Genomic DNA, 55,059 nt, shown 5'->3' with positions numbered 1-55,059 from the left:
GCCTCGCCGGTGCCGACGCCGAGCGTGTGGAGCCGCCGCGCCTCCGGCATAGCCGTCGCCGGATCGTCCAGCGCCCGCTCCATGGCATCCAGCCGGGCAAGCTTCTCCGCGGCCGGCAGATCGGGGCTGTCGGCGATGTCGTCGGCGGTGCGGACGAAACGGTAGAAGCCCATCACCTGGGCGCGCAGCGGCTTCGCCAGCAGCAGCGAGGCGGTGGGGAAATTCTCCGAATCATGGTCGCGGGTGGGGGTTGCCGAAACGGCGACGCTGCTCATGCCGCCTTTGTGGCCGGATATGCGCGGCCTTTCCAGCCCGCCGGGCGGCCCAGCGCCGCCCTGGCCAGCGCATCCCACTGGATCGCCAGCGCCACCGCGACGGTCAGCGGGTGCAGCGGCACCGTCCACCAGGGCTCCCGCGCGCGCAGGGTGATGGCGGCGCGCAGCGCCAGCATCAGCAGGATCGCGGCGGCCGCCGGGCCGGAGGGCAGCAGCGCCCAGGGCCAGAGATGCGCCCCGGCCAGCAGGGTGGTCCAGACCGGCAGGCCAAGCGGCGTCGCCATCCCCTCCCGCGCATTCTTGACGAATCCGGCCCAGCTTTCGCGGAAGCCCCGGTACATCCGGCAGGTGGCGAGCGGGGCGCCGTCCACCACCTCGGTCCGCAGTCCCTGAAGGCGGAAGCGGCGGGCCAGCGCCAGCCCGTCGTGCAGCACGCCGCGCACCGCGCCATGGCCGCCGATCGCCGCATAGGCGGCGCGGTCGCAGAGCACCAGCTGGCCGCAGGCGGCGGCGAGGTCGGGCCGGCGGGTGAAGGCCCGGCCACCGCCCGGCAGGTAGCCGAGCAGCAGCAGGTTTATCGCCGGCACCGTCAGCGCCTCCCCCAGCGAGAGAATGCGCTGGCGCGGCACGCCGGAGACCATGGCGATGCCCCGCGCCGCCGCATGCTCCGCCAGCGCCGCGGCAGCCTCCGGCGCCAGCCGCACATCGGCGTCGATGAACAGCAGATGGCTGCCGCGCGCCGCCTCGGCCAGCAGGGCGCAGGCATGCACCTTGCCGGTCCAGCCCGGCGGCAGCGGCGGGGCGGCGAGCAGCCGCAGGCGGGAGTCGGCGGCGGCACGGCGGGCGACGATCTCGCCAGTGCCGTCGCGCGAGCCATCATCCATGACGATCATCTCCACCGCGACGCCGCGGCTGGCCAGGGCGGCGTCGAGACAGGCCTCGATATTCGCCGCCTCGTCCCGCGCCGGCACCAGGATGGAGACCAGCCGACCCGCCGGTGCCGCGGTGGGCGGGCGGAGCCGTGGCAGCAGCACCAGGTTCACCAGTCCGACGCTGGCCGGCAGCAGAGCCAGCGCCAGACAGATCCAGGCCCAGCCCATCACCCGGCCTCCGGGTCATGACGCGGATCGAAGCGCCTGCCCCGCAGCCACGCACCGAGGTGGCGCCATCCTTGGTAAACGCCGCCCATCCCCTCCCGCCCCCGCAGCACCGGGCGGAAGCGCGAAGGATCGCGGGCGATCGCATCCGTGGCGAGGCGGTCCATCACCGCCTCCAGCGCCCGGGCCAGCGCCGCGGCGCGGGCCTCCCGTTCCATCGCGGCCAGCGCCGCGCCTGCCAGCGGCGGGCCGAAGCCGGCCAGCAGCTCGGCGGATTTCTCCGACCAGAAGGGGTATTCCAGCGCCAGCGGCAGGAAGCGCGCGGCGGGGGCAAGTTCGGCCAGCCGGACCAGCCCGGGGGCGATCGGCACCGGCCGCTCGCGCACGTCGCAGAACCGGCCGGGCGCGTTCATCCAGAGCATATGGCCCGGCGCTGCCAGCACCGCCTCCGCCGTGCGCAGGAAGGCGATGGCGCCCCGCGCTGAATGCCGTTCCACGCCGAAGACCCCGATCCGCCGCATGAAGCCGTAGCGGGCGAGCGCCGCCGCCTCCATCGGGACGATCATGCGCCGGCCGGGAAACAGCTCGGTCGAGAGCAGCATGAAGGCGACGCCATCCCACCAGGAAGGGTGGTTGGCATAGACCACCAGCGGCGCGTCCCCGGCGTCTGGCGGCGGCGCGCCCCAGGCGGCGAGCCGCACCGCGCGCAGATGCCGCGCGGCGAAGCGGCGGAAGACCAGGCAGAAGAAGCGGAAATGCGCCGGCGAGAACAGCATGACCGGCGATGCCCCATCCTGCGGCCCGTTCATGCTCCCCTCCCGGCCGGCGTGACCGCTCTACTCGGCGGCGAGCGGCGGCCGCAGCGCATCGCGCTGCCCCGCCCGTTCCGCCGCCTCCGGCATGCCGCGCCCGCCAAGGTCGCGGTCCAGCGCATCGGCGGCGATCCAGCCGCTCATCATCACCATCGGCATCCCCGGCCCCGGATGCGCCGCGCCGCCTGCGAGGTAGAGTCCTTTCACCTGGCGGGAACGATTGCCCGGCTTGAAGGCGCCGAGGAAGGCGCCGTGCGAGGCGAGGCCGTAGATCGCGCCATCCAGCACCCGGTAGCGCTCATGGATGTCGGCCGGCGTCAGCGCCCGCTCCACCACGATCCGCTCCTCGATGTCGCCGAGGCCGGCGGTGCGCTTCAGCTTGTCGAGGATCGCCTGGCGATAGGGCGCGAACATGCGCGACCAATCCTGGCCGGGGCGCAGATGCGGGGTGTGCACCAGCACGTAGAGCGCCTCGCCGCCCTCCGGCGCCACACTGGGGTCGCTGGCCGAGGGCGCGGCGAGGTAGCAGCTAGGGTCGGGCGCCGGCTCGCCGCGCTTGTAGATGGCGTCGAACTCCTCCTCCGCATCGCGGGAGAAGACGAAGCAATGGTGCGCCAGATGCTCGTAGCGCCGCTTCAGCCCGAGGTAGAGCACCACGCCGCTGCAGGCCGGCTCCACCTTCTTGCGCGCATAGCGCTGGCCGGCCTCGCCCACGACCAGCTCCCGGTAGGTGCGGATGGCGTCCATGTTGGAGATGACGGCGTCGCAGGCGATGCGCTCGCCGGCGGCGGTCTTCACCGCGCGGATGGCGTTGTTCCCCACCTCGAAGCCGGTGACATCGACGCTGGTGCGGAGATCGGCCCCCAGCTCGCCGGCCAGCTTCGCCAGCCCTTCGGCGACGGCGCGGGTGCCGCCGACCGGGTACCAGACGCCCTCGTTCACCTGCATGTCGCCGATCGAGCAGAGCACCGCCGGTGCCAGATACGGGTTGGAGCCGACATATTGGCAGAAATGGTCGAGCATCTGCGCCAGCCGGGCATCCGGCACATGGCCGCGGATCACCTTCGCCATCGATTTGCCCAGACGCAGCGCCAGCACGTCGCGCATGGTGCCGGGATCGAAATTGCTTTTGAGGTTGATGGTGTCGAGCATCGACTCCACGGGCTTCCAGAAGAAGAATTTCTCCGAAACCTCATGCAGGTGGCGCGCCACCTTCTGGAACGCCTTGTAGCCCTCGCCCTGGCCGCTGCCGGGCGCGAAGCGGTCCATCGCCCGCGCCATCGCCTCGACATCCTCGACCAAGTCGATGCGCGTGTCGTCGGCGAAGAAGCAGCGCCATTGCGGATCGAGCCGCAGCAGCGGCAGTTCCTGCGCCTGGTCGCGCCCGGCCTCGGCGTAGATGCGCCGCAGCACCCGCGGCACGGTCAGGATGGTCGGGCCCATGTCGAAGCGGAACGTCCCGCTGCCATCCGGCGCATCGAGCTGCAGCACCGCCGCCTTGCCGCCGAGCCAGGGATTCTTCTCCAGCACCGTCACCCGATGCCCGCGTGCCGCCGCCACCGCCGCCGCCGCCAGCCCGCCGAGCCCGCTTCCCACCACCACCACATGCGCGCCCATGGCCTTCCCCTATTCCGCGGCGTTCAAGGCCGGGGCGGCCCCGGCGAAGCCGGTGCCCTGCGGCACCTCGCCAAGCCCGAGGTCGCGCGCCAGCAGCCCGGCGCTGATTCGCGCGCCCTCGTAGATCACCGGCAGCCCGCTGCCCGGGTGGGTGCCGCCACCGACCAGATAGACGCCCTCCACCCCGTCGAAGCGGTTGCGCGGCCGGAAGCACAACATCTGCCCAAGATCGTGGCTGAGGTTGAAGGTGGCGCCGAAGCCCACCGCATACTCGTCCCGCCATTCGCGCGGCGTCACCATCCGCTCGTAACGGATGCGGCCTTCGAGGTCCGGCAGGCCGAGCGCCTTGAGCCGGTCGAGCGCCAGCCGGCGGAAGCGCGGCGCCTCGGCCGCCCAGTCGAAGCCGCGCGCCTCGGCGTCGCGCAGGTTGGGCACCGGCACCAGCAGGTAGAGGCTGCTGTGCCCCGGCGGCGCCATGGTCGCGTCGCTGGCGCCGGGGTGGTGCAGGTAGAGGCTCGGCATATCCGGCGCCTCGCCCGTCTCGATCTGGCGGATGTTCCGGCGGTAGTCCTCGGCCAGCAGGACGGTGTGGTGGGCAAGGCCGGGCAAGTCGCCCTCGATCCCGAGGTAGAGCATGAAGGTCGAGCAGGAGTAGCGCGCCCGGGCGATCCGTCGGTCCGGCCATTGCCGGCGCAGCGCATCGGGGATCAGCCGCGGCATGGCATGGGCGAAATCGGCGTTCACCACCACCGCATCGGCGGCATGGCGGCGGCCGCCAACCTCCACGCCAATCGCCCGCCGCCCGGCGAAGGCGATGCGCTCCACCGCCTCGTCCAGCCGGATGTCGACGCCGAGCCGCGCCGCCACCTGGGCCATGGCGGTGGCGATGCTGCCGCAGCCGCCGCGCGGGTGAAAGACGCCGTGCTCGTATTCTAGGAAGGACAGGATGGTAAAGAGGCTGGGACAGCGGAACGGGCTCATCCCCAGATATTTGCTCTGGAAGGAAAAGGCGAGGCGGATCCGCGGGTCCTTGAAGTAACGCGCCAGATCCTGGTCCACGCTGCGATGCGGCCGCAGCAGCAACAGGCTCTTCAGCATCCCCGGGGTGAGGAAATCCGCCGGGCTGTCGAAGGCGCGTTCCAGCGCCGGGCGGAAGGCGGCCAGCTTGCGGCGGTTCTCGGCGATGAAGGGCCTGAGGCCGCGCGCATCACCCGGCGCGAGGCGGGCGATCTCGGCTTCCATCCGCGCCAGATCCGGGGTGGCGTCGATGCTGGTCGCACCTTCGAACACCAGCCGGTACTGCGGGTCGAGCCGCAGCAACTCGACCTCCTGCTCCAGGCTGGCACCGCAGGCGGAAAAAATCTCCGAGAGGATGCGCGGGTAAAGGAAGAAGGTTGGGCCGAGGTCAAAGCGGTAGCCCTGCCCGGTAGTCAGCGTGCGGCTGCGGCCGCCGACGACGCTGTCCCTCTCATGCAGGGTCACCCGGGCGCCCTGCGCGGCCAGCAACATGGCCGCGGCCAGCCCGCCAGGGCCGGCGCCGATGATGGCAATGCGGGGTCGGTTGGCCTGAAGGGCAGGCAAGGCTAGGGACAGGGTCATGCGCATCCGTCATCGGGCCGACTTCCGAGATGCGCCTTCGTCGGCGGTCCGCAAGTATGCCCCGGCGTATCGATGCACCATGGGGCGGATGACGGCTGCGATAAGCGCAACCCCGCCTGGGGCATTCCCGATCACCTGAGGTCATGGAAATGCTTTACCTGCTTGTTTGTAGGGCGGATTCACGTCTCCGGGCGATGCCGCCCCACGGCGATCTGCTCTGGGCGGTGTGGACAAAGTGAAGGTGGCCTGCCCGCCGGCGCCACCGGGGCGGCCGGCGGGTGGAGTGGATGCGCCGCCTCGCCGGCGGCGAGCCCGGGCGCGGGTCAGGCGGGGATAAGGCCGTGGCGGAGCATGACCTCCGTCACCTGTGCCGGGTCAGGCCTGCCCGGCACGTTCACCGCCTCGGCCACCTCCTCGAAGTAGCGCCGGCCGATGGAGCCGGGTGTCAGCACGATCAGCACCCGTGCGGTCCCTTCGTGCAGGTTTTCGTGGTGGTGCACGCTCCCGCGCGGGATGAAGGCGGCATCGCCGGGGCGGACCTCCTGCCTCTTGCCATCCACGGTCATGGTGAGCGTGCCCTCCAGCCCGTAGACGGCCTCGTCCACATCCCGGTGGTAGTGCGGCGCCGGCACGCGCGCATTGGCCGGGACTGCGAACTCGAACATCACGAGATCACCCGAGCCCTGCGTCTCATCGACCAGGAACCGCAACTCCATGGTCCCGATCCGGACGACCTTGCCGCTCGGTGCTTCCATCATGACTTCCATCTTGCCCTCCTCCTTCGTAAAGTCATTTTACAAAAACCACGTAAAGTGACTTTACGATGAGTGCAAGCAAAAAATCTCGCCCACGCCAGAGAGGTGCAGGCGTAGAGGGTAGCCCCCCCTTCGTCGGCGCCCTGCTGCGCCTGTGCTGGCGGCGCGTCCGTGACCGGATGCACGAGGCGGTCCGGGTGGCCGGCTTCACCGACCTTCAGGACCCGCACCTCTCCGTGTTCTCCTACCCGCTACCCGATGGCGTGCGGCCTTCCGCACTCGCGCACCGGATCGGGATGTCGCGGCAGGCGACGAACTATCTCATCACTCAGATGGAGGCGCTCGGTTACCTGGAGCGCCGCGCTACGGAGGGGGGCGGCGAACGGCGCCTCGTCCATCTCACCGAACGGGGCTGGCAGGTGGGCGAGGTGATCTTCGCCTGCCTGCGCGACCTCCAGGCGGAGTGGGCCGAGGCAATCGGGCCAGAGCGCTTCGACGATTTCATGGACGTGCTGCGGCGCCTCGCCGCGGACGAGCAGCAGGTGCTTTCTTCCCAGTAGCCTGAGCAGCCGGACCATCGTGACCCGCGGGCTATTGGCGGACAAGGAGTGGGCAATTCTCGCTTCGCGGGCGCCCTCCCCGGGATCACCGGCACATCCTCGATGCCATCCGTCAGGACACGCGTGACCGCGGCGCGCGGCCCGAGATCCTGACCAGGCGCAACCGGAAGGTCCAGCACCCGGTCAACCGCCGTCTCCATGCGCTGCGCAGCCGCGTCGAGCTCTGCATCAACTCCCGGCCAGCGGGAGTTGCTTCAGGCGCCGAGGTGAAAGCCGCCCTTCAATTCATTGAAGCCTTCACGCTGGAGCTGATGGTCGGTCACCAGATTGGCGACGACGAGCGCGGCAAGGCCGATGAGGAACGCGAGCATGGGGGTTCTCCAATATGAAATTCCTCCCCTTCCTCATCCGCTATATTGCATCGCACAAAATCGTTCCGCAAGAGCTTGCCACAGCGTCATGCGATCAATCGCCACGCCAGCCGAGCCGCCGCGCCAGCCAGGCCCGATAGGCGAGCACCGCATCCGGGGGCACCGCCAGGCTGGGATGGCCCGCCCCCGACAGCGGCCACAGCCCGGCGGAGAGTTCGGCGCGCCCTTCCTCCAGCCAACGCTGCGCCGCCGCCCGCCACAGCGCCACAAGGTTGCCCGGCGTCAGCGCCGGCAGCATCACCGCGGCCTGCAGCCGCGCATGCGTCGCGGCGGCGGCCAGCGCGGCCCGCAGCGCGGGCGGACCGGCGGTCGCCGCCTCCACCGCCGAGGGCAGGCCCGGCAGGCCGGGATCACGCCCACCGGCGGCATCGAGCGAGAACCAGGGCTGCAGCCCAAGCGCGGCCAGCCGGGCCGGCACCGCGGGGCCCTGCAGCAGGATCGCATCCACCGCCCCCTGCGCCAGAGCCGCCTCCGCCTCGGCACCGGACAGGCCGAGGACTCCGACCGCCGCCACGCCCATCAGGTCGCAGGCGAGCAGGCCCGCCGCGGCGGGGTGGTCGGCGGCGGGCAGCGCCAGCCGCAGCGGGGCGCCACCCGGCGCCGCCATGGGATTGCGGCCGGCGACGACCGCCGCGCCCTCCGCGCCGCAGACCGTCATCCAGCCGGCGCCGTCGTAGCGGGCACGCGGGTCGCCGACCAATCGTGCATGCAGCGCGGCGCCGGGCAGCACCAGCAGGGCGCGGCCATCTGGCGCCGCCTCGGTGGCGAAGCGATTGGCGGCGGTCACCCCGTCCGGCCCGCCGAGGACCATCGGCGTCAGCGCCACGGCTGTGGTCGCCCCGCGGGCCAACGCCGCCGCCAGCCGGGTCGCCCAGTGCGACAACGGGCCATCTTCGGGGCCGGGCACGAACAACACCGCCGCGCCGGGCAACATGGCCACGGCTCGTTGCGGGGCGACCGCCCAAAGGCCAAGGCCCAGGGCAAGGCCGCGGCGGGGGATGCTCACAAGGCGCTGCATCCGCATGTCCTCGGCCAGGCCAGACTTCCGGCCGGAAGCCTTGGCATCTATTCGTCGTAGCGAAGGAGGGTCTCGCAGGGCACGTCGAGCCTCGACCGGCCGCCGAGGAAGGTCAACTCGATCATCGCCGCGGTGGCGGGGACCACCGCCCCGGCCTGTCGCAGCAGCTTGACTCCTGCGGCCATGGTGCCGCCGGTCGCCAGCAGATCATCGAGCAGCACCACGCGCTGGCCCGGCACCACCGCATCGGCCTGGATCTCAATGCGGTCGGAACCGTATTCCAGCGCATAATCCAGCCCGATGGTGGCGCCCGGCAGCTTGCGCGGCTTGCGCAGCATGATGAAGCCAAGGCCAAGCTCCAGGGCGAGCGGCGCCGCCACCAGGAAGCCGCGGCTCTCGATCCCGGCCAGCAACTGCGGCCGGTACGGGCCGATCAGCCCCGCCAGCCGTGCCATCGCCGCCCGCCAGGCAGGGCCATGCCGCAGCAGGGTGGAGATGTCGTAGAACAGGATGCCGGGCTTCGGGAAATCGGGGATGCCGCGGATATGGTCGCGCAGGTCGATGTCGACGGTTTCCGGTACGCTGTCGGGCATGGCCGTTCCACCTCGGTGCGGGTTCGCCCAGTGCGGCCTGGCGCGGCGCGGGCGGATGTTCCTTACCCGCCGGGGTGCCGCGCCTGCAACCACGTGAATCCCCATGACGAAGGTTCGGGGCTTGGCGGGGCGGCCCGGCTGGTGCATCTCCGCGCCATGCTGCGCATCATCCTCGCCCTGTTCGCCGGAATGCTGGGGTTCCTGGCCTATCTCGGGGTGGTGCTGGCGCTGGCCGACCATGTCATCGGGCTGCACTGGGCACTGCAGGTCCCGTTCTTCCTGGCCGCCGGCGTTGCCTGGGCCTGGCCGGCTCGCTGGCTGATGTTCTGGGGCGCCGGCCAGCGCTGAGCGATCCGCCCGGCAGCCACCAACCTCGACGCACCCGCCGGCTTGCAGGCCAGCCGCACCGGCCCGCAACCGTCCAACATCCTTCGGGCCAGAACGGAAAAACCCCGCCAGCAAGGCTGGCGGGGCTTCCGGACAGGGCCGACTTGGTCGGAGCGAGAGGATTCGAACCTCCGGCCCCCGCGTCCCGAACACGGTGCTCTACCAGGCTGAGCTACGCTCCGTCGGTCGGGCCCTGATCATCGCGCCGTTTGCTCCGGCGCGCGGGAGGCGGCGATATAACCCTGGTCGGGCGGGCCGGCAAGCGGCTCCGGCCGCGAAGTTCGCATCGATCCGAAGAAGCGCTCAAAGCCGGGCCGCGGGCGCGGCACCGGCCGGCGCCTCCACCTGGGTCAGCAGCGCCAGCGCATCCGTCACCCGCGGCACCACCTCGTAGATTGAACGGTCGCCCTGCGCGACGAAGCCGCGGTCGATCAGCGAGTCGAACAGCGTCACCAGAGGCCGGGCCCAGCCATCGATGTCGAGGATGATGATCGGCTTGTCATGCAGCCCGAGCTGCCGCCAAGTGATCACCTCCACCGTCTCGTCCAGCGTGCCGAGCCCGCCCGAGAGGGTGACGAAGGCATCCGCAAGCTCAAACATCCGGGTCTTGCGGGTATGCATGCTGCTGGTGATCTCAAGCTCCGCCAGCGCCGGATAGGGCCGCTCGATCCGGGTGAGGAATTCGGGAATCACCCCGCGCACCCGGCCGCCGGCATCGAGCGCGGCCTTCGCCACCTCGCCCATCAGGCCAATGCCGCCGCCGCCATAGACCAGGGTCATGCCCCGCGTGGCGAGGCCGGCGCCGAGCGCCCGGGCGGCCTCGGCATGGGCCGGATCCGTGCCGCTGCGCGAGCCACAGAAGACGGCAACCGATTGAATGGCGGATGGCATACGAAACTCCCTGGTCACCCAGGCTAACGCATCCCGCAAGCAGTGGCTTCCCCCGCCGCGCTGCTCCATCCCGGACACGTCCCCGCGGGCCGCTCCCGCTGGCCTTGCCAGTTCGGGGCAAAACTGTGTCATCTTCGAAACCGTGACCCACGGCGCGGGAGAATGAGATGCGGTCGAAGAGCTGGCTGGCGGCGCTGGCACTGGTAGCGATGGCGGGGACGGCCTTCGCCCAGGCGGATGTCATCGCGCAGCGGCGCGAGGGGCTGAAGCGGATGGGCGGGCATATGGAGGCGTTCAAGCCGGTGGCCGATGCGCGCGGCGACGTCCGCGCCCTGGTGCCGCGAATCGACGACATGATCACCTTCTACCGCGGCCTGCCGGCGCGCTTCCCGGCCGGCTCCGGCACCGGCGACACCAAGGCGCTGCCGGCGATCTGGACCGATTTCGCCAGCTTCGAAGCCGCCAACACGCGGCTGCTGGGCCATCTTGAGGTACTGAAGACGATGGCCGGCGCCGGCGACGCGGCCGCCTTCGCCACCGCCTACCAGGCGACCGGACCGCAATTCTGCGGCGGCTGCCACCGGCCCTTCCGCGGCCGGTAGGACAGGTCATACGCTTCCGTCCTGCACGGGCCTGACCCGTGCATCCGATGCCGCGGACCGAGTTCGCCGGGTCGGCCGGGCCATGCCAGGTTGCAGGGGGTGCTTACGCCAACAGGCGCAGCTCCGCCCTGATGGCATAGGACCTGCGCGGGGATCAGCCGAGCCGGCTGATCCCGTAGACCAGCAGCGCCGAGGCGGCCAGCAGCCCGGCCGCCAGGGTGGGCGAGCCGATGCGTGGCGCCGCCAGCCTGGCCGGCAGGCGCTTCCGGCCGGTGACCATCGGCCGCACCAGGTCGTGCCGCTTCAGCAGCGCATAGGCGAGCACCGCAGCAATGTGCAGCAGCGCGGCGATCATGATCAGGTTGAAGATGCGGTGGTGCAGCCCGGTGAGCCAGTCGCTGGTGTCCGGTGACACCATCGCGGCCAGCGGGCCCTTGGCGCCATAGCTGAACCCCGGCTCCTCGGCGGCGAACAGCCCGGTCAGCGGCTGGGCCAGCAGCAGCCCAAGCAGCACCAGCACCATCCACCCGCCCGCTGCATTATGGCCGATCTCATGGTCCGGCTCGCGCCGCCGGAGTCCCCCCAGATGCCGCAACGCGGCCAGCGGCGAGCGGAGGAAGCGGGAGAAGCGGGCGGTCTCCGACCCCACCAGCCCCCAGGCGATCCGGAACAGCACCAGGGTCAGCACCGCATGGCCGGACAGGTAATGGATGCGCATCTGGCCGGCTTCCACGCTCCACCAGGACAGGCCGAGCAGCACCACGACCGACCAGTGCACCAAGCGGATCCAGCCATCCCAAACCTTCACCTGCCTGCTATGCTGGTCATCCATAGGGCTGCTCCGTCAGGCGATCCTTGCGGCGAAGCACAGGCAGGCGGTTTATTCAAGATCATTGCCGTGGTGCAGCGCTGCGGTGGTTTTGATGCCATGGAAGGTCAACTTGACCCTCACCGGCGGGCAAAGCCTGTCCTATGCTGAGATTTCGCGGAGTCGAGTGGCATGGAGGCGGGGATCGGGCATCGCATTGGCCTGGCTGGGCTGGCGATCGTCGCGGCGGGTGCCGCGGCCTGGTTGCTGACCGATTCATTTCCCTCGTTTCTTGCGCCGCAACGACCGGCGCCGGTTGCGGGCGCGGTCGCGCCGGCCACCGCCGCCCCCTCCCCCGGCGCGGCATCCGCCGCCATGCCGGCGGCGCGGTCGGATGCACCACGCTTTGATGTCGCCCGGGTCGGCGCCCGCGGCATGCTGGTCACCGCCGGGCGAGCGGCGCCCGGCGCCGAGGTGGTGCTGCACGAATCGGGCCGGGAGATCGGCCGGGCCCGGGCGGATGCCCGCGGCGAATGGGTGATCCTGCCCGGCGAGCCCCTCGCCCCCGGGCTCCGGGAGCTATCGCTGACGGCGCGGCGCGGCGGCGAGGAGCCGGTCGCCGCGCGCGAGACGGTGCTGCTGGTGGTGCCGGAACTGCCGGCCACCATGGCCCAGCGGCCGCCCAATCCGGCCGAAGCCGGCCCCGGCGCCCGGGCCATGCTGCTGCCGGCCACCGACGCGCCCGCCTCTCCCCGCCTGCTGCAGGCCGAAGCGCCGCCGGTGGAGCCGGGCAACCCTGGCCGCCAACGGCTGGAGCTGGATGTTGTGGATTACGACGATACCGGCGCCATGCGCTTCGCTGGCAGCGCCCAGCCGGGGGCGACGGTCCGGGTCTATGTCGGGCGCGACCATGCCGGCGATGCGGTGGCGGACCAGGCCGGGCGCTGGCAGCTCAAACCGGAACGCCAGCCGAGCTACGGTCGGCATACGCTGCGGGTGGATCAGCTCGCCGCCGCCGGCTCGGTGGCGGCGCGGATCGAGGTACCGTTCCAGCGTGACCGAATCCCCGATGAGGTGGTGGTGGACGGCAAGGCCGTCGTCCAGCCCGGCAGCAACTTGTGGCGCATCGCCCGCCAAGCCTATGGCCAGGGCGTGCGCTATACGGTGATCTACCAGGCCAACCGCGACCAAATCCGCGACCCGCAGCTGATCTACCCCGGGCAGGTGTTCCAGGTGCCGGAGGCGCCGGCGCCGTCCAGCCTGTCGAGATAGGGATCGATCGCCAGGGCGAAGCGAACCATGCAGGCGATCAGGCTGGTCGCGGTCGGCGGGTCGGGAAAGGATGCCTCGGTTTCGATGCGGATCCGATGGTCGGGCAGCAGCTTCAGCTGCCAGCCCTGCGGCAGCTCCCCCTGCATCACCGCCACGGCCGCCAGCGCGCGGGGACGGTCCGCCCCGGATTCGGCGGTGGAGGGCACCCTCGCGGCAATGGCGGCCAGTCGCAGCCCGCCGGCGGAAAGCCCCGCCTCACAGCGGCGGCCGCGCCAGGCGAAACGCATCGCTGGCAGGCGTTCCGCCACGCGCGGTTCCAGGGTGCCATCGCGATGGACGGCGAAGGGGCCGAGGGTCAGGTGCGGCATGTCAGGGCGAGCTTGCCCTGAGGGTATGAACACCCGATAAACCGCGCCCATGGCAATCGGACGCAGCTTGCGGCTCGTGCTGGCCCTGCCGCATCCGGCAGGCCGGCCCTTCATCATCGGCGGCGCCGCGGTCGCCGTCATCGGCGGCCTCTGGCTTGGGGCCTGGCTGTTCTGGCTCGGCGCGATCTTCGCGCTGTTCTGCCTGTACTTCTTCCGCGACCCCACGCGGATACCGCCGAATCGGGAGAAGCTCGTGCTGGCGCCGGCCGATGGCCATGTCGTCAGCGTCATGCCGGCGGTGCCGCCGGCCGAGCTTGGCCTGGGCGAGGCGCCGCGCTGGCGCGTCGCGATCTTCCTCTCGGTGCTCGACGTCCACGTCAACCGGGTGCCGGCGGATGGCACAGTGACCCGCATCGCCTATCGCCACGGCGCCTATCTCAACGCCAGCCTCGACAAGGCGAGCGAGGAGAATGAGCGCAACGCCATCGCGCTGCGCCTGCCGGACGGCCGCGACCTCGCGGTGGTGCAGATCGCCGGGCTGATCGCCCGCCGCATCCTCTGCGACATCCGGGAAGGCGATATCGTGCAGGCCGGCGACCGCTTCGGCATCATTCGCTTCGGCAGCCGCACCGATGTCTATCTGCCGGAAGGCGTGCGGCCGCTGGTGGCGGAGGGCCAGACCATGATCGGCGGTGAGACGGTGCTGGCCGAATTGGGGCCGGTGCGGGACGCCGGAAGCCTGCCGTGAGCGGCAGCCCGCCGCGGCCACCCGGCATCCGCGGCCGGCTGCGCCGCTTCCGGCCGCGCACCCGGCCGCGCTACACCGGACCCTCCTTCAACCGGCTGATCCCGAACATCCTGACCATGCTCGGCCTTTGCGCCGGGCTGAGCGCGATCCGCCTCGCCATCGATGCGCAATGGGCCAAGGCGGCGGCGCTGGTCGTGGTCGCCGCGGCAATCGACGGGCTCGACGGCCGCCTTGCCCGGCTGCTGAAGGCGACCAGCCGGTTCGGCGCGGAATTCGACAGCCTCTCGGATTTCCTCTGCTTCGGCGTGGCGCCGGGGCTGATCCTCTATCTCTGGTCGCTGCACGGCAGCGGCGGCATCGGCTACGCGCCCTGCATCCTCTTCGCGGTCTGCTCGGCGCTGCGGCTGGCCCGGTTCAACGCCAGCATCGTCGAGGTGGCGGCGGTGCCGCTGGTCGGCCCGCCCCCGAAGCCGGCCTTTGCCCAGAGCTTCTTCACCGGCGTTCCGGCACCGGCCGGGGCGGGGCTGGCGCTGTTCCCGCTGTTTGCGGCGCTCGCCTTCGAGGAGTGGAACCTGCCTGGCCTGACGGCCGCCATGCGGCACCCGGCGGTCTGCGCCGCGGTGCTGGTGCTGGTGGGCGGGCTGATGGTCTCCACCCTGCCCACCTGGAGCTTCAAGAATTTCAAGATCCGGGCGGAGGTCGTCCTGCCGCTGCTGCTCGGCGTCGGTGTCTATGTCGCGGTGCTGGTGACCGAGCCCTGGGCGGCACTGGCCGCCGGTGGGCTGATCTATGGCGGCATGCTGCCCTTCTCCGCCCGCAGCTACCTGCGGCTGAAGCGGGAGGCCGAGACGATGCTGGAGCCGCTGGAGCGGAGCGCGGAGGGGCGTGAACGCCAATCCGCTGAAGCGGTGCCCGGCGAAGGCCGTGGCGACGGCCCCGCCTGACCTGATCATCGGCCCGCTGCTGACGGGCCATTGCCGCGCCAACCGATAGCCGGCTAGGCTTTCCTCAAAGCGCCCCCCGGTCCTGGCCCGCGCTCGCCCCGATGGCCGGGGCGATCCGCCCGCGGACCAGGGCAGGCCCACGGAGGAACGAACCATGCAATCTCCCTGGATCCATCAGGTGCCAACGGGCCGGCGCATCGGCCACGGCGCGCCGCTGCTGTCGCGGCCGCGCCCCGCCGAACGCCCCACCGCGAACGACAACGCCTGAACGGAGACCAGCGTGACCGAGCCCGACGTGCAGACCGTTGAGATCAACGGCTTCCCCACCCGTGTCTGGCGCAAGGGCAAGGGCGCCCCGCTCGGCTTCCTAGCCGGCTTCGGCGGGCTGCCGCGCTGGGTGCCCGTCCTCGACCGGCTGGCCGAGAAGCGGACGGTGATCGTCCCCTCCCTGCCCGGCTTCCCCGGCGGCGACCGTGGCCACAGCGTGCTCGACAGCCATCTCGACTGGCTGCTGGCGGTACGGCAGACGCTGGTCGCCGCGGGCCTCCACGGCGCCGATCTCGCCGGCAGCTCGGTCGGTGCCTCGATGGCGGCGGAGATGGCGGCGCTCTGGCCGGAGTCGGTGCGGAAGCTGGCGCTGATCGCCCCATTCGGCCTGTTCGATGCCGCCGACCCGCCGGCCGACCCCTGGGCACAGCGCTCCGACCAGCTCCCCGGCATGCTGACCGCCGATCCGGAAGTGTGGAAGGCGCTGAAGGCAGTGCCAGAGGGCGCCAATTCGGTGGAATGGCCGATCGAGCAGACCCGCGCCTCGGAAGCCGCGGCGCGAATCTTCTGGCCCCTCGGCAACACCCGAATCGAGAAGCGCCTGCCCCTCATCAAGGCGCCAACGATGCTGATCTGGGGCGAGCAGGACCGGATCATGCCGCGCAGCTATGCCGCGCGCATCGCCTCGGCCTTGGCCGGCCCGACGGAGACGCGCATCATCCCCCGCGCCGGCCATCTGGCGGAACTCGACCAGCCCGATGCCGTGGCCGGCGCCATCCTCTCCTGGGTAGGGTAACGCGATGCCTCTTGATCCCGGCGCACAGCATGTTCTCGAGCTGATCAAGCAGCTCGGCCGGCCGCCGATCCACACCCTAACCGCCGTCGAGGCGCGCGAGGCCTCCGCCAAATCGCGCACGGTGCTGCAGCCCGAGCCCGCCACGGTGGCGGAGGTGCAGGACCTGGAGTGCCCCGGCCCGCTCGGCACGATCAGGCTGCGCCGCTACCGCGCCGCCGGCACCGACCCGACCGAGGTGTTGCCTTGCCTGCTGTTCCTGCACGGCGGTGGCTGGGTGATCGGTGACCTCGACAGCCATGACCAGCCCTGCCGCACCCTGGCGAATGCCGCGCGCTGCAGCGTTATCGCGGTGGATTACCGGATGGCGCCGGAGCACCTCTACCCCGCCGCGGTGGAGGATGCCGCCGCCGCGCTGCGCTTCATCGTGGCCGAGGCGGCGTCGCTCAGGATCGATCCGGCGCGGATCGCGGTCGGTGGCGACAGCGCCGGCGGCAACCTGGCGGCGGTGCTGTCGCTGATGGCGCGCGATGGCACCCTGCCGCCGATCGGCTACCAGATGCTGCTCTACCCGGCCACCGACATGGCCGGGGAGCGGCCGGCCTACCAGCGCTTCACCGAGGGGCTGATCCTGACCGCGGCGACCATGCGCTGGTTCATCGGCCATTACGTGCCGGACCCCGCGCGGCGCATCGAATGGGCCGCCTCGCCGCTGCGCGCGGCCAGCCTGGCCGGCACCCCCACCGCCTATGTGATGACCGCCGGCTACGACCCGCTGGTGGATGAAGGCATCGCCTATGCGAAGCGGCTGGAGGAGGATGGCGTCCGGGTCACCCATGTCCACATGGCCGACCAGATGCACGCCTTCCTGACCATGGGGAAATTCATCCCCGCCTCCGACCTCGCGCTGCGGCATGCCGCGGCGTCCCTGGCGCACCATTGGCAGAACGGGTGACCCCATGAGCGGCATGCTCGACGGCAAATCGGCGCTGATCACCGGCGCCGCTTCCGGCATCGGCCGCGCCGCGGCGCTGGCCTTCGCGCGGGAGGGCGCCTGGGTGGCGGCGGCCGACCTGACCCTGGAAGCGGCGCAGAAGACCGTCGCGGCGATCGAGGCGCAGGGCGGCCAGGCGGTGGCGATCGCCGTCGATGTCACCGACGATGCCGCGGTGCAGGCCATGGTCGCCGCCGCGGTCAGCGCCTTCGGCGGGCTCGACTGCGCCTTCAACAACGCCGGCATCGCCCCCTTCCAGGTGAATGCCGGCGGCGTCGCCGCGGCCGATGTGGCGGAGGAGGCGTGGATGCGCATCCTCGACGTCAACCTCAACGGCGTCTGGCGCAGCCTGCGCCATGAAGTGGCGCAGATGCGGAAGCAGGGCGGCGGCGCCATCGTGAACACCGCCTCCATCGCCGGGCTGGTCGGGCTGCGCGGCTCCTCCGCCTATGTGGTCAGCAAGCATGGCGTCGCCGGGCTGACCAAGGCGGCGGCGGCCGACCATGCGGCGGAGAACATCCGCGTCAACGCCGTCTGCCCCGGCTATATCGAGACGCCGATGACCGAGGATTCGATGCGCCGCAACGGCGAGCGGATCATGGCCCGGGTGCCGATGGCGCGGATGGGCAAGCCGGAGGAGATCGCCGAGGCGGTGGTCTGGATGTGCTCCGACCGCGCCGGCTTCGTCACCGGCGCCTGCTGGACGGTGGATGGCGGCTACACCGCGGTGTGAGGCGGTCGGGCCGCGGCCGGCCTCTGGCCTCGGCGGCCCGCAGCCGGTACGACCCGCCTGCCTGAACCGGACCGAAGCCTGGACGATGCCGGAAACCCCCGAGACCCTGCTCGCCCGTCTCGATGCCTTCGGCGTCGAGACCCGCACCATCACCCATCCGCCGGTCTTCACCGTGGCCGAGAGCCAGGCGCTGCGCGGCACCTTGCATGGCGGGCACAGCAAGAATCTCTTCCTCCGCCCGGCCAGGTCGGCGCCCGGCCCCTATCTGCTGGCGGTGCTGGAGGAGAACCGGCAGGTCTCAGTCAACGCCCTGGCCCGCGCCGCCGGCGCCGGACGGGTGGAAATGGCGCCGGCCGAGGCGCTGCGCGCCATGCTGGGGGTGGAGCCCGGCTCCGTCACCCCCTTCGGCCTGGTCAATGCCGCGCCGGGCACGGTGCGCGCCGTGTTCGATGCTGGGCTGGTACGAGATCATGAATGGGTTCATTTCCACCCCCTGGCCAACACCATGACCACCGCGATCCGCCCGGACGATCTGCTGCGCTTCCTGGAAAGCCTGGGCCATGAGCCCGAATTGCTCGACCTGCCTGCCTCGGCGGGCTGAACCCCATTGCCCTTGCGCCGATGCGGCGCATCTATGCCCCAAGGATCCGAGGAAAACCTGCCATGGACGTCATCTTCGACCCGAACCGCCAGCCCGCCCCCGGCGGGATGCCGCAGTCCGGCGGCGGCCCCGACCCGGTGAAGGACGGCGATCAGAAGACCTTCATGCAGGATGTGGTGGAGGCCAGCCGCCAGGTCCCCATCCTGGTGGATTTCTGGGCGACCTGGTGCGGCCCTTGCAAGACGCTGACCCCGACCCTGGAGAAGGTGGTGCGCGCCGCCGGCGGCCGGGTGCGGCTGGTCAAGATCGACATCGACAAGAACCGGGCGCTGGTCCAGCAGCTGAGCCAACTCGGCCTGCCGCTGCAGAGCGTGCCGACCGTCGCCGCCTTCTGGCAGGGCCAGATCGCCGATCTGTTCCAGGGCGCGCTGCCGGAAGGCGAGGTGAAGCGCTTCATCGAGGGGCTGCTGAAGCTGGCCGGCGGCCAGATGCCGACCGCCGACCTGCTGGCCGAGGCCAAGCAGGCGGCCGAGGAAGGCGACCACCAGGGCGCCCTTGAGCTGTTCGGCGCCCTCGCCCAGCAGGAGCCGGAGAATGCCGAGGCACTGGCGGGCGTCGCCCGCAGCCTGGCCGCGCTCGGCCAGGAGGAGCAGGCGATCCAGGTGATCGAGAACGTGCCGGCGAAGCTGCGCGAGCACGCCGAGATCGCCTCCGTCCGCAGCGCGCTGGAGCTTGCCGCCCAGGGCCGGGAGGCGCGCGCCAAGCTGGCCGAATTCCAGCAGCGGCTGGCCGCCGACCCGGATGACCACGCCGCGCGGATCGACCTCGCGGTGGCGCTGAACGCGGCGGATGACCGCGAGGCGGCGGCGGAGGCGTTGCTGGAGGCGATCAGGCGCGACCGCGCCTGGAACGAGGAGGCCGCCCGCAAGCAACTGCTGAAGTTCTTCGAAGCCTGGGGCTTCGCCGACCCGGCGACCATCGCCGGCCGGCGCAAGCTCTCCTCCCTGCTGTTCAGGTAGGTACCGGCCCATGGCCGCCTTCCAGCCGGAGTTCAGCGCGCTGCCGCCGGAGATCGCGGTCTTTCCCCTGCCTGGGGCGCTGCTGCTGCCGCATGGCCGGCTGCCGCTGAACATCTTCGAGCCGCGCTACCTGGCGATGACCCAGGACAGCCTGGCGAACGGCCGGATGTTCGGCATGATCCAGCCGCGGCCGGGCGAGCCGCGCGGCCCGAACGGGCCCGGGCTCTATCGCACCGGCTGCCTTGGCCGGCTCTCCTCCTTCGCTGAGACGGAGGACGGGCGGCTGTTGATCACCCTGACCGGGATGATCCGCTTCCGGGTGGCCGAGGAGCTGCCGCTGCATCGCGGCTACCGCCGGGTGCGGGCGGACTACGCCGGCTTCGAGGCCGACCTCGGCGAGCTCGCCTCGCCCTCCGGCCTAGACCGCCCGACGCTGCTGGCGGCGCTGCGCAGCTTCTTCAAAGCCCGCAGCATCGAGGCGAATTGGGAGGCGGTGGAGCAGACCTCGGACGCTACGCTGGTGCTGACCCTCGCCATGATCTGCCCCTTCGAGGTGCCGGAGAAGCAGGCGTTGCTGGAAGCCGCGACCGCGGAGGCCCGTGCCGCCATGCTGGTGGCGCTTCTGGAGATGGGCGCGCATGGCGGCGGGGACCTGCCGGCAGGCCAGCGGCCAAGCTGAAAGCCTCTCGAATCCGTGGCGCGGTTTCGCGAGGCCCCGATGGTCCTGATCAGCGCTTCGGCATGCCTTCCGCGGCGCAGCCACTGAAGGGTATCAGGACGTGCCGGCTTGCCCTGCCGCGCGCAGAGCAGATTCACGCCTTCGGGCGATGCCGCCCCGCGGCGATCTGCTCTAAGATGCGCTCATGACCGACATGCCGAACCCCGCCGCCACCGGCGGCGACGTTGACCCGACCCTGCTGGAGATCCTGGTCTGCCCGGTGACCAAGGGCCCGCTGCGCTACGACCGGCAGCGGGCGGAGCTGATCAGCGACCAGGCACGGCTGGCCTACCCGATCCGCGACGGCATCCCGATCATGCTGCCGGATGAGGCGCGGCAGCTCGACGACAGCCCGGCCTGACGCGGGCGGCCACCATGCCCACGCCGACCGAGATCCGGGTGAAGCGGGCGGAGAAGCTGTTGGAGATCGCCTTCGACGATGGCGCCCGCTTCCTTCTGCCTGCCGAATACCTGCGGGTGGAAAGCCCCTCCGCCGAAGTACAGGGCCATGGCCCCGGGCAGAAGGTGCTTGTCGCCGGGCGACGCCATGTCGGCATCCTGCGGCTGGAGCCGGTCGGGCATTACGCGGTGCGGATCGTCTTCGACGATCTGCACGACAGCGGCATCTACAGCTGGGCCTACCTGTACCAGCTGGGCACGGAACAGGCGCAGCGCTTCGCAGATTATGAGGCGGCGTTGGCCGCGGCGGGGCAGAGCCGGGATCCGCCGGCACGAAAGCGGTAGAACAGATCAGGGGTTCTGCCCCATAGGCGCCAGGACAATGGATCGGTCCAGGGCGGGCTGGTGTGATTCCAGGCCGGGATGCAAGGCATCGGTTCCGGTCTGGACCGGCGGCCGAGCGTGGCCGGCCACATCGCCTCGCGGCTGGACCTGGACGCCAGCGCGCGGGCCAGCCCCCACGGGCTGGCAGCGGAAACCCCATCCGCCCTACCGTCGCCGCTTTCCCGTTGCAGGTTGAGGCTTGGCCGTTTGGACCCCCAGCGGTCGATCGAAAGGCAGAGTACGTGGCGATCGTTCCAGTGATTCTCTCGGGCGGGACCGGTACCCGCCTGTGGCCGCTCTCGCGGGAGGGCTACCCGAAGCAGTTCTGGCCGCTGGTCTCCGAGCTGACCATGCTGCAGGAGACCGCGGCACGGGCGATCGGCCCAGGCTACGCCCCGCCGGTCGTCGTCTGCAACGAGGCGCATCGCTTCCTGGTCGCCGAGCAATTGCGCGCCGCCAAGATCGGCGGCGCCCGCATCCTGCTGGAGCCCGCTGGCCGCAACAGCGCTCCGGCCATCGCCGCCGCGGCGCTGCTGCTGCGCGACGAGGACCCGAACGCCGTGCTGTGGTTGATGGCGGCCGATGCCGCCATCACCGATGTCCCGGCGCTGCATGCAGCGCTGGACCGGGCCGTTGTGGCGGCGGAGGCCGGGCAGATCGTCACCTTCGGCATGCAGCCGACCGCGCCTGAGACCGGCTACGGCTACATCGAGGCCGGCGCGGAGTTGCCCGCGGCCGCCGGGGTGCGCGCCGTGACCCGCTTCGTCGAGAAGCCGGATGCGGCGACCGCTGCGGCCTTCCTGGCCGGCGGGCGGCATTTGTGGAATTCTGGCATGTTCGTCGCCACCGCCGCGACCCTGGTGGCGGAGCTGGAGCGCTTCGCCCCGGACCTGCTGCAGGCGGTGGCCGAAGCGCTGGCGACGGCGCAACGCGACCTCGACTTCGTCCGGCTGGGCGCCGCAGCCTTCCGGGCGGCGCCGGCGATCTCGATCGATTACGCGGTGATGGAGAAGACCGAGCGGGCCGCGGTGGTGCCAGCCTCGATCGGCTGGTCCGACCTTGGCAGCTGGGCGGCGCTGTGGGAGGTGGCGGCGCAGGATGCCGCCGGCAACGTCGCCCAGGGCCCGGTGGAACTGGTCGACAGCCGCGGCTGCTACGTGCGGTCTGAGGGCATCCTTACCGGGGTGGTCGGCCTTGAGGACATGGTGGTGGTGACCACCGAGGATGCGGTGCTGGTGATGCCGCGGTCCCGCGCCCAGGACGTGAAGCTGCTGGTCGACCGGCTGCGCGCCTCCGGCCGGCCGGAGGCGACGCAGCACCGCCGCATCTACCGCCCCTGGGGTCATTATGAGGGGCTCATCCAAGGTGAGCGCTTCCAGGTGAAGAAGATCCAGGTGCGCCCGGGCCAGAAGCTCTCTCTGCAGAAGCATTTCCACCGGGCGGAGCATTGGGTCGTGGTGAACGGCACGGCGGTGGTACAACGCGATGCCGAGAGCATCCTGTTGCGGGAGAATGAGAGCGTCTACCTGCCGCTCGGCTGCGTCCACCGGTTGGAGAATCCGGGGATGATCCCGCTGACGCTGATCGAGGTGCAATCGGGCGCCTATCTTGGCGAGGATGACATCGTCCGCATCGAGGACACCTACGGACGAGTCTGACGACGACGCAGGCGCAGCAACAGGGCCGCGGCCTGTAGCGCGCGACCAGGAACCATGTGAAGCCAGGGCAGGTGTTTCGCGCAGATCGGTTCCGGCCTGCGTGGGCCTGCTTCGGGCCGCAACCGGGACCGGCTGGCAGGAGCGGGCCTATCGACCATGGTGCCGGTTTGGCCCGCCCCTTTGCCCGGCATCCACAAAGGCGCGCCGATTGTCGCGCCAGTGGACGCTGGCTCACATCATATTAACGCGACAACGGGGTGCCATGCGACTAGCCTCTCTCAACCGTCGCAACATGTTGTAAGTCGCACGCGAAACGTGTTCAGCACCCCTATGTCACAACGCGGGCGATGCCTACTGATGTTCCTGCTCGCGCTTGGAGGGATGGTTTCGGCCGCTGTCATCCTGCGCACGCTGACACCCTTCCCCGAGCCTGCGTCGATGGTCGGTTCCGCAGCTATCGAACCTTATGATCCTCTGAAATAGGTCCCTGAGGCTGCGCGGCGTTACGCGGGCGGCGGCGCCACGAATCGACGCGACATAGGGCTCGACCCGCAACAGGCCGCGCGCAGGATCGCCAGCCTTCCATCTGGGGTGAAGCGGGGGCCCAGCGCGCGATGCCAGGCGGTGATCTGGCTCCGCGGCCACCAGCGCGCGGGCGATCCGCTCCACCATGGCCCCGTGCCGAGGCGCCCCAGCTCGGATGCGGTCAGGCCGATCGTCACCTCGCCCCACGGGCCGACCACCTTGAACAGGGTAATGTCGCCCCGCGCTGTCCGGCGGCCACCGGCAGGAGGGCGGCAGGTCCGAACGCGACCCGGCGAGGGAGGAGCGGCGTGGGACGCCTCCCAGGCCGGGCGCCATCCTGCATCCCGGCGGGTGGCCCGTGCCGTTGCCTGATCGATCCGCAGCCGGGCAGGCTGTGATGTGATGCTCCAATTGCAGGCGAGATGGCTTGACGCCGCCATCGAATGGCAGAAATATCGCGAACATAACGAGAACATTGGCGGTTGCGCTGGCTTTGCGCCGACATGGATTTTCTGGAACCGGGTACCCGATATGGTGTTAGACTGCGGACCTCACGCCAATATCTTGTGTAAGGACCCTCCAACATGCATGCTCCGGTCCGCGGGTTTGAAGGGGACGTGACGGTGTTCGATGCGGTTCAGTTGGAAGGGCACCACCAGGTTCAGGTGGACCGCGCCCGGGATGCATTGCTGACCGATTTCGGCAAGGCGACGCTCGACGACCGCTATCTCCTGCCAGGCGAGGGTTACCAGGATCTGTTCGCGCGGGTGGCCTCGGCCTTCGGCGACGACGCGGCCCATGCGCAGCGCATCTACGACTACATCAGCCGGCTCTGGTTCATGCCGGCCACTCCGGTGCTGTCGAACGGCGGCACCACCCGCGGCCTGCCGATCTCCTGCTTCCTGAACGAGGCCTCCGACAGCCTGGAGGGCATCGTCGGTCTCTGGAACGAGAATGTCTGGCTGGCAGCCAAGGGTGGCGGCATCGGCAGCTACTGGGGCAACCTGCGCGGCATCGGCGAGAAGGTCGGACGCAACGGCAAGACCTCCGGCGTCGTCCCTTTCATCCGGGTGATGGATTCGCTGACCCTCGCCATCTCCCAGGGCTCGCTGCGCCGCGGCTCGGCCGCCTGCTACCTGCCGGTCAGCCACCCTGAGATCGAGGAGTTCATCGAGATCCGCCGCCCCACCGGCGGCGACCCGAATCGCAAGGCGCTGAACCTGCACCACGGCATCCTGCTGCCGGACGCCTTCATGCGCGCGGTCGAGGCGGATGAGGAATGGCCGCTGACCAGCCCGAAGGACGGCGCCATCGTCCGCAAGATCTCGGCCCGCGGCCTTTGGATCCGCATCCTGACGGCGCGGATCGAGACCGGCGAGCCCTACCTGATCTTCTCCGACCAGGTGAACAAGGCGATGCCGGCGCATCACAAGCTGGCGGGGCTGGAGGTGAAGACCTCCAACCTCTGCTCCGAGATCACCCTGCCGACCGGTCGCGACCAGCACGGCCGCGACCGCACCGCGGTGTGCTGCCTGTCGTCCCTCAATCTCGAAACCTGGTTCGAGTGGAAGGACAACCCGCGCTTCATCCCGGATGTGATGCGCTTCCTGGATAACGTGCTGCAGGAGTTCATCGACACCGCGCCGGACAGCATGGCGAAGGCGAAATACTCCGCCATGCGGGAACGCTCCGTCGGCCTAGGCGTCATGGGCTTCCACAGCTTCCTGCAGGCGCTGAACGTGCCTTTCGAAAGCGTGGTGGCAAAGGTCTGGAACAAGCGGATGTTCAAGCACATCCGCGAGCAGGCCGATTTCGCCAGCCGCATGCTGGCGGAGGAGCGCGGCCCCTGCCCCGATGCCGCCGAATACGGCATGATGGAGCGCTTCTCCAACAAGATGGCGATCGCGCCGACGGCTTCGATCAGCATCATCTGCGGCGGCGCCTCCCCGGGAATCGAGCCGGTGGCGGCCAATGTCTACAACCACAAGACGCTGTCCGGCAGCTACATCGTCCGCAACCCATATCTGAAGAAGGTGCTGGCGAAGCACGGCCGCGACGACGACGAGACCTGGACCAGCATCACCGTCAACAAGGGCAGCGTGCAGCACTTGGAGTTCCTGACCGAGCAGGAGCGCGCCACCTTCAAGACGGCGTTCGAGCTGGACCAGCGCTGGGTGGTGGAGCATGCGGCGGACCGCACGCCCTTCATCTGCCAGAGCCAGTCGGTGAACATCTTCCTGCCGGCCAATGTCCACAAGCGCGACCTGCACCAGATCCACATGCAGGCGTGGAAGAAGGGCGTGAAGTCGCTGTACTACTGCCGCAGCCTGTCCATCCAGCGGGCCGATACGATCAGCGAGAAGATCGTCGGCCAGGGCGACATCATGGCGGCGCATGTGCCGCAGGCGGGGCCGCGGGTGATCGCGGCACAGGCCGAGCGTTCGACGGATTACGAGGAGTGCCTGGCGTGCCAGTAAGGCAGGCCAGTTATTTCCATCCTCAAGGCAATTGAATGATCAGCACCATGGCCGACGGCAATTTCTCCATCGACGAGCACCACCCGCGCTTCGACCTCCTCACCGCCAATCCGGTCTACAAGCCCTTCCGCTACCCCTGGGCTTATGACGCCTGGCTCACCCAGCAGCGCGTCCACTGGCTGCCGGAGGAGGTGCCGCTCGCTGATGATGTGAAGGATTGGCAGAAGAACCTCAGCGCCGCCGAGCGGAACCTGCTGACGCAGATCTTCCGCTTCTTCACCCAGGCGGACGTCGAGGTGAACAATTGCTACATGAAGCACTACTCCCAGGTGTTCAAGCCGACGGAAGTGCTGATGATGATGTCGGCCTTCTCGAATACCGAGACCATCCACATCGCCGCCTACAGCCACCTGCTCGACACGGTGGGTATGCCCGAGGTCGAGTACACCGCCTTCCTCCGCTACAAGGAGATGAAGGACAAGTTCGACTACATGCAGGGCTTCTCGGTCTCCAGCAAGACCGAGATCGCCAAGACCCTCGCCGCCTTCGGTGCCTTCACCGAGGGGCTGCAGCTCTTCGCCTCCTTCGCCATTCTGATGAACTTCCCGCGCTTCAACAAGATGAAGGGCATGGGGCAGATCGTCTCCTGGAGCGTGCGGGACGAGACGCTGCACTGCCTCTCCATCATCCGGCTGTTCCGCACCTTCGTGCAGGAGAATCCGGAGATCTGGACCGAGGAATTGCAGCGCGACCTCTATGAGATCTGCGGCACCATCGTGGAGCATGAGGACGCATTCATCGACCTCGCCTTCGAGCTTGGCGGCGTCGAGGGGCTGAATGCCGAGGACACCAAGACCTACATCCGCTTCATCGCCGACCGTCGGTTGCAGCAGCTTGGCCTGCAGCCGCTGTACAACATCGAGAAGAACCCACTGCCCTGGCTCGACGAGATGCTGAACGCGGTGGAGCACACGAATTTCTTCGAAAACCGGTCAACCGAGTATTCCCGCGCCAGCACCGCGGGCAACTGGGAAGAGGTTTGGTCATGAGTGATTTCTGCCAACCAAGGCGCAGAGCGTCGGATTGACCTAAGCCGGGAAGCTCCCTGATTCTGCGGTTTTCAGGCCTGGCGAGGCAACCTCGCCAGGTTTTTTCGTTTGTGGATTTTTTACTGCTGTTTCGCATTTGCACTTGGTTACAAGAGAGCCAGATTCCCTGTCTATTTGGCCAGTTGCCGTGGACACGGACGGGAAGAAGGCATTGGCCGGGGGCAGCGCAGGGTCCTTGGCTTGGACATCGTCGTGGCCCGCTACGAGAGGGTCGCCGAGTGCCGGGCCTGCGCCCCTGGACTGGATCCGGCTTTAGTTGAGAGAGTTGGCCTCCTGAAGAAGGTCAGGATCTCAGGAATACGCCTTGCCTGTCTCACATCTTTCGGCGACTGGCACCTCGCCCAGCAGCTCGCAACCTTGAAGGCGGCCATCGCCTCACGCCGCCAGGTTCGGCGCAAGCACTGTCAGAACTCCTCGCCCAGCCAGCAGAGACGCGGTGCTTCTCGGCTTCGCCGCGCCGTCCAAACAGCGGCATTCGCGTGGCTCGCCACCACCCAACAATCGGCCAGGTGGCAAGCGGTGATCCGGACTTCGACATCCAGCCGAATCGAGCCGTACGATTGGCCGCAACCGGACGCCAGCCGAAGCGTTGATCGCCTTTGCTCATGAGGTATCAAGGCCGTGGCGACCGTCCCGTCGATCGAGACCGATGTACCGTTCCACCACAGCTTTGAGATAGGCAACGATGCGGGCCCATTTCAGGACAACTGGGGGGTCGATTACTCCACCTTCGGAGAGGTCCACCTGACCGGCATCTCCGGCATGAAGGAGTTGGCGGGCGGCCCAAGTGCCGGCCACGGCTACGGGACCTACACCATCAATGCGAAGTTCGAGGGGCAGTATGCCGGCTTTAATGGCGCGGCGCTGATCCTCTGGCCCGGCGACAATTCCTGGCCGGGGCAGGAGTTGAACTTGGCCGAGGTAACGCCTGATGGCACCGGCCGGCAATATGGCACCGTTCATTGGGCCGACGCGAACGGCAACAACCAATACGAACTGCGCATTTTCGACAATGTGCAGATCGGCGTCTTCCACGACTACACGCTGGTCTGGGAGCCGGACCAGATCACCTTCAAGGTGGATGGCGTGGTGACCGGGATCATCACCGACCACGTGCCGCGCGACTTCGATGCCGGGGGCATCAACAACACGATCGGCTTCCTCAACAACGGCTTCGACAGCTCGCTGACGGTCAGGCAGGTTGACTATACGCCGCTCGGCTTGGCGACGCCGGAGGCAGTGCCGCCGCCGCCAGCAGCCGCGGTTCCGGCCCCGATGCCGGTTGATACGCATGCCGATACGCCGGTGGACTGGAATGCGCTGGCAGCGCGGGCGCAGGCCAATTTCGACGCCACCGGCTTCTGGTTCATTTGATACCGGAGACGCGCTGGGCTGTGCGTTCGCACTGGTGGGTTGGAATATGGTCAGTCGCGTGCACAGACCTGTCGCCTTGGCCGGGCGTGTGGGCAGGGACAGACGTCCAGACGCCGCCTCAAGCTCAGCGGACCGGTGGCACGCATGGGCTCCGTGTCAACACTCAGACCGTTGCAATCCCCCGCACCCATCGTCCTTGCCGTAGCCGAGGTGGAGAGAAAATCGCCTCCCGGCACCGGAGAGGACCGAATTTGCGCAGCCTGCTGAAGCTACGGCGGATGGCGTCCATGTCTGGACGCTGCTCCGCTGTCGCCTGTTCTTGGTGGAGCGGGCCCACACCCTCCGCGATCCGCTCTAGCCGCCGAAATCGAAGTCCCAGCCAATCCAGGCGGCGATGCCACGGCCCATGACCCATTCCAGTTCCTGGCCCTTCAGCCAGGGCAGTTCCTCGGTGAACATGGTCACGCATTGCCGGTAGCTGCAGGGCATGCGGGTGATGTCGGTGCCCCAGAAGAAGCGCTTCGGCCCATAGGCGTCGAAGATGCGGTGCAGCCCGTTATGCAGGTTGCGGTAGGGAAAGGCCTCGGTCGAATAGCCGGGCGCGCCGGTTGCCTTGACCGCGACATTGGGCAGCTTCGCCAGCGCCAGCAGATCGTCCAGCGCGACGAAGGCGGCGGCATCTATCGCCTCCCGCATCAGCCCGCAATGGTCGATGAGGAAGCGGATGCCCGGGTGCGCTTCGGCAATGCGGCGGAAGGACGGCAGGTAGCGCCCGGCCAGCAGCGCCACCGGCAGGCCCTCGGCCTCGGCCACTGGCCAGAGCCAGTCCATCGTGCCGTCGCTGTGCCAGTCCTGCTGCTCCGTCCGCACCAGCGGGTAGCGCAGCCCCTTCTGGCCCGGGCGGTTGCGCCATCCTTTCAGCTGCGCCCGGCTTGTCTCCGGCGTCTCCAGCGGCACCTGGCCGAGCACCGCGAAGCGATTCGGATAGCGCTGCGCCGCCGCCTCGGCGATGGCATTGGCACCGGGGTCCCAGGAGCAGGGCGGGTGGATGACCGCGCCATCAACGCCGGCCTCATCCATCTCCTTCAGCAATTCCTCGGCGGTGAAGACCGGGGTCTTGCGATGATGGCCGGAGGGTTCGCCGCTGCCCCAGATATGCACCTGGGCGTCGATGATCTTCATGCCGTGGCTCCCGCCGCATTCAGCCGCGCGGCTTCCGCCATCACCTCGATCGCCTGCGGCTGGCGCGAGCGGACGGTCAGCGCATCCGCCCCGGACTCCTCCCAGGCACGGAACCGCTCCTTGATCCGCGCTGGCGGGCCGACGAGGGATTTCATGTCCACCCACTCATCCGGCACGGCGGCGTGCGCTTCCTCCTTGCGGCCGGCCAGGTAGAGTTCCTGGATACGCGCGGCGGCGTCGCCGAAGCCGCGGCGGATCATCATGTCCTTGTGGAAATTCTTGTCCTTGTGGCCCATGCCGCCAACGTAGAGCGCCACCTCCGGCTTCAGCCGCGCCAGCGCCGCCTTCACGTCATCGTCGACGATCACATGGCAGGAGGCCTGGATGGTGAAATCGGCACGGGTCTTCTTGCTCCCGGTCGCCTTCTCCGCCCGGCGGAAGCCCTCCTCCAGCATCGGCATGTGGTGCGCCAGCGAGCCGGGAACGAAGCCCAGCGCCAGCCAGCCATCGGCGATCTCGCCGGTAAGGCGGACCATGGCATCGGTCTCGGTGCCGAGGTAGATCGGGATGTCGGGATTCATGTGCAGGATCGACTTCAGAGGCTTGCCAACGCCGAGCGCGCCTTCCCCGGTGTAGGGCAGGCTGATCTCGGTGCCTTCATGCGTCAGCGGCGCTTCCCGCTTCCAGATCTTTCGCATGATCGCGGCGTAGTCTTTCACCCGGTAATAGGGCCGCCCCCAAGGCTCGCCATACCAGCCCTCAACGATCTGCGGCCCGCTCACCCCGAGCCCGGCGATGAAGCGGCCACCACCGGCTAGCGCATCCACCGTGCCAGCGCACATCGCCGCATTCGCCGGCGAGCGCGCCGCCAGCTGCATTACCGCGGTGCCGAGCTTGATGCGCTTGGTGATGGCCGCGAGATAGGCGAGCGGCGTGACCGCATCGGTGCCATAGGCCTCGGCGGTCCAGACGGTGTCGTAGCCGAGTTCGTCGGCGCGTTGCACCAGCTTGACCGGCAGGTCGAGCTGCGCCTTTGAATAGCCGATCGACAGGCCGAGCTTCATCGGCGTTCCCTCCATGCTGAGGGCCGCAAGCTGCCGGATCGCGAGGCCGTTGCCAACCTGGGCCTTCACGCCTCGCCACGCCCCGCCCGGCGAGCCCCCTCACCCGGCGTCGAACAGCGCGTCGATATCCGCCTCGGCCAGCTTCAGCGCGCTGTCCTGCTCGGCTCCCAGCACTGCAGTCACCGGCGCCCGCTTGCGGTCCTTCAGCACCGCCATTGCTCCTCGATGGTACCGAGCGCGATCAGGCGATGGACGAGGACGTTCTGCTGCTGGCCGATTTGGCGGGCGCGGCCGGTGGCCCGGTCCTCCACCGCCGAATTTCCGCCAAGGACCGCAATGGACCACTTATCCGCCTGGGCGCGGTCCGGGTCAGCCCGATCCGGCCAGCAAGGGCGGATCGGGCCGGTTCTCGAAGGATAAGCCGCTGCGGCCTGTTGCCTGCGGGGCGATTCAGGCTCCGGGCTGCTCCGCGATCCGCACTATAGTCGCCCGGTCAGTGCCAGGATCAGCAGCACCACCACGATCAAGCCGAGGATGCCGCTCGGGTAATAGCCCCAGCCGCTGCTGTAAGGCCAAGTCGGCAGCACTGCCAGCAGCACGATGATCAGCACGATAAGCAGAACGGTCGAACTCATGTCGCAGCCTCCGATTCCGGTACGGCAACGTGATGTGGTCGGCACGGTTTGCCATGGCGACCGTTCAAGGATTGCTGAGGACTGGTTGAGCACCCGCAATGGGCCTGCCCTACCGCAGGAACTCCGGCGAGATCAGCCCCGGCAGGAACAGCACGAGTTGCGGGAAGATGATGACCGCAGCGAGCACGCCAAGCATCGGCAGCAGCATGATGCAGGTGTCGCGCAACACATCCCCCATGCGCATGCCGGCGACCGAGCAGGCGATCATCAGGCAGAGCCCGTAGGGCGGCGTCACCAGTCCGAAGGCCAAGCTGACGATGCCGACCATGGCGAAATGCACCGGGTCCATCCCCACCCCCTGCGCCAGGGGCTGCAGGATGGCGCCGACGATGATGATGGCGGGGATGGCGTCGAGGAAGCAGCCGACCAGCAGGAACACCCCGGCGATGAAGAAGCCGACGCCGATCGGCCCCAGACCCCAGGTCTGCACATTGGCCAGCAGCGCCTGCGGGATCTGGTAGAAAGCCAGCAGCCAGCCGAAGGCCGAGGCGGTGCCGACGCAGAACAGCGCAACGCCGGCCAGCCGCCCGGTGTCCCCCAGCGCCCCGACCAGCCCCTTCCAGTCCAGTTCGCGATAGACCAGCAGCGAGAGGACGCCGGCGTAGAGCACTGCAATGCAGGCGCTCTCGGTGGCGGTGAACCAGCCGAAGATCTTGCCGCCGACGATGATCAGCGGCGTGGTCAGCGCCGGGACGGAGACCAGGAAGCTGCGCAGCACCTGCCCGATCGTCGCCCGCGCATAGGTGGGGTAGCCGCGCGCCTTCGCATAGGCATGCACTGTCGCCATCTGCACCAGCCCGATCAGCAGCCCGGGCACCACCCCGGCCAGGAACAGCGCGCCGATCGAGACCGTCAGCACACCGCCCCAGACGATCATCAGGATGGAGGGCGGGACGATCACCGCGAGCACCGCGGAGACGGCGGTGATGGCGACGGAGAAGCTGTCGTCGTAGCCCTCCTTCCGCTGCGCCTCGATGAAGATCTTGGATTGCGAGGCGGCATCGGCGGTGCTGCTGCCGGAGATGCCGGCGAAGAACACCGAGAGCACCACGTTGATCTGCGCCAGCCCGCCGGGGAAGTGTCCGACCAACGAGCGGGAGAAGGTCATCAGCCGGTCGGTGACGCCGCCGGTGTTCATCAGGTTGGCGGTCAGCAGGAAGAAAGGCACCGCCAGCAGGATGAAGGAATTGTAGGCGTTGAAGGTCTCCTGCGCGAGCATCATCGGAGAGAGCCGCGGCTCGATCAGCAGGATCGGCAGGCAGGCAAGGCCGAGCGACACCGCCACTGGCACCCGCAGCGCCAGCAGCAGGAAGAAGATGCCGAAGAGGATCTGCGCCGCGGTGCCGGCGGCCAGCACATTGCCGCCCATCACCCATCGCTCCGCAGGATGGCGACGGCATCCAGCATGCGTTCCGCCTCGAACAGCAGCCAGACCAGGCCAGCGATCGGCCAGACCATGTGGATCAGCCAGAGCGGCAGCTCGGCGAGCTCGCTGATTCGGTAGAAGGCGAATTCGGTGAACTCCCAGCCCCACCACAGGAAGACCAGGGCGAAGATCAGGATGAAGCTGCCCGAGATCAGCTCCATCCTCGCCGCGCCGCGCGGCGACAGCCGCGGGAAGACATCGACGGTGAAATGCGTACCCTCCCGCACCGCCAACATGGCGCCGAGCATCACCGCATAGACCAGGCAGAAGCGGGCCAACTCCTCGGTCCAGATGTAGGCGGGGATGAGCGCCGTGTAGCGCGAGAAGATCTGCAGGCTGACCGGGATCACCAATATGCCGACCGTGACGATCAGCAGCAGCAGGATGACGCCGGCAAGCGCGCGATTGAGGTGACGGAGCGCCGCGGGCGCGCCGGATTCGAGGAATGGCATGCGGGTGTCCGGATGGGTGCGGCACGGCGCAGCCCCGCCCAATACCGGGACGGGGCGGTTCCCTCCCAGTGGGGGAGGGTGCAGGGCGCGTCAGGCGGTCAGCGCGTTGATGCGGTTGAGGATGGCCTCGGCATCGATCTCCCGCGCATAGGCGGCCATCACCGGATCGACCAGCCGCTTCATCTCGGCGCGCTGGGTGAATTCCACCCGGTGCAGCTTTCCGGCCTTCTCCAGCGCCTCCAGGATCTGCCCGTCGGCGCCGGATTCGGCTTCCCGATGGTAGGCGCTGGCTTCCTTGCCGGCCCGCCGGATCGCCGCCTGCAGGTCGGTCGGCAGCCGGTTCAGGCTCTGCACCGAGAAGCACAGCGGGCGAATGGTGATGGCGTGCTGGGTCATCGAGAGCTGCGGTGCCACTTCGAAGAAGCGCATCTGTTCGACGCCGGCGGCCTCGTTCTCGCCGCCGTCGATGACGTTGTTCTGGATGGCGTTGTAGATCTCGTTGTAGGCGATGACGGTCGGCGACATGCCCACCGCCGCGAAAGTGCGCGACCAGATCGGCGCCCCCTGCACCCGGACCTTGAGGCCGCGCAGCTCCGCGAGGTTGGTGACGCGCTTGTTGAAGAAGATGTTGCGCACGCCGCCGCCGCCGTAGCCGATCATCGCGACGCGGGCGCGGCGTTCGACCTCATCGGCCACCGGCTTGAACAGATCCTGGTCGAGCACCGCATTCCAGTGCGCCAGGTCGCGGAAGATGAAAGGCGCGTCGACGAAGGGCGCCGCCTTGGAGAAGGTCGACATATGCGCCGGGGAGACGATGGCGTAATCCACCGCTCTGCCCTGCGCCATGTACTCGAAATACTGCTTCTCGAGGCCGAGGCTGCTGTTCTTGTGCAGCACGAAATTGACCGGCTTGCCGTAGTACTGCTTCACCAATGCCTCGAAGCGCACCATCGCCCTGGTATAGGGATGCTCGTCGCCGAACTGGGAGGCCCCGTTGAGCGTGACGGCGCCCTGGGCGCGAACGGGAAAGCTGAGTAGGGCGGGCGCGGCCAGCGCGCCGCCCAGCAGGGCCCTGCGGTGCATGTCACTCTCCTGGGACGTTCGGCGGCTTATGGTGCTGCCCTGCCTGGGAGGATAGCCGCGGAATACCGGCTTTGGGAACCGAATGGTTACCACGGCCGGGCGGGCTGATTCGCGCCGCTGCCGGTGGGTGGCGGCGGCGGCCAGGGAGCAGCGCTCAGGCCACGAAGTGCTTGGCGGCGAAGGTGAGCGTCCGCTCCTGCGCCACCGCCGCGTCCTTCTCCGGGTCGCGCCTGCGGGCCGCATCGGCCGGGATGTAGCCCAATTCCACTCCCTCAGGCTGCCGGACAGCGACCGGCGCCTGGCGGTTCACGCCCGGCGGCGATGGGTCTATCCTGCGCGCATGGGCGAGGTCGTAAACCTGAACCATGCGCGCAAGCGCAAGGCGCGCGAGGCCGCAGCGGCGGATGCAGCAACCAACCGCGTGAAGCACGGCCGCACCGCGGCGGAGAGGGCCAACGACCGGCGTGCCGAAGCCCGCCGCCAGGCGCAGCTGGACGGCAGGCGGCGCGACGACGAACCGCCCCGCTGATCCGCCCCGTCATTCCTGCGCCGACCCCTTGGTACGAAGGTCCCGACAGCATGCGCGCCAGCCCGCTTCGCTTGGCCCCCCTCCTCCTCCTGGCGCTCGGCGCCTGCGCCAACGAAACCTCGATTCCCCAGGCAACCGACGCGCCGACGCCGCGCAACGCCTCCGCCCCTCCCCCGGCCGGCCCGGTCACTGAATATGACGGCCGCTACGCCGGCACGGTGTCGCTTAACCCCGACCGCACCCGCACCTGCCCGGCGGGGCCGGCCGGCCAGCGTGAACTCGTCGTCCGCCAGGGCCGCGCCAGCCTGCTGCTCAACCCGCAGACCCGACAGACACTGACCGGGACGGTGGGCGCCGAGGGCTCGGTGCGGATGGCGGATTCGCTCGACCGCAACATCGCCACCAGCGGGGTGTTCAGTCCGCAGGGCTTCCTTGGCGAGCACCGCTACGGCCTCTGCACCTATGCCGTGCAGATGCCGAAGCGGTCCTGACCGTGCCGCTGCCGGCCTGCCACATCCTGGCCGGCGTCCCGCCCCCCGTCTCCCCCGCCAGCCATGCGGTGGCAGCGGATGGCCGGGTGCATCGGGTGGCGCAGCCTACACGTTGAAGCGGAACAGCAGCACGTCGCCGTCCTTGACGACGTATTCCTTGCCCTCGACGCGCATCTTGCCGGCCTCCTTGGCGCCCTGCTCGCCGCCCAGCGCCACGTAGTCGTCATAGGCGATGGTTTCGCAGGCGATGAAACCGCGCTCGAAATCGCCATGGATCACACCGGCCGCCTGCGGCGCCTTCATGCCACGGGTGATGGTCCAGGCCCGGGTCTCCTTCGGGCCGACGGTGAAGTAGGTCAGCAGGCCGAGCAGCCCGTAGCCGGCGCGGATGACGCGGTCGAGCCCGCTGTCCGCCAGGCCCAGGCTCTCCAGGAACTCCGCCCGGTCGGCCTGCGCCATCTGGCTGATCTCAGCCTCGATGGCGGCGGAGACCACCACGGCGCGGGCGCCCTGCGCCTCGGCCATGGCGAAGACTCTGGCGGAGAAGGCATTGCCGGTGCCGGCGGAGGCTTCCTCGACGTTGCAGACGTAAAGGACCGGCTTGGTGGTCAGTAGTTGCAGCCGCTTGGCGGCCTCCTCCTCGCCCTTCGGCACCGCGGTGCGGGCCGGCTTGCCGGCCTGCAGCGCGACAATGATCGGGTCGATCAGCACCAGCTGCTGCGCCGCTTCCTTATCGCCATTGCGGGCGCGCTTCTGCAGCCCGAGCTGGCGCTTCTCCAGCCCATCGAGGTCGGCCAGCATCAACTCGGTCTCGACCGTTTCGGCATCGCGCACCGGGTCGACGCTGCCCTCGACATGGGTGACGTCCGGGTCCTCGAAGCAGCGCAGCACATGGACGATGGCATCCACCTCGCGGATGTTCGCCAGGAACTGGTTGCCCAGCCCCTCGCCCTTGCTGGCGCCGCGCACCAGCCCGGCGATGTCGACGAATTCAAGGCTGGTGGGGATGATCTTCTGGCTCTTGCCGATCCGCGCCAATGCCTCCAGCCGCGGGTCGGGCACGCCGACGCGGCCGACATTCGGCTCGATGGTGCAGAAGGGGTAGTTGGCCGCCTGCGCCGCCGCGGTTTCGGTCAGCGCGTTGAACAGCGTGGACTTACCGACGTTCGGCAGGCCGACGATGCCACAGTTGAAACCCACGGTACTCTCCTGTCATGCGAGCGGCCCCGAACGCCACCGAGTCCAGGGCCTCTCGGTCTCTGGGCGGCGCGCAGAGTGCGCCCGGGCCAGCCGGTAAGCCGGCCCTCGATCTCATACCAGCGGCATGAATGTCTCATTCATGCCTAGCGCCCGAACCGGCGCCGCGCCGCGTGGCGCGTAGCCAGGGCTTGCGGACCAAACCGCCGGCGGCTAAGGGGCCGTTGACCGGGCACGATCGACGGCCGTCCGTATCAGACGCGGCCAAGCGCTTCGGCCAGCCCTTCCGCGATGGTGGCGGCGGCGATCCGCGCGGCTCCGTCATCGGTGCCGAGCGCCAGCGCCGCGGCGCGCAGCGGCGGCACCAGCCCGGCGGGCAGGCTGCCGGCGCGGCGGGCTGCCGTGGCGATGCGCTCGGCGGCCGCGCTGGGCGGGGCGCCGGGGCCGATGATGGTGGCCGCTTCCAGCAGCAGCGCCGCGGTCAGCGCCGCCTCCCCGGCCGCCGCCATCACCGGGCGCTGGCGGCGGATGTCGGACAGCGGGCCGCCCTGCGGGTCGCCCGGCGTGACCGCACCGGCCTGGCGCAACGCGGCGGCGGCAGCGGCCAGCGCCCCGGCCTCGCGCACCAGCGCGGCCGCCAGGGCGGCGGCGCCATTGGCGAAATCCTCAGGCCCGGGGCCGCCGAAGCCGGCGGCGAAATCGCTGTCCTCGCCGATGTCCATCAACCTGCCTCCTGGGTCACCAGGGCAACCCTGGTCATGAAATCCTCGGGCTTCCCGGCGGCCAGCAGCGGCGCCGCATCGGCCACGGCATCCAGCAGCCGGCCCAGCCAGGGCTCGTCCACCTTGGCGAAATTGCCCAGCACATGGCCGGTGACACGGTCCTTGTGGCCAGGATGGCCGATCCCCATCCGCACCCGCCAGAAGGCCGGGGTGCCGAGTGCCCGCTGCATGTCGCGCAGCCCATTGTGGCCAGCGGCGCCGCCGCCCTGCTTCACCCGGACCTTGCCGGGCACCAGGTCGAGCTCGTCATGGAAGGCGGTGATGCCTTCGGGCGGGATCTTGTGGAAGGCGGCGGCGGGCTGCACCGCGTCGCCGGAGCCGTTCATGTAGGTCAGCGGCTTCAGCGCGAGGATCTTCTCCCCGCCCAGGCTGCCCTCCGCCACCAACCCCTTGAAACGCTGCCGCCACGGCGAGAAGCCGTGGCGGCGGGCGATGGCGTCGAGTGCCATGAAGCCGATGTTATGGCGGTGCCGCGCCTGGGACGGTTCGGGATTGCCGAGGCCAACCCAGAGCAACATACCCGGGTGGCCCTGCTACTTCTTCTTCGCGGGCGCCTTGGCGGCCGGGGCCTTCTGCTTGGTCGCCTCGGGCGCGGCCGGGGCGGCGGCGGCCGGGGCTTCCTCGACCACCGTCGGGGCGGCGATGGTCGCCACCACGAAGTCGCGGTCGATGACCGGCTTGGTGCCGAAGCTGTCCTTCACCGCCGACCAGCGCAGGCTGTCGCCGATGCCGGCCTCGCCGAGGTCAATCTCGAAGCCCTCAGGCACCGCATCCGGGTCGGCGTAGACCTCGATGTCGCGGCGGACCAGGTTCAGCACGCCACCAGCCTTGAGGCCGGGCGAGGTCGCCTCGTTCAGGAAGGAGACCGCGACCTTGACGCGGATCTTCTGCCCGGCGGCGAGGCGCTGGAAATCGACATGGATCGGGCGGTCGGTGACCGGGTGGAATTGCACGTCGCGCATCAGCGTGCGCTCGGTGCCGCCGCCCTTCACCGCGACCTCGTACAGGTGGCTCTGCCAGCCGCCCTTGTGCAGTTCCTTCATCACGTCGCGCGGGTCAAGGGCGATCAGCGTCGCCTCCTGCTTCGCACCGTAGATGACAGCGGGGACAAGCCCCTCTCGCCGGGTCGCGCGCGCCGCCCCCTTACCGGCCCGCCCGCGCGATTCGGCCTCGATCCTGATGGTCTGGACCATGGTCGTACTCCGCTTGGTATGGGTATGGCCCCGCCTCGGTCCAGCACGGACCGGACGCAGGCACGCCAGCCTCCAGGGGTGCCGACGCGTGTGGCAGTTAGCCCATCGGCGGCGCAGGCGCAACCGCGCAGGTACCGGCCTGCGAGGGCGGGCGGCGCCGTGCCGCGACGCCTGGCTTGACCGCAACGAACCCAGCGGAGACGGTGGCAGGATGGATGAATTCTTCCTGCTGGCGGTTCTGCTGGTCCTCGGCTTCTTCCTCGGCTGGTGGCTCGGCATCGCCGGCTATCTCAAGGCCGGGCGGCTGCAAGCCAGGGTGGAGGCGCTGGAACGCCTGCTGCGCGAACACCCCGCCGCCGCAATGCCGGAAGCGCTGCCCGAGCCTGCGGTCATGGCAATGCCCGAGGCCGTGCCTGAAACCGCCTTTGCCTCGCCCTGGAAGCCCGCCGAGCCGGCACTCAAGCCAGAGCCGGTGGAGGCCGCTCCGGTGCGGGCGCGCCCCGGGCTGGAGGAGGCGCTGACCCTGCGCTGGGGCGTCTGGCTCGGTGCCGGGGCGCTGCTGCTGGCCGGCGTCTTCCTGGTGCGCACCGCGGTGGAGGAAGGCTGGCTGGGCCCCGGGCCGCGCTGCGCCCTGGCCGGGCTGCTCGGCCTGCTGCTGATCAGCGGCGCCGAATGGCTGCGCCGACGGCCCGCGGCGGACCGTCCCAACATCCCCTGGCAGGATCAGGCGCCGCCGGCGCTGGCAGCGGGCGGCGTCGCGGTGCTGTTCGGTGCCGCCTATGCCATCGGGCCGATGTACGGCCTGGTGCCGCCGCTGCCCGGCTTCGTCCTGCTGGCAGCGGCGGCGCTGGCCGGCATCGCCCTGGCGCTGCTGTTCGGCCCGATGGTCGCTGCCATCGGCATCGCCGGCGCCTATCTGACCCCGGCGCTGGTGCAAACCGACGACCCCTCCCTGCCCGGCCTCTACGCCTATCTGCTGGCAGTGACCGCGGCGGCGCTGGTGGTGCTGCGGCAGGTGGCGGCGGCCTGGCTCGGCTGGGCGGCGATGGGTGCGGCGGCGGCCTGGGTGGCGGTCGGCGGGCTGATCGCCGGCGACAGCGCCGAGCTCTGGGCCCCGGCGCTCTTCGCCCCTGCCGCGGCGACGCTGCACCTGGCGCTGCTGCCGGCTGCGGCGCTGGACCGTCCGGTCGGCCGCCGCCTCGCCTGGCTGCCCTTCGCGGTGCTGGCCGCCGCGGTACTGCTGCTGGTGCCGGGCACCAGCGGGCTGGCGCCGGCGGCCGGGGTTCTGCTCCTGAGCCCGGTGGCCCTGTGGCAGGCCTGGCGAGAGCCGCGCCTCGCCCTGCTGCCCTGGCTGGCGGCGCTGGCCGGGCTGCTGCTGCTGCTCGGCTGGCATGTCCCCCAATGGCAGGTTCCGGATGAGGCGGTGACCATCGCCGGGGTGGTGCAGGCGGTCCTGCCGATCCATCCCTGGCCACCCGAGGCGCTACGCCCCTTCCTGCTCGCCGCGCTGCTGCTGGCCGGGCTGCATGCCGCGTTCGGCGGCTGGCAGGAATGGCGGAGCCCGCGGCCGCTCGCCTGGGCGGCTCTGCCGGCCGCGGTGCCGGTGCTGGTGCTGCTGGTTGCCTATGCAAGAGTGCGCGGCTTCGCCCTCGACGCCCGCTGGGCGCTGGTGGCGCTGGCGCTGGCCGCGGCGCTGACCGGCTGGGCCGCGCTGGCGCAGCGCGCCGGGGCGCCGCTGCGAGCCGGGGCGCATGCTGCCGGCGTGGTGGCGGCCATCGCCCTCGGCGCCGCCATGGTGTTGAGTGATCATTGGCTGACCCTGGCGGTGGCCCTGCTGCTGCCGCCGCTGGCCTGGATCGAGGCCCGCAGCGGCCTGCATGCGCTGCGCCGGTGGCGCTGGCGGTCGCCCTGGTGGTGCTGGCGCGGCTGCTGCTGAACTGGAACGTCGCCGCTTACGACTTCGGCACGCTGCCGGTGCTGAACGGGCTGCTCGCCGCCTATGGCGTACCGGCAGCCGGCTTCGCGCTGGCCGCCGTACTCTTCGGCCGGCGGCGGGATGATGCGTTGGTCGCGGTGCTGGAGGCCGGGGCGCTGGCCTTCCTTGCCGCGCTGGTGCTGCTGGAGATCCGCCACGCGCTGGCGGGCGGCTCGCTCGATCCCGACGGCGACTGGTCGTTCCGCGAGGCGGCGCTGGATGTCACCGGCCTGGCGCTGCTCGCCACCCTGGCGCGCTGGCTGGACCAGCGGCTCGGCGGGCGGCAGGTGCTGGGCTGGGGCTGGCGGCTGCTGCTGGGGCTGGCGGCGGTGCTGAGCCTGCGGCTGGTGCTCGACAATCCGGCCTTCAGCGACGGCGCCGTGCTGCTGCGCTTCCCTGTCTTCAACGAGCTGGCGCTGGCCTATGCGGTGCCGGCGCTGCTGGCCGCGCTGGCGGCGCGGGCGCTGGCACGGCCCGGCGGCATGGCCTTCGACCCGCTGCTGACGCGCGGGCTGGCGGGCTATGCGTTGGTCGCCGCCTTCGCCTGGGTGACCCTGACGGTACGCCACCGCTTCCATCCTGTGGAGCTGTCGCTGACGCTGGAGGAGACCTCCGCCGCGGAGCTCTGGGCCTATAGCGGCGCCTGGCTGGGCTTCGGCGCGGCGCTGCTGGCGCTTGGCATCCGCAGCGGCATCGCGGCGCTGCGGCTGGCGGCACTGGCGGTGATCGGCCTGACCATCGGCAAGGCCTTCCTGGTCGACATGGCCGAGCTTACCGGGCTGTGGCGGGTGCTCAGCTTCCTAGGCCTGGGGCTGGCGCTGATCGGGCTGGGCTGGGTCTACCGGCGCTTCGTGGTGGTGCCGGTCGCCGAGGCGCCGCCTCGCCCGGTGTAAGCCTGCATACGGACAAGCCCATGTCGGACGAGGCATTGGCTGAGCCAGCGATTCAACGTCCTGGGTGTGTCACCCAGGGCGATCAGGGGCTACTCCGGCGCCAGCGCCGCCGGCGTAACCTCCCACACCCGCCCGCCATCCGCTGGCGGCTCGCAGCAGATCGGCAGGGCGTTCGGGGTGCGGACATTGGGCTCATGGCCGAAAGCCAAGCGCAGCGCCCGGAACAGCGCGCCATGGGCGACCACCAGCACCGGTCCCGGCTGCGCCGTCGCCCGGTTCACCGCGGCGACGACCCGAGTGTAGAGCCCGACGAAGGTTTCGGCGCCGGCCGGGGTGTAATCGCCGGCGATCCAGTCGTCGTACCAGTCGCCCATCGGCTTGCCTTCCTGCTCGCCGAACTCGACCTCGCGCAGGCCCGCGTCGATCGCGACCGGCAGGCCGAGCGCCTCGGCGGCGATCTCGGCCGTCACCCGGGCGCGGACCAGCGGCGAGCTGATGATGGTGGCGATTCCGCCGATGCCGACCAGGGTCTTCGCCGCCCGCCGCGCCTGGGCCAGCCCCACCGAGTTCAGCGGGATGTCGGTGCTGCCCTGGGACAGGCCCTGGGCGTTCCAGTCGGTCTCGCCATGGCGGAGAAACCAGAAGCCGATCGGGTCCAGCGTCGCCGCCATGGCTGCCGTCATGTTCAGGAAAGCCCTTCGGCCGCCAGGGTCCGCTGCACCGCCGGGCGGGCCTTCATCCGCTCATAGTGCCGCGCGACATTCGGCGGCAGCGCCTTGCCCAGCCGTCCGGCCCACCAGAAGGAGACGTAGAACAGCGCGCTGTCGGCGAAGGAGAAGTCGCCGAGCAGGTATTCCTTGCCCTCCAGCGCCTTGTCGAACACCGTGAGGCCCTTCTCGAAGATTTCGACGCCCTTGGCCTTCACCGCCTCATGGTCGGCTTCGCTCGGCGCGTAGTTCGCCGGGCGGAAGATGCGGGAGAAGCCCTGCATGTGCAGGGTGGCGACGGCATAGTCGGTGTATTCCAGCGCCTTCGCCAGCTTGTCGGCATCGCCCGGCAGCAGCTTCGCCTCGGGGAAGGTGCTGGCCAGCCAGAGCGCGATCGCCGGATACTCGGTGAGCACCGAGCCATCGTCCTTCACCAGGGTCGGCACCTTGGACTTTGGGTTGATGCCGGTGAATTCGGGCTGGAATTGCGCCCCTTCACGGATGTTCAGCAGGGTCGCCTCGTAAGGCTTGCCGATCTCCTCCAGCAGCACATGGATGCCGATCGAGCAGGCGCCGGGCGCGTAGAACAGCTTCATGGTGGGTCTCCCCTCGTTGCGAGGTGCTGGCAGCCTCACCGAGGCTGCCGTCACCGGCAAGGGGGAAATCCACCCACCTCAGTTAAACAGGGAGGAGACCGAGCTTTCCTCTGAAATCCGCCGCATCGCCTCGGCCAGCAGCGGGGCGATGGTCACCTGGCGGATGTTGGAGGAGACCCGCACCGCCTCGGTCGCCAGGATGCTGTCGGTGACCGTCATGTTCTCGATCGGCGAGGCGCCGACACGGGCCACCGCGCCCCCCGAGAAGACGCCGTGGGTGACATAGACCGAGACGCCGTTGGCGCCGTTCTTCATCAGCGCCTCGGCGGCGTTGCACAGCGTGCCGCCGGAGTCGACGATGTCGTCGACGAGGATGCAGTGCCGCCCATCGACCTCGCCGATCACGTTCATCACTTCCGAAACGCCGGCGCGCGGCCGCCGCTTGTCGATGATGGCGAGGTCGGTGTGCAGCCGCGATGCCAGCGCCCGGGCCCGCACCACGCCGCCGACGTCGGGAGAGACGACCATCAGGTCGCGGCCCTTGTAGCGCTCGGCGATGTCGCGGGAGAACAGCGGGGCGGAGAACAGGTTGTCGACCGGGATGTCGAAGAAGCCCTGGATCTGTGCCGCGTGCAGATCCATCGTCAGCACCCGGTTGGCGCCGGCAGCGGTGATGATGTTGGCCACCAGCTTGGCCGAGATCGGCGTGCGGGAGCCGGATTTCCGGTCCTGCCGGGCGTAGCCGAAATAGGGGATCACCGCGGTCACCCGCCGGGCGCTGGCGCGCTTCAGCGCATCCAGCGTGATCAGCAGCTCCATCAGGTTGTCGTTCGCCGGGTAGCTGGTGGATTGCACCACGAAGACGTCCTCGCCGCGGACGTTCTCATTGATTTCGACGAACACCTCCATGTCGGCGAAGCGACGGATGGAGGCGCTGGTCAGCGGCAGCCCCAACGAGGCGGCGACCGCTTCGGCCAGGGGCCGGTTGCTGTTGCAGGCGACGATCTTCATGGGTGGAGCCTCATCCTGGCCGGAATCCTGTTCGGCGCGACCCGAATGCCGCCGTCGGCCCGCATTCCGCATGTGGCGCGGGAAATATCAAGCTGACGAAACCGTGTAAATCACTCGCGCCCCTCCGCTGTGACATGCCAGCCCATCGTTGCGTGGCCGGCCCTTGCCGCCGAAGGCGCGCCGCAGCGCCGATCGGAAGGGATCAACGCCCCCACACAACTGCGACGCGGTTTTTGGAAGGAGTTCTTAACCGGCCTTAAATCCCATTGCGGCAAGTTCTGCCGGGTCGGTGCAGGACCGGCGGAAGACTGCGTAGCAGGGGGCGGGACACGCAGCCGATGCAGGGGCGCGCACGGCCACAGGAGGTGGCGTGATGGCTGGGATTCTCGCCGGGCTGCGGGCGCTCGGGCCAAAGCGCCTGCTGGCACTCGCCGTCGTCGGCGTCGGGCTGCTCGGGCTGCTGGCGGCGCTGGCGCTGCGGGCCGGCGACCCACCCATGGCCCCATTGTTCGGCGAGCTGGAAGCGCGCGACGCCGCGGCCGTGGTCGCCGCGCTGGAACGCCTGCGGGTGCCCTACCGACTGACCGGCAGCGGCACCCAGCTGCTGGCCCCGGTGGACCAGGTGCCGCGCCTCCGGCTGCTGCTGGCGCGGGAGGGGCTGCCCGCCGGAGGCGGCGTCGGCTGGGAGATTTTCGACCGCAACGAGACCCTCACCACCAGCCCCTTTCAGCAGGACATGAACCGGTTGCGCGCCATGGAAGGCGAACTGGCCCGCACCATTCGCGGCCTGGCCGGGGTGCGCACGGCCCGGGTCCATCTGGTGCTGCCGCGGCGGGAGGCCTTCTCGCGCGACCGTGGCGATGCCCAGGCCAGCGTGGTGCTCGCCATGCAGGGCGCCCAGCGGCTGGACCGCGAGGGGGTGCAGGCGGTGCTGCACCTGGTCGCCACCGCCGTTCCCGGGCTGCGCCGCAGAACATCTCCATCGTCGACAGCCGTGGCGAGTTGCTGGCGCGCGGCGGCCAGGCCTTGGCCGGCCCGGCCCAGGGGCTGGCCCTGTCCCAGGACGAGCTGCGCCGCAGCCAGGAGATGCGGATCGGCCGCGCCATCGAGGAATTGCTGGAACGCAGCCTCGGCCCCGGCCGGGTGCGGGCGGAGACGACGGTCGAGATGGATTTCGACCGGGTCGAGACGCGTGAGGAACGCTTCGACCCCGACAATCAGGTGGCCCGCAGCCAGCAGAGCTCGGCCGAGCAGAACCGCGGCGCCGAGCCGCCGGCCACCTCGGTCGCCGGCAACCTGCCGGGCAGCGAGGGCACGGCCGGCGGCGGCACTTCGGAGAACCGCACCGAGGAGACGGTGAACTACGAGATCGGCCGTTCCACCCGCAACACGCTGCGCGAGCATCCGGTGGTAAGGCGCATCTCCGTCGCCGTACTGGTGGATGGCATCGCCGAGCCGCAGGAGGGCGGTGCGCCGCGCTGGCGCGAGCGGACACCGGAGGAGCTGCAGCGAATCGCCACGCTGGTGCGCAGCGCCGTCGGCTTCGACGAGCGCCGCGGCGACCGGGTGGAGGTAGTCTCCATGCGCTTCGCCGAGGAGGCGCCGATGCCGCCGGAGCAGGCCGGCTTCCTCGGCTTGCCGATCGCCCCGGTGCTCGGCACGCGGCTGACCGAAAGCGCCCTGCTGGCCCTGGTCGCGCTGGCCGCCATCCTGCTGATCGGCCGGCCGCTGGCCGGTCGGATCGCCGCCTCGCTGGCGCCGGTCCCGGCGCTGGCCGGCCCCGACGGTGCGCTGCCGGAGGATGCGACGGGGATGGTGGCCGGCGGCGGGACGGCGCAGCTCGCTGCCGGCCCTGGTGGTGCCGCGCTGCCGCCCGGCGCCGATCCGGCCGCGATCAGCGATCCGGAGAGCCTGATCACCCTGGCCAATGTGCAGGGCCAGATGCGCGCCTCCTCCATCAGGTCGCTCACCGAGCTGGTCGAGCAGCACCCGGATGAGGCCGTCTCGGTGCTGCGCCGCTGGCTCAACCCGGAGGATGCGTCGTGAGCGGCACCCGCACCCTGACCGGCCCGCAGAAGGCTGCGGCGGTGATGCTCGCCCTCGGCGAGGACCATGCCGCCACGCTGTTCTCGAAGATGCATCAGGACGAGATCCGCGACCTGTCGCAGGCGATGGCGATGCTCGGCACCATCGCCGCCGAGCAGATCGAGCAGCTGTGCCGCGAATTCGGCGAGCAGCTCGGTCGGACCGGTGCCCTGACCGGCACCTTCGAAAGCACCGAGCGGCTGCTGCTGAAGACCCTGCCGCAGGATCGCGTCAACCAGATCATGGACGAGATCCGCGGCCCCGCCGGCCGGACCATGTGGGACAAGCTGGGCAATGTGAACGAGGGCGTGCTGGCGAACTACCTGAAGAACGAATACCCGCAGACCGTCGCCGTGGTGCTGACCAAGGTGAAGCCGGACCACGCCGCACGGGTGCTGTCGCTGCTGCCGGAAGGCTTCGCCATGGAGGTCGTCATGCGCATGCTGCGCATGGAGACGGTGCAGAAGGAAGCGCTGGAAGGCGTCGAGAAGACGCTGAAGGCCGAGTTCATGTCGAACCTCGCCCGCAGCCAGCGGCGCGATGCGCATGAGCTGATGGCCGAGATCTTCAACAACCTCGACCGCCAGGCGGAGGGCCGCATCCTTGGCGCGCTGGAGGAGCGCAACCGCGACGCGGCGGAGCGCATCCGCACCCTGATGTTCACCTTCGAGGATCTGCGTCGCGTCGATGGCGCCGGGCTGCAGGTGCTGCTGCGCACGGTCGAGAAGGACAAGCTGGCGCTGGCGCTGAAGGGCGCCTCGGAAGAGCTGCGGGAGATGTTCCTGAAGAACCTCACCGAACGCGCCGCCAAGCTGCTGCGTGACGACATCGCCGGGCTCGGCCCGGTGCGGCTGCGCGATGTCGACGAGGCGCAGGCAACCATCGTCTCCCTGGCCAAGGACATGGCGGCGCAGGGCCAGATCCAGCTGCAGGACGGGCGTGAGGAGGAGATGGTCCAGTGACCGGCAACGCACTCCTGCTCGGCTTCCAGCCCTATCAGGCGGCGCGGCGGGCAATGGTTCCGACGGCGCGGCGCGCCCCGGCCGGCGGCTTCACCGTGCCGGATTTCGATGCTCCGCCGCCGCCCGACACCGAGGCCGCGGCCGCCGCCGCAGCCGCCGCCCTGGCTGCCGCCGCGGCCGAGGCGGCGCGGCTGGAGGAGGCCCGCGCCACCAGCCACGCCGCCGGCGAGGCGGCCGGCCTGGCCGCCGCCGCCGCCAGCCTCGCGGCGCGGGAGACGGCGGCGCTGGAAGCGATCGCTGCCGCCCTCGCCGGCCAGGACGCGGCACTGGCGGCGGCGGCCGAGGCCAGCGCCACGGCGCTTGCCGGGCTGCTGCTGCAGGCGTTGGACAGTGCGCTGCCCGCCGCCGCGGCGCGGCTGGCGCCGGAATGCGTGGCGCCCTTCGCCGCCGCGCTGGCGCCGCTGCTGGCCGAGGCGACGGCGGTGACCCTGCATGTCGCCACCGGCTTCGGCGCCGCCACCGCCGAGCGGATCGCCGACCCACGCCTCACCATCGTCGAAGATGCCGCCCTGCCGCCCGGGGATGCGCGGGCCGCCTGGCGGGGTGGCGGCGCCACCCTCTCGCTCGCCGCGCGCCGCCGGGCGGTGGCGGCGATGCTTGCAGCCTTCGACCTGCATGCCACCCATCAGGAGCCCTAGCCATGGCGGACCAGAGCCCCTTCGAGGCGATGAATGCGGCCGAGGCCGGCGCGGCGCGGCCGGGCGGCGGGCCTTCGGCGCGCGACCTGGAAGCGGTCTACGACATCCCGGTGCAGGTCAGCGCGGTGCTCGGCCGCGCCACCATGCAGGTGTCGCAGCTGCTGAAGCTCGGCCGCGGCGCCGTGGTCGAGCTCGACCGCAAGCTCGGCGAGGCGGTGGACATCTACGTCAACAACCGCCTGGTCGCGCGCGGCGAGGTGGTGATGGTCGATGAGAACCGGCTCGGCGTCACCATGACCGAGATCGTCAAGGCGGATCGCCAGGGATGACCCGGGTGCTGATCATCGGCGCGCTGGACGCCGAGCTGGGCCAGGCGGCCCGCATCGCCGCCGCCCGCGGCGCCCGGCTTCACCATGCGGAGGGGGTCGCCGCGGCGCTGGCGCGACTGCGGGCGGAGGGCGCCGATCTGGTGCTCTGCGACGTCACCCATGACCTCGGCTGGCTGGTGGAGCAGCTGGCGCTGGAACGCATCGCCTGCCCGGTGATCGCCTGCGGGCATAATGCCGATGCCGCCGCAGCGGTGCGGGCGATCCGCGCCGGCGCCCGCGAATTCCTGCCCCTGCCACCGGATGCCGCACTGATCGCCGCCATGCTTCAGGCGGTGAGCGCTGAAACGGAAGGGCCGGTGCACAGCGACCCGGCGATGGGCGCGCTGCTGGGCCGCGCCGGGCAGCTCGCCCAGGCGCAGGCGAGCATGATGATCAGCGGCGAGAGCGGCACCGGCAAGGAGGTGCTGGCGCGCTACATCCATGCCCAAAGCCGCCGCGCGCGCGGACCCTTTGTCGCCATCAACTGCGCCGCCCTGCCGGAGACGCTGCTGAAGAGCGAGCTCTTCGGCCATGAGAAGGGCGCCTTCAGCGGCGCCGTCGCCGCCCGCAAGGGCAAGTTCGAGCAGGCCGAGGGCGGCACGCTGCTGCTCGACGAGATTGGCGAGATGGACCCGCGGCTGCAGGCCAAGCTGCTGCGCGTCATCCAGGAGCGCGAGGTGGACCGGCTCGGCGGCAGCGCGCCGGTAAAGGTCGATGTCCGGCTGCTGGCGGCGACCAACCGCGACCTTGGCGCCGAGGTTCGGGCTGGGCGGTTCCGCGAGGATCTCTTCTTCCGCCTCAACGTCGTCACCCTGCGCATTCCGCCGCTGCGTGAGCGGCCAACCGATATCCGTGTCCTGGCCGAGCATTTCGCCCGGCGCTTCGCCACCGCCAACGGGCTGCCGCACCGTGGCCTCACCCCGGCCGCCGAGGCGGTGCTGCTGGACCACCCCTGGCCGGGCAATGTGCGCGAGCTGGAGAACACGTTGCATCGCGCCGTGCTGCTGGCGCGCGGCCCCGACATCGGCCCCGAAGCCATCGAGCTGACGCCGCTGCCGCCACGCGCCGCGCCGCCGCCGGAGACCACGCCTGCCGCCGCCACGCCGGCCGCCACGCCGCGCGGCATCGCCGGCCTGGTCGGGCGGCGGGTGGAGGAGGTGGAACGCGACCTGATCCTGGAGACGCTGACCCATTGTCTCGGCAACCGGACCCGCGCCGCGGAGATTCTCGGCATCTCGATCCGCACCCTGCGCAACAAGCTGCATGAGTACCGCGCCCAGGGCGTACCGGTGCCGGCGACCCAGCCGGCGCTGCTGCCGGTCGGCTGGCCTGCCGGTGCCTGAGCGCCGCGCAGGCGTCGTGTGATGGGCGCCATCGCGCTGCCGGGCTGGCTGCGCCTGGTCAGGCCAGGCGGCGATGTGGTGCTCGCCCTCGGCGTGGCGCTGCTGCTGGCGGTGCTCATCATCCCGCTGCCGGTCCTGCTGCTGGATGGCGCGCTGGCGCTGTCCATCACCATTTCCGTGCTGATCCTGATGGTGGCGCTGTTCCTGCAGCGGCCGCTCGACTTCACCGCCTTCCCGCAGATCCTGCTGCTCTCCACCCTGCTGCGGCTGGCGCTGAACGTCGCCACCACCCGCATCATCCTGACCCACGGGCATGAGGGGCCGCAGGCCGCGGGCCATGTGGTGGCGGCCTTCGGCGGCTTCCTCATGGGCGGCGATGTGGTGGTGGGGCTGATCGTCTTCGCCATCCTGCTGGTGGTGAATTTCATGGTCGTCACCAAGGGCTCCGGCCGCATTGCCGAGGTGGCGGCGCGGTTCAGCCTGGACGCCATGCCGGGCAAGCAGATGGCGATCGACGCCGACCTCTCCTCCGGCCTGATCGACGAGCCCACCGCCCGGCTGCGCCGCAGCGAGCTGGAGCAGGAGAGCGCCTTCCACGGCGCCATGGATGGTGCCGCCAAATTCGTCCGCGGCGATGCCATCGCCGGGCTGATCGTCACCGTCATCAACCTGGCAGGCGGGGTCGCCATCGGCATGCTGCGGCATGGGCTGCCGGTGGCCGAGGCGGCGACCACCTTCTCCATGCTGACCGTCGGCGACGGGCTGGTCAGCCAGATCCCGGCGCTGCTGGTCTCGGTCGCCGCTGGCATCGTCGTCACCAAGGGCTCCGGTCAGGAGCGCAGCGATGAGGTGATGGGCCGCCAACTCGGCGGCTGGAAGCCGATGGCGCTGGCGGGTGGCGCCGCCGGGGTGCTTGGGCTGCTGCCGGGGATGCCGCTGCTGCCCTTCCTGGCACTGGCCAGCGCCGCCGCCGCCGCCGCCTGGACCACGCGGGAGGCCGCCGCGAAGGCCGCCCAGGCACCGGCCCCGCCACCGCCGCCGCCGGGGGAGCCGCCGGTCGCCGAAGCCCTGCGGCTCGACCTGCTGCGGCTCGAGCTCGGCTACGGGCTGCTGTCGCTGGCGGCCGGCGAGGCGCCGCGGCTGACCGAGCAGATCCGCGGCCTCCGCCGCGCCATGGCGCAGGAAATGGGCTTCGTACTACCCAGCGTGCGGATCCAGGACAATCTGGAACTGCCGCCCGATACCTACATCCTGCGGGTGAAGGAGATCGAGGCCGGCCGCGGTCGTCTGCGCCCGCCGCTGCACCTTGCCATCGACCCCTCCGGCCAGATCCCGGCCCTGCAGGGAGAGCGCACGACGGAGCCCACCTTCGGCCTCCCCGCCCTCTGGATCGAGGAGGGGCTGCGCGACGAGGCGCTGGCGCGCGGCTGCACCGTGGTCGATTGCGCCGGGGTGCTGGCAACCCACCTGACCGAGACGGTGCGCGACCACATGCCGGAGCTGCTGTCCTTCAGCGAGACCCAGAAGCTGCTGGATGAGCTGCCGAAGGAGCACCAGAAGCTGGTCGCCGACATCATCCCCTCGCAGATCGGCGTCGGCGGGTTGCAACGGGTCTTGCAGTCGCTGCTGGCCGAGCGCGTCTCCATCCGCGACCTGCCGACCATCTTGGAAGGCGTGCAGGAGGCCAGCGCCGGCGGCCAGCGCAGCATCCCTGCGCTGATCGCGGTGGTGCGGGTGCGGCTGGCGCGGCAGCTCTCCGAAGCGGCGCGCGGGCCGCAGGGCTACGTGCCGCTGATCGCGCTCTCCGCGGAATGGGAGATGGCCTTCGCCGAAAGCCTGACCGGCCCGCCGGAGGACCGCCAGCTTGCCATGGCGCCGTCGCAGCTTCAGGCGTTCATGCAGCGGCTGCGCGATGCCTTCGACAGCGCCGCCAATGCCGGCGAGACGCCGGTGCTGGTCTGCTCCGGCGCCATCCGCGGCCATGTCCGCGCCATCGTCGAACGCTTCCGCCCGGCCACCACGGTGCTGAGCCAGCAGGAGATCCACCCGCGCGCCCGAATCCGCACGGTGGGCAGCCTGTGACCGTCGCCGCAGCCTCTGTGCCCGCATGCGGCTGAAGCTGTTCCATGCCAGCCGCATCGCCGAGGCCATGGCACTGGTCCGTGCCGAACTGGGTGAGGAGGCGGTTATCCTGGAGACCCGCCGCACCCGCAGCGGCGTCGAGGTGACCGCAGCTCTGGAGCCGGCCGAGCCGGTGCTGATCCCGCCCTCCCCCATGGTGGTGGCGCCGGCGCCGCTGGCCCGCCACAACCTGCCGCCGGCACTCGCCGCCCGACTTGCCGAGGGTGTGCTGGCGGAGCGGCTGGCCGAAGCGATCGGCTTCGCACCACTGCCGGACAGCGCCGGCCGGCCGCTGCTGCTGGCCGGCCCGCCCGGCGGCGGCAAGACCTTGAGTTGCGCCAAGCTAGCGACCCGCGCCGTACTATGCGGCGGCGCACCGCTGGTGGTCACCACCGATGGCGCCCGAGCCGGCGCGGTGGAACAGCTGGCCGCCTTCACGCGGGTGCTGGGTCTTACCCTGACGGTGGCGCCGCAGCCGGGCACTCTGGTGAAGGCGCTGGCACGGCGCAGCCCGGGTCAGGCGGCGCTGATCGACACCGCCGGCTGCGACCCCTTCGACCCTGCGGCGGCGGCGTCGCTGCTCGGCTTGGCCCGGGCCGCCGATGCCGCCATCATCCTGGTGCTGCCCGCCGGCCTGGACGTCGATGAGGCCAGTGAGCTGGCGCGCGGCTTCGCCGCCCTCGGCGCCCGCCATTTGCTGCCAACCCGGCTGGACAGCACCCGCCGGCTGGGCGGGGTGCTGGCCGCCGCGGCCGCCGGGCTGGCGCTGACCGAGGCCGGCATCGGCCCCAGCGCAGCAGAGGGCCTCGTCGGCATCGATGCCGCCTGGCTGGCGGCGCGCCTCGGCGGCGCGCCCCCGGCCGCATTGACGGCCATCCCGGAGTTTGCCGCATGACCCCGCCCGCTGCCGGCCGCATCCTTGCCATCGCCTCGGGCAAGGGCGGCGTCGGCAAGACCTGGCTTGCCATCACCCTGGCCCAGGCGCTGGCCCGGTCAGGGCGGCGGGTGCTGCTGGTCGATGCCGACCTCGGCCTGGCCAATGTCGATGTGCAACTCGGCCTTGATCCGGCCGCGGATATCGCCGGGGTGATCCTCGGCGGCCAGGCATTGGCCGAGGCGGTGGTGCCGCATCCCGGCGGCTTTGACATCCTGGCCGGCCGCTCCGGCTCGGGCGCCCTGGCGGTGGTCGGCAGTGAGGGCTTCGCCCGGCTGCTGGTGGCGCTGCGCGGTGCCGCGGGCCTTTGGCAGGAGGTGGTGATCGACCTCGGCGCCGGGCTGGATCAGGGAGTGCGCCGTCTCGCCGCAGCGGCCGACCTGCTGCTGGTGGTGGCGACCGAGGAGCCGACCAGCCTGACCGACGCCTACGCCGTGCTGAAGCTGCACCGCCGCGATCGGCCCGGCGGCGCCGCCAGCGTGGTGGTCAACCAGGCGCGCGACGCGGCCGGCGGGGAGCGCACTTGGCAGGCGCTGGATCGCGCCTGTCGTGGTTTTCTCGGGGCCGGCGTGCCGCTGGCCGGGGTGATCCGGCGGGACCCGAAGGTACCGGAGGCGATCCGCCGGCAGACCCCGCTGCTCACCCGTCATCCCGACTGCGTCGCCGCGCGCGATGTCGAGGCGCTCACCACGCGGCTGGCAAGCCCCACGCAGGTGCCTTGCCGGTAGCGGCCATGCCTCGCGTTATTGTCAGAATTTCGTTGGGATACAAAGAAGATGCTGCTTTTCACCCGGGCATTTTCACGCTTGGGTGCCAAGTAAGTTTGCGGACCGGGTCGGATCGATCCGGCTGGTCCTTGATCCTGCCCTACGCGCCGGAGATGCTGATGTCCCTACGCCACGCCCTGCTCGCTGCCTCCTGCCTTGCGCTGCCCCTGGCCTTCGGCCTATCGGGCGCGGTGCAGGCGCAGCCGGTTTCGGGCCTCTATGTCGGCGCTGGTACCGGCATCAACATGTGGCACGACCAAGCCAGCCGCGGCATCCGTTTCCATGACGATGACATCGGCGTGGCTGGCGTCGCCAGCCTGGGCTGGGGCTTCGGCAACGGCTTCCGTGCGGAGGTCGAGGGCAGCATCCGCAACAGTGAGATCCAGAAGGTGGTGAGCGGCGCCGGCCAGATCGGCAGCAGCGGCTACCTGAACCAGTACGGCGCCATGGCAAATCTGCTGTTCGACTTCGACATGTCGAGCTTCGGCGCCTCGCCCTCCGCGGTTCGGCCCTATATCGGCGGCGGTGTCGGATACCTCTGGAGCGAGTTGAGCAGCATCCGCCTCAACACCGGCGGCTCGGCCTATCGGATCGACGACACCAGTGGTGAATTCGCTTACCAGGCCATCGTCGGCGCCGCCTGGGGCCTTGGCAGCATCACGCCCGGCCTGTCGCTGACCACGGAGTACCGCTATCTCGGCGCGCTGGACGGCAGCTTCAACATCGGCCGCACCGCCGGCCCGGCCAACGCCACCGTACCGGGCTCGGTCAAGCTGCCGACCTCAAACCACAGCGTGCTGATCGGCCTGCGCTACGCCTTCAACGCCCCGGCCCCGGCGCTGGTCGCGGCCCCGGCCGCCCCGGTTGCGCCGGAGCCCAGCATCGCCCGCACCTATCTGGTGTTCTTCGATTGGGATCGGGCCGACCTGACCGACCGCGCCCGGCAGATCGTCGCCGAGGCCGCCGCCGCCGCGCCGCGGGTGCAGTCCACCCGCATCGAAGTGGCCGGGCACGCCGACCGCTCCGGCACGCCGCAGTACAACCAGCACCTGTCGCAGCGCCGCGCCGATGCGGTGGCGGCCGAGCTGGTCCGCCACGGCGTTGCCCGCACCGCCATCACCGTCACCGCCTTCGGCGAGAGCCGCCCGCTGGTGCCGACCGCCGATGGCGTGCGCGAGCCACAGAACCGCCGCGTCGAGATCGTTCTGCGCTAGAGCGGTTTCACGCAGACTGATTTCAGCCTGCGTGAAACCGCTCTAGCCAGCAGGCCCAACCCCACATTCCGGCCGGAAAGGGCGCTGCAAGGTGCCCTTTCTGCATTGCGGCCCTGACTATCTGATCGCCAGCGCATTCCCTGGCGAGCCGACGCCGCCCCGCAGATGCAGCGGCGCCGCGGTGAAGAAGGCCGTGTAACGGCCACTCGCCGCGCTATCCGCCGCCAGCGCCTCGAAATCGAAGAACTCGCCGAGGACGAGGCCCAGCCGGGCAATCCCCCAATGCAGGGTCGGCTTCCAGGGGAAGTACGGCCAGACCTCGACGGTCGGGTTGTCGGCGCAGGTCGCGGCCACTCCCTGGTCCCAGAGGAAGCGCCACATATCCTCGCCACCTGACAACCCGCTGTAGTCCTGGCCCTTGTTGGTGCCGCGGATCAGCTGGTCGCGTGCGTCGACATCCGGCGCGGCACGGAAGGCCTCCAGCCAGCCGGTGCGGACCAGCAGGATATCGCCCGGGCGCAGCGCAACACCCTGCGCCTTGAGACAGGCCTCCACCTCCACCGCGCTGGCTCGCCGAGCCCCGAGCGGGCCCCAGTCACGGCCGATCCGGGCGAAATGCCGCGCCAGATCGGCCAGCACGCAGCGCCCGGCGATGCCATGGCGCAGTGCCTTGTCGATGCCGTTGCGACTTTCGGCGCCATGCACCACGGCGCTGACCGGGGCGTGATTATAGAAGCCGTGGTAGGGATCGGCGAAATGCGAAAGCCCGTCCCATTGCGTGCTGCCCTGTAACCAGAAGCCGTCCAGCTTGTCGTCGCGGATCAATCGCCCGGGCTGCTCATCGGCGATCAGTGTCGGGCTGGGGGCGGCGCGGCGGCGGTGGCTGCCCTGGTGGGTCGCACCAAAAGGCTCATCCAGCGGCAGGTTCAGGTTGAAGCGGCGGCCGTCGCGGATCTCACCGGCTGCGGCCGCGACAGTCGCGGCGGTGATGCGGTTCAGCGTGCCAATCTCATCCTCCGGTCCCCAGACGCCCCAGGCGAGGGGCAGGCCGGAACCATCCTCGGGGCGCGGCAAATCAGCATAGCGTGGGGGCATGGGATGCCTCGTTCTTTCCTGGACCGGCCGAGTCTGCGGCGGAAGCGGCGGGCCGGCAATGCCGTTGCCAGCCCGCGCTCGCATTGATCAACAACCTGGGCGAGGAAGCGACGGACCAATGGCGGTAGGCTGATGACGGGTGACAGAGAATCCGGAACCAGCGGCTGTTCGAGGCGCTGCTGCATCGCCTCGGAATGCTGCCGCCCCGGACGCATGGCTGCCGCCGGCCAACCGAACACAGCTAGAGCGAAATCTGACCATTCAGAGTCGCTGAGGATTCCCGCCCGGCGCGAAATCTGATTCACCGTGCCTGCTGGGCACGGAGGCCAGCTTGCATGGCGAGAACCCTGTCCGAAGATCTACGCGCC

57 protein-coding genes, 1 tRNA gene and 1 pseudogene (1 of these 59 only partly in view) are annotated in these 55,059 nt (G+C 70.2%); 33 read left to right on the top strand and 26 right to left on the bottom strand.

Annotation, left to right across the window (positions count from 1 at the left end; all coding sequences use genetic code 11):
- The 6 genes from H7965_RS17695 to H7965_RS17670 all read right to left on the bottom strand — a co-directional run.
- Positions 1 to 275 carry the 5' portion of a squalene/phytoene synthase family protein gene (locus H7965_RS17695; protein ID WP_186771910.1) on the bottom strand. Its footprint begins 1,363 nt before the window's first position, so 275 of the gene's 1,638 nt are visible here — the first part of the coding sequence; its start codon is at positions 273 to 275; the stop codon falls past the left edge of the window.
- Positions 272 to 1,375, bottom strand: a complete 1,104-nt coding sequence (locus H7965_RS17690; RefSeq protein ID WP_186771909.1) for a glycosyltransferase — start codon at positions 1,373 to 1,375, stop codon at positions 272 to 274. The genes H7965_RS17695 and H7965_RS17690 overlap by 4 nt, the downstream gene beginning before the upstream one ends.
- Positions 1,375 to 2,181, bottom strand: a complete 807-nt coding sequence (locus H7965_RS17685) for a lysophospholipid acyltransferase family protein (protein ID WP_186771908.1) — start codon at positions 2,179 to 2,181, stop codon at positions 1,375 to 1,377. The genes H7965_RS17690 and H7965_RS17685 overlap by 1 nt, the downstream gene beginning before the upstream one ends.
- Positions 2,182 to 2,208: 27 nt before the next feature.
- Positions 2,209 to 3,801, bottom strand: a complete 1,593-nt coding sequence (locus H7965_RS17680; protein ID WP_186771907.1) for a phytoene desaturase family protein — start codon at positions 3,799 to 3,801, stop codon at positions 2,209 to 2,211.
- Positions 3,802 to 3,810: 9 nt separating this feature from the next.
- The gene (crtI, locus tag H7965_RS17675; RefSeq protein WP_186771906.1) at positions 3,811 to 5,400 is read right to left on the bottom strand and encodes a phytoene desaturase family protein; all 1,590 of its coding nucleotides are present in this window, start codon (positions 5,398 to 5,400) and stop codon (positions 3,811 to 3,813) included.
- Between the two features lie 323 nt (positions 5,401 to 5,723).
- Complete coding sequence (locus tag H7965_RS17670; protein WP_222440677.1) at positions 5,724 to 6,167, bottom strand: cupin domain-containing protein; 444 nt, start codon at positions 6,165 to 6,167, stop codon at positions 5,724 to 5,726.
- Between the two features lie 185 nt (positions 6,168 to 6,352).
- Between H7965_RS17670 and H7965_RS17665 the strand changes: the two genes are divergently transcribed.
- On the top strand, positions 6,353 to 6,715 hold the full coding sequence (locus H7965_RS17665) for a MarR family winged helix-turn-helix transcriptional regulator (protein ID WP_222440676.1): 363 nt from the start codon (positions 6,353 to 6,355) through the stop codon (positions 6,713 to 6,715).
- A 465-nt stretch (positions 6,716 to 7,180) separates the two neighbouring features.
- Here H7965_RS17665 and H7965_RS17660 read toward each other — a convergent pair whose 3' ends face one another.
- Together H7965_RS17660 and H7965_RS17655 are read right to left on the bottom strand one after the other, a co-directional pair.
- A complete protein-coding gene (locus H7965_RS17660; RefSeq protein ID WP_186771904.1) occupies positions 7,181 to 8,164 on the bottom strand; it encodes a hypothetical protein in 984 nt (327 codons plus the stop codon).
- Between the two features lie 47 nt (positions 8,165 to 8,211).
- Complete coding sequence (locus H7965_RS17655) at positions 8,212 to 8,727, bottom strand: adenine phosphoribosyltransferase (RefSeq protein WP_186771931.1); 516 nt, start codon at positions 8,725 to 8,727, stop codon at positions 8,212 to 8,214.
- A gap of 123 nt (positions 8,728 to 8,850) precedes the next feature.
- Here H7965_RS17655 and H7965_RS17650 point away from each other — a divergent pair, with 123 nt between their 5' ends.
- Positions 8,851 to 9,105 carry a DUF2842 domain-containing protein gene (locus tag H7965_RS17650; RefSeq protein ID WP_186771903.1) on the top strand — a complete coding sequence of 85 codons (255 nt, stop codon included), beginning with the start codon at positions 8,851 to 8,853 and terminating at the stop codon, positions 9,103 to 9,105.
- A gap of 144 nt (positions 9,106 to 9,249) precedes the next feature.
- Here H7965_RS17650 and H7965_RS17645 read toward each other — a convergent pair.
- A tRNA-Pro gene (locus H7965_RS17645) sits at positions 9,250 to 9,326 on the bottom strand.
- Positions 9,327 to 9,447: 121 nt separating this feature from the next.
- Complete coding sequence (locus H7965_RS17640) at positions 9,448 to 10,035, bottom strand: LOG family protein (RefSeq protein WP_186771902.1); 588 nt, start codon at positions 10,033 to 10,035, stop codon at positions 9,448 to 9,450.
- A gap of 167 nt (positions 10,036 to 10,202) precedes the next feature.
- On the opposite strand from H7965_RS17640, the gene H7965_RS17635 reads away from it, so the two are divergent.
- Entirely contained in the window at positions 10,203 to 10,637 is a 435-nt protein-coding gene (locus H7965_RS17635; protein WP_186771901.1) for a cytochrome c, read from the top strand.
- 154 nt (positions 10,638 to 10,791) lie between these two features.
- Here the strand turns inward: H7965_RS17635 and H7965_RS17630 are convergent, their stop codons facing one another.
- A complete protein-coding gene (locus H7965_RS17630; protein WP_186771900.1) occupies positions 10,792 to 11,469 on the bottom strand; it encodes a cytochrome b/b6 domain-containing protein in 678 nt (225 codons plus the stop codon).
- 168 nt (positions 11,470 to 11,637) lie between these two features.
- Here H7965_RS17630 and H7965_RS17625 point away from each other — a divergent pair, with 168 nt between their 5' ends.
- A complete protein-coding gene (locus tag H7965_RS17625) occupies positions 11,638 to 12,717 on the top strand; it encodes a LysM peptidoglycan-binding domain-containing protein (protein WP_186771899.1) in 1,080 nt (359 codons plus the stop codon).
- Here H7965_RS17625 and H7965_RS17620 read toward each other — a convergent pair.
- A complete protein-coding gene (locus H7965_RS17620) occupies positions 12,657 to 13,085 on the bottom strand; it encodes a hypothetical protein (protein ID WP_186771898.1) in 429 nt (142 codons plus the stop codon). The genes H7965_RS17625 and H7965_RS17620 overlap by 61 nt on opposite strands.
- Before the next feature lie 49 nt (positions 13,086 to 13,134).
- Here H7965_RS17620 and H7965_RS17615 point away from each other — a divergent pair, with 49 nt between their 5' ends.
- From H7965_RS17615 to H7965_RS17550, 15 genes are all read left to right on the top strand, one after another.
- Positions 13,135 to 13,833: a phosphatidylserine decarboxylase gene (locus tag H7965_RS17615; protein WP_186771897.1), complete on the top strand. Its 699-nt coding sequence runs from the start codon at positions 13,135 to 13,137 to the stop codon at positions 13,831 to 13,833.
- Positions 13,830 to 14,777: a CDP-alcohol phosphatidyltransferase family protein gene (locus tag H7965_RS17610; RefSeq protein ID WP_390624576.1), complete on the top strand. Its 948-nt coding sequence runs from the start codon at positions 13,830 to 13,832 to the stop codon at positions 14,775 to 14,777. Before H7965_RS17615 ends, H7965_RS17610 begins: the two co-directional genes overlap by 4 nt.
- A 280-nt stretch (positions 14,778 to 15,057) precedes the next feature.
- Positions 15,058 to 15,840, top strand: coding sequence for an alpha/beta fold hydrolase (locus tag H7965_RS17605; RefSeq protein ID WP_186771896.1), 783 nt, complete (start codon positions 15,058 to 15,060; stop codon positions 15,838 to 15,840).
- Positions 15,841 to 15,844: 4 nt separating this feature from the next.
- Complete coding sequence (locus H7965_RS17600) at positions 15,845 to 16,792, top strand: alpha/beta hydrolase (protein ID WP_186771895.1); 948 nt, start codon at positions 15,845 to 15,847, stop codon at positions 16,790 to 16,792.
- A 4-nt stretch (positions 16,793 to 16,796) separates the two neighbouring features.
- Positions 16,797 to 17,564, top strand: coding sequence for a glucose 1-dehydrogenase (locus tag H7965_RS17595; RefSeq protein ID WP_186771894.1), 768 nt, complete (start codon positions 16,797 to 16,799; stop codon positions 17,562 to 17,564).
- A gap of 85 nt (positions 17,565 to 17,649) precedes the next feature.
- Complete coding sequence (locus tag H7965_RS17590; protein ID WP_186771893.1) at positions 17,650 to 18,165, top strand: prolyl-tRNA synthetase associated domain-containing protein; 516 nt, start codon at positions 17,650 to 17,652, stop codon at positions 18,163 to 18,165.
- Positions 18,166 to 18,227: 62 nt separating this feature from the next.
- Positions 18,228 to 19,184, top strand: coding sequence for a tetratricopeptide repeat protein (locus tag H7965_RS17585; RefSeq protein WP_186771892.1), 957 nt, complete (start codon positions 18,228 to 18,230; stop codon positions 19,182 to 19,184).
- 10 nt (positions 19,185 to 19,194) lie between these two features.
- A complete protein-coding gene (locus H7965_RS17580; RefSeq protein WP_186771891.1) occupies positions 19,195 to 19,863 on the top strand; it encodes an LON peptidase substrate-binding domain-containing protein in 669 nt (222 codons plus the stop codon).
- Positions 19,864 to 20,056: 193 nt separating this feature from the next.
- Complete coding sequence (locus H7965_RS17575; protein ID WP_186771929.1) at positions 20,057 to 20,263, top strand: Trm112 family protein; 207 nt, start codon at positions 20,057 to 20,059, stop codon at positions 20,261 to 20,263.
- A 14-nt stretch (positions 20,264 to 20,277) separates the two neighbouring features.
- Complete coding sequence (locus H7965_RS17570) at positions 20,278 to 20,646, top strand: gamma-butyrobetaine hydroxylase-like domain-containing protein (protein ID WP_186771890.1); 369 nt, start codon at positions 20,278 to 20,280, stop codon at positions 20,644 to 20,646.
- 281 nt (positions 20,647 to 20,927) lie between these two features.
- Complete coding sequence (locus H7965_RS17565) at positions 20,928 to 22,343, top strand: mannose-1-phosphate guanylyltransferase/mannose-6-phosphate isomerase (protein ID WP_229682685.1); 1,416 nt, start codon at positions 20,928 to 20,930, stop codon at positions 22,341 to 22,343.
- A gap of 357 nt (positions 22,344 to 22,700) precedes the next feature.
- Positions 22,701 to 22,826, top strand: a complete 126-nt coding sequence (locus H7965_RS31035; protein WP_261394270.1) for a hypothetical protein — start codon at positions 22,701 to 22,703, stop codon at positions 22,824 to 22,826.
- Between the two features lie 626 nt (positions 22,827 to 23,452).
- The gene (locus H7965_RS17560; RefSeq protein WP_186771889.1) at positions 23,453 to 25,345 is read left to right on the top strand and encodes a ribonucleoside-diphosphate reductase subunit alpha; all 1,893 of its coding nucleotides are present in this window, start codon (positions 23,453 to 23,455) and stop codon (positions 25,343 to 25,345) included.
- Between the two features lie 35 nt (positions 25,346 to 25,380).
- Positions 25,381 to 26,394: a ribonucleotide-diphosphate reductase subunit beta gene (locus tag H7965_RS17555; protein ID WP_229682684.1), complete on the top strand. Its 1,014-nt coding sequence runs from the start codon at positions 25,381 to 25,383 to the stop codon at positions 26,392 to 26,394.
- A gap of 681 nt (positions 26,395 to 27,075) precedes the next feature.
- Positions 27,076 to 27,828 carry a family 16 glycosylhydrolase gene (locus H7965_RS17550; RefSeq protein ID WP_186771888.1) on the top strand — a complete coding sequence of 251 codons (753 nt, stop codon included), beginning with the start codon at positions 27,076 to 27,078 and terminating at the stop codon, positions 27,826 to 27,828.
- Between the two features lie 354 nt (positions 27,829 to 28,182).
- On the opposite strand, the gene H7965_RS17545 is transcribed toward H7965_RS17550, so the two are convergent.
- The 6 genes from H7965_RS17545 to H7965_RS17520 form a co-directional block, all read right to left on the bottom strand.
- Positions 28,183 to 29,010: an amidohydrolase family protein gene (locus H7965_RS17545; protein ID WP_186771887.1), complete on the bottom strand. Its 828-nt coding sequence runs from the start codon at positions 29,008 to 29,010 to the stop codon at positions 28,183 to 28,185.
- Positions 29,007 to 30,074 (bottom strand): LLM class F420-dependent oxidoreductase, encoded by a 1,068-nt coding sequence (locus H7965_RS17540; protein WP_186771886.1) that lies wholly within the window; start codon positions 30,072 to 30,074, stop codon positions 29,007 to 29,009. Before H7965_RS17540 ends, H7965_RS17545 begins: the two co-directional genes overlap by 4 nt.
- A gap of 479 nt (positions 30,075 to 30,553) precedes the next feature.
- On the bottom strand, positions 30,554 to 30,709 hold the full coding sequence (locus H7965_RS17535; protein ID WP_186771885.1) for a DUF3309 domain-containing protein: 156 nt from the start codon (positions 30,707 to 30,709) through the stop codon (positions 30,554 to 30,556).
- Positions 30,710 to 30,818: 109 nt separating this feature from the next.
- Positions 30,819 to 32,138, bottom strand: a complete 1,320-nt coding sequence (locus tag H7965_RS17530; RefSeq protein ID WP_186771884.1) for a TRAP transporter large permease — start codon at positions 32,136 to 32,138, stop codon at positions 30,819 to 30,821.
- Positions 32,138 to 32,647, bottom strand: a complete 510-nt coding sequence (locus tag H7965_RS17525; RefSeq protein ID WP_186771883.1) for a TRAP transporter small permease — start codon at positions 32,645 to 32,647, stop codon at positions 32,138 to 32,140. Before H7965_RS17525 ends, H7965_RS17530 begins: the two co-directional genes overlap by 1 nt.
- Before the next feature lie 90 nt (positions 32,648 to 32,737).
- Positions 32,738 to 33,730: a TRAP transporter substrate-binding protein gene (locus tag H7965_RS17520; RefSeq protein ID WP_186771882.1), complete on the bottom strand. Its 993-nt coding sequence runs from the start codon at positions 33,728 to 33,730 to the stop codon at positions 32,738 to 32,740.
- Between the two features lie 340 nt (positions 33,731 to 34,070).
- On the opposite strand from H7965_RS17520, the gene H7965_RS17515 reads away from it, so the two are divergent.
- Both H7965_RS17515 and H7965_RS17510 read left to right on the top strand, forming a co-directional pair.
- The gene (locus H7965_RS17515; RefSeq protein WP_186771881.1) at positions 34,071 to 34,259 is read left to right on the top strand and encodes a DUF4169 family protein; all 189 of its coding nucleotides are present in this window, start codon (positions 34,071 to 34,073) and stop codon (positions 34,257 to 34,259) included.
- 71 nt (positions 34,260 to 34,330) lie between these two features.
- Positions 34,331 to 34,750 (top strand): hypothetical protein, encoded by a 420-nt coding sequence (locus H7965_RS17510; RefSeq protein ID WP_186771880.1) that lies wholly within the window; start codon positions 34,331 to 34,333, stop codon positions 34,748 to 34,750.
- Positions 34,751 to 34,855: 105 nt separating this feature from the next.
- On the opposite strand, the gene ychF is transcribed toward H7965_RS17510, so the two are convergent.
- The 4 genes from ychF to H7965_RS17490 form a co-directional block, all read right to left on the bottom strand.
- Positions 34,856 to 35,950 (bottom strand): redox-regulated ATPase YchF, encoded by a 1,095-nt coding sequence (gene ychF / locus H7965_RS17505; RefSeq protein WP_186771879.1) that lies wholly within the window; start codon positions 35,948 to 35,950, stop codon positions 34,856 to 34,858.
- Positions 35,951 to 36,201: 251 nt separating this feature from the next.
- A complete protein-coding gene (locus H7965_RS17500) occupies positions 36,202 to 36,669 on the bottom strand; it encodes a hypothetical protein (RefSeq protein ID WP_186771878.1) in 468 nt (155 codons plus the stop codon).
- Positions 36,669 to 37,247, bottom strand: coding sequence for an aminoacyl-tRNA hydrolase (gene pth / locus H7965_RS17495; protein WP_186771877.1), 579 nt, complete (start codon positions 37,245 to 37,247; stop codon positions 36,669 to 36,671). Before pth ends, H7965_RS17500 begins: the two co-directional genes overlap by 1 nt.
- Before the next feature lie 15 nt (positions 37,248 to 37,262).
- The gene (locus tag H7965_RS17490; protein ID WP_186771876.1) at positions 37,263 to 37,922 is read right to left on the bottom strand and encodes a 50S ribosomal protein L25/general stress protein Ctc; all 660 of its coding nucleotides are present in this window, start codon (positions 37,920 to 37,922) and stop codon (positions 37,263 to 37,265) included.
- Between the two features lie 211 nt (positions 37,923 to 38,133).
- Between H7965_RS17490 and H7965_RS17485 the strand changes: the two genes are divergently transcribed.
- Positions 38,134 to 39,858, top strand: coding sequence for a DUF2339 domain-containing protein (locus tag H7965_RS17485; RefSeq protein ID WP_186771875.1), 1,725 nt, complete (start codon positions 38,134 to 38,136; stop codon positions 39,856 to 39,858).
- Positions 39,813 to 40,790 (top strand): DUF2339 domain-containing protein, encoded by a 978-nt coding sequence (locus H7965_RS17480; protein ID WP_186771874.1) that lies wholly within the window; start codon positions 39,813 to 39,815, stop codon positions 40,788 to 40,790. Before H7965_RS17485 ends, H7965_RS17480 begins: the two co-directional genes overlap by 46 nt.
- Positions 40,791 to 40,879: 89 nt before the next feature.
- Here the strand turns inward: H7965_RS17480 and H7965_RS17475 are convergent, their stop codons facing one another.
- The 3 genes from H7965_RS17475 to H7965_RS17465 form a co-directional block, all read right to left on the bottom strand.
- Entirely contained in the window at positions 40,880 to 41,473 is a 594-nt protein-coding gene (locus H7965_RS17475) for a histidine phosphatase family protein (RefSeq protein WP_229682683.1), read from the bottom strand.
- Between the two features lie 2 nt (positions 41,474 to 41,475).
- Positions 41,476 to 42,093 carry a glutathione S-transferase family protein gene (locus H7965_RS17470; protein WP_186771873.1) on the bottom strand — a complete coding sequence of 206 codons (618 nt, stop codon included), beginning with the start codon at positions 42,091 to 42,093 and terminating at the stop codon, positions 41,476 to 41,478.
- A 78-nt stretch (positions 42,094 to 42,171) separates the two neighbouring features.
- Positions 42,172 to 43,104 (bottom strand): ribose-phosphate pyrophosphokinase, encoded by a 933-nt coding sequence (locus H7965_RS17465; protein WP_186771872.1) that lies wholly within the window; start codon positions 43,102 to 43,104, stop codon positions 42,172 to 42,174.
- Between the two features lie 373 nt (positions 43,105 to 43,477).
- Here H7965_RS17465 and H7965_RS31030 point away from each other — a divergent pair.
- The 10 genes and pseudogenes from H7965_RS31030 to H7965_RS17420 all read left to right on the top strand — a co-directional run.
- A pseudogene (locus H7965_RS31030) lies at positions 43,478 to 44,011 on the top strand (flagellar basal-body MS-ring/collar protein FliF); the annotation flags it as partial.
- Positions 44,012 to 44,130: 119 nt separating this feature from the next.
- On the top strand, positions 44,131 to 45,150 hold the full coding sequence (locus H7965_RS31025; RefSeq protein ID WP_229682682.1) for a flagellar M-ring protein FliF C-terminal domain-containing protein: 1,020 nt from the start codon (positions 44,131 to 44,133) through the stop codon (positions 45,148 to 45,150).
- The gene (fliG, locus tag H7965_RS17455) at positions 45,147 to 46,151 is read left to right on the top strand and encodes a flagellar motor switch protein FliG (RefSeq protein ID WP_268239745.1); all 1,005 of its coding nucleotides are present in this window, start codon (positions 45,147 to 45,149) and stop codon (positions 46,149 to 46,151) included. The genes H7965_RS31025 and fliG overlap by 4 nt, the downstream gene beginning before the upstream one ends.
- Positions 46,148 to 46,849 (top strand): hypothetical protein, encoded by a 702-nt coding sequence (locus H7965_RS17450; protein WP_186771871.1) that lies wholly within the window; start codon positions 46,148 to 46,150, stop codon positions 46,847 to 46,849. Before fliG ends, H7965_RS17450 begins: the two co-directional genes overlap by 4 nt.
- Before the next feature lie 29 nt (positions 46,850 to 46,878).
- Positions 46,879 to 47,178, top strand: a complete 300-nt coding sequence (gene fliN, locus H7965_RS17445) for a flagellar motor switch protein FliN (protein ID WP_229682689.1) — start codon at positions 46,879 to 46,881, stop codon at positions 47,176 to 47,178.
- Complete coding sequence (locus tag H7965_RS17440) at positions 47,175 to 48,560, top strand: sigma-54 interaction domain-containing protein (RefSeq protein WP_186771869.1); 1,386 nt, start codon at positions 47,175 to 47,177, stop codon at positions 48,558 to 48,560. Before fliN ends, H7965_RS17440 begins: the two co-directional genes overlap by 4 nt.
- Before the next feature lie 21 nt (positions 48,561 to 48,581).
- Positions 48,582 to 50,642 carry a flagellar biosynthesis protein FlhA gene (gene flhA, locus H7965_RS17435; protein ID WP_186771868.1) on the top strand — a complete coding sequence of 687 codons (2,061 nt, stop codon included), beginning with the start codon at positions 48,582 to 48,584 and terminating at the stop codon, positions 50,640 to 50,642.
- Between the two features lie 25 nt (positions 50,643 to 50,667).
- Entirely contained in the window at positions 50,668 to 51,576 is a 909-nt protein-coding gene (locus H7965_RS17430; protein WP_186771867.1) for a flagellar biosynthesis protein FlhF, read from the top strand.
- Complete coding sequence (locus tag H7965_RS17425) at positions 51,573 to 52,343, top strand: nucleotide-binding protein (RefSeq protein WP_186771866.1); 771 nt, start codon at positions 51,573 to 51,575, stop codon at positions 52,341 to 52,343. Before H7965_RS17430 ends, H7965_RS17425 begins: the two co-directional genes overlap by 4 nt.
- Before the next feature lie 158 nt (positions 52,344 to 52,501).
- On the top strand, positions 52,502 to 53,596 hold the full coding sequence (locus H7965_RS17420) for an OmpA family protein (protein ID WP_186771865.1): 1,095 nt from the start codon (positions 52,502 to 52,504) through the stop codon (positions 53,594 to 53,596).
- Between the two features lie 117 nt (positions 53,597 to 53,713).
- Here H7965_RS17420 and H7965_RS17415 read toward each other — a convergent pair whose 3' ends face one another.
- Positions 53,714 to 54,691, bottom strand: a complete 978-nt coding sequence (locus H7965_RS17415) for a cyclase family protein (RefSeq protein WP_186771864.1) — start codon at positions 54,689 to 54,691, stop codon at positions 53,714 to 53,716.
- Positions 54,692 to 55,059 lie beyond the last annotated feature (368 nt).

It is taken from the genome of Siccirubricoccus deserti (assembly GCF_014283215.1).
Taxonomy (GTDB): domain Bacteria; phylum Pseudomonadota; class Alphaproteobacteria; order Acetobacterales; family Acetobacteraceae; genus Siccirubricoccus; species Siccirubricoccus deserti.
The sequence above is the reverse complement of the archived record's forward strand: the minus strand, read 5'-3'. Positions and strand labels throughout refer to the sequence as shown.

Excerpts from the sequence above, each read along its gene's own strand:
- H7965_RS17425 (WP_186771866.1), top strand. The coding sequence starts at position 51,573 with ATGACCCCGCCCGCTGCCGGCCGCATCCTTGCCATCGCCTCGGGCAAG.
- flhA (WP_186771868.1), top strand. The coding sequence starts at position 48,582 with ATGGGCGCCATCGCGCTGCCGGGCTGGCTGCGCCTGGTCAGGCCAGGC.
- H7965_RS17490 (WP_186771876.1), bottom strand. The coding sequence starts at position 37,922 with ATGGTCCAGACCATCAGGATCGAGGCCGAATCGCGCGGGCGGGCCGGT.
- H7965_RS31035 (WP_261394270.1), top strand. The coding sequence starts at position 22,701 with ATGTTCCTGCTCGCGCTTGGAGGGATGGTTTCGGCCGCTGTCATCCTG.
- H7965_RS17570 (WP_186771890.1), top strand. The coding sequence starts at position 20,278 with ATGCCCACGCCGACCGAGATCCGGGTGAAGCGGGCGGAGAAGCTGTTG.
- H7965_RS17500 (WP_186771878.1), bottom strand. The coding sequence starts at position 36,669 with ATGGACATCGGCGAGGACAGCGATTTCGCCGCCGGCTTCGGCGGCCCC.
- H7965_RS17470 (WP_186771873.1), bottom strand. The coding sequence starts at position 42,093 with ATGAAGCTGTTCTACGCGCCCGGCGCCTGCTCGATCGGCATCCATGTG.
- pth (WP_186771877.1), bottom strand. The coding sequence starts at position 37,247 with ATGTTGCTCTGGGTTGGCCTCGGCAATCCCGAACCGTCCCAGGCGCGG.
- H7965_RS17635 (WP_186771901.1), top strand. The coding sequence starts at position 10,203 with ATGCGGTCGAAGAGCTGGCTGGCGGCGCTGGCACTGGTAGCGATGGCG.
- H7965_RS17415 (WP_186771864.1), bottom strand. The coding sequence starts at position 54,691 with ATGCCCCCACGCTATGCTGATTTGCCGCGCCCCGAGGATGGTTCCGGC.
- H7965_RS17620 (WP_186771898.1), bottom strand. The coding sequence starts at position 13,085 with ATGCCGCACCTGACCCTCGGCCCCTTCGCCGTCCATCGCGATGGCACC.
- H7965_RS17465 (WP_186771872.1), bottom strand. The coding sequence starts at position 43,104 with ATGAAGATCGTCGCCTGCAACAGCAACCGGCCCCTGGCCGAAGCGGTC.
- H7965_RS17540 (WP_186771886.1), bottom strand. The coding sequence starts at position 30,074 with ATGAAGCTCGGCCTGTCGATCGGCTATTCAAAGGCGCAGCTCGACCTG.
- H7965_RS17680 (WP_186771907.1), bottom strand. The coding sequence starts at position 3,801 with ATGGGCGCGCATGTGGTGGTGGTGGGAAGCGGGCTCGGCGGGCTGGCG.
- crtI (WP_186771906.1), bottom strand. The coding sequence starts at position 5,400 with ATGACCCTGTCCCTAGCCTTGCCTGCCCTTCAGGCCAACCGACCCCGC.
- H7965_RS17660 (WP_186771904.1), bottom strand. The coding sequence starts at position 8,164 with ATGCAGCGCCTTGTGAGCATCCCCCGCCGCGGCCTTGCCCTGGGCCTT.
- H7965_RS17485 (WP_186771875.1), top strand. The coding sequence starts at position 38,134 with ATGGATGAATTCTTCCTGCTGGCGGTTCTGCTGGTCCTCGGCTTCTTC.
- fliN (WP_229682689.1), top strand. The coding sequence starts at position 46,879 with ATGAATGCGGCCGAGGCCGGCGCGGCGCGGCCGGGCGGCGGGCCTTCG.
- H7965_RS17595 (WP_186771894.1), top strand. The coding sequence starts at position 16,797 with ATGAGCGGCATGCTCGACGGCAAATCGGCGCTGATCACCGGCGCCGCT.
- H7965_RS17685 (WP_186771908.1), bottom strand. The coding sequence starts at position 2,181 with ATGAACGGGCCGCAGGATGGGGCATCGCCGGTCATGCTGTTCTCGCCG.
- H7965_RS17630 (WP_186771900.1), bottom strand. The coding sequence starts at position 11,469 with ATGGATGACCAGCATAGCAGGCAGGTGAAGGTTTGGGATGGCTGGATC.
- H7965_RS17475 (WP_229682683.1), bottom strand. The coding sequence starts at position 41,473 with ATGACGGCAGCCATGGCGGCGACGCTGGACCCGATCGGCTTCTGGTTT.
- H7965_RS17555 (WP_229682684.1), top strand. The coding sequence starts at position 25,381 with ATGATCAGCACCATGGCCGACGGCAATTTCTCCATCGACGAGCACCAC.
- H7965_RS17625 (WP_186771899.1), top strand. The coding sequence starts at position 11,638 with ATGGAGGCGGGGATCGGGCATCGCATTGGCCTGGCTGGGCTGGCGATC.
- H7965_RS17420 (WP_186771865.1), top strand. The coding sequence starts at position 52,502 with ATGTCCCTACGCCACGCCCTGCTCGCTGCCTCCTGCCTTGCGCTGCCC.
- H7965_RS17640 (WP_186771902.1), bottom strand. The coding sequence starts at position 10,035 with ATGCCATCCGCCATTCAATCGGTTGCCGTCTTCTGTGGCTCGCGCAGC.
- H7965_RS17430 (WP_186771867.1), top strand. The coding sequence starts at position 50,668 with ATGCGGCTGAAGCTGTTCCATGCCAGCCGCATCGCCGAGGCCATGGCA.
- H7965_RS17670 (WP_222440677.1), bottom strand. The coding sequence starts at position 6,167 with ATGGAAGTCATGATGGAAGCACCGAGCGGCAAGGTCGTCCGGATCGGG.
- H7965_RS17585 (WP_186771892.1), top strand. The coding sequence starts at position 18,228 with ATGGACGTCATCTTCGACCCGAACCGCCAGCCCGCCCCCGGCGGGATG.
- H7965_RS17535 (WP_186771885.1), bottom strand. The coding sequence starts at position 30,709 with ATGAGTTCGACCGTTCTGCTTATCGTGCTGATCATCGTGCTGCTGGCA.
- H7965_RS17600 (WP_186771895.1), top strand. The coding sequence starts at position 15,845 with ATGCCTCTTGATCCCGGCGCACAGCATGTTCTCGAGCTGATCAAGCAG.
- H7965_RS17690 (WP_186771909.1), bottom strand. The coding sequence starts at position 1,375 with ATGGGCTGGGCCTGGATCTGTCTGGCGCTGGCTCTGCTGCCGGCCAGC.
- H7965_RS17440 (WP_186771869.1), top strand. The coding sequence starts at position 47,175 with ATGACCCGGGTGCTGATCATCGGCGCGCTGGACGCCGAGCTGGGCCAG.
- H7965_RS17520 (WP_186771882.1), bottom strand. The coding sequence starts at position 33,730 with ATGCACCGCAGGGCCCTGCTGGGCGGCGCGCTGGCCGCGCCCGCCCTA.
- H7965_RS17525 (WP_186771883.1), bottom strand. The coding sequence starts at position 32,647 with ATGCCATTCCTCGAATCCGGCGCGCCCGCGGCGCTCCGTCACCTCAAT.
- H7965_RS17530 (WP_186771884.1), bottom strand. The coding sequence starts at position 32,138 with ATGGGCGGCAATGTGCTGGCCGCCGGCACCGCGGCGCAGATCCTCTTC.
- H7965_RS17590 (WP_186771893.1), top strand. The coding sequence starts at position 17,650 with ATGCCGGAAACCCCCGAGACCCTGCTCGCCCGTCTCGATGCCTTCGGC.
- H7965_RS17580 (WP_186771891.1), top strand. The coding sequence starts at position 19,195 with ATGGCCGCCTTCCAGCCGGAGTTCAGCGCGCTGCCGCCGGAGATCGCG.
- H7965_RS17515 (WP_186771881.1), top strand. The coding sequence starts at position 34,071 with ATGGGCGAGGTCGTAAACCTGAACCATGCGCGCAAGCGCAAGGCGCGC.
- H7965_RS17575 (WP_186771929.1), top strand. The coding sequence starts at position 20,057 with ATGCCGAACCCCGCCGCCACCGGCGGCGACGTTGACCCGACCCTGCTG.
- H7965_RS17615 (WP_186771897.1), top strand. The coding sequence starts at position 13,135 with ATGGCAATCGGACGCAGCTTGCGGCTCGTGCTGGCCCTGCCGCATCCG.
- H7965_RS17545 (WP_186771887.1), bottom strand. The coding sequence starts at position 29,010 with ATGAAGATCATCGACGCCCAGGTGCATATCTGGGGCAGCGGCGAACCC.
- H7965_RS17560 (WP_186771889.1), top strand. The coding sequence starts at position 23,453 with ATGCATGCTCCGGTCCGCGGGTTTGAAGGGGACGTGACGGTGTTCGAT.